Source organism: Clostridium sp. JS66 (assembly GCF_033561535.1).
Taxonomy (GTDB): domain Bacteria; phylum Bacillota; class Clostridia; order Clostridiales; family Clostridiaceae; genus Clostridium_AM; species Clostridium_AM carboxidivorans.
In genome coordinates this window covers 5,594,138-5,651,808 of the sequence record NZ_CP131467.1, presented here as the reverse complement: position 1 = coordinate 5,651,808, position 57,671 = coordinate 5,594,138, and the positions used below count along the sequence as shown (strand labels likewise).

The 57,671-nt window shown below is 29.9% G+C and carries 47 protein-coding genes and 2 other annotated features (2 of these 49 running past the window's edge); of the genes, 44 read left to right on the top strand and 3 right to left on the bottom strand.

What is annotated here, in order from left to right:
- From thrS to Q6H37_RS26170, 11 genes are all read left to right on the top strand, one after another.
- Positions 1 to 1,500 carry the 3' portion of a threonine--tRNA ligase gene (gene thrS, locus Q6H37_RS26220; RefSeq protein ID WP_318737850.1) on the top strand. 417 nt of this gene lie to the left of the window's left edge, so only the last 1,500 of its 1,917 coding nucleotides appear in the window; its start codon lies beyond the left edge, outside the window; its stop codon occupies positions 1,498 to 1,500.
- A gap of 43 nt (positions 1,501 to 1,543) precedes the next feature.
- Positions 1,544 to 1,655: a sequence feature (ribosomal protein L20 leader region), on the top strand.
- 31 nt (positions 1,656 to 1,686) lie between these two features.
- Positions 1,687 to 2,208: a translation initiation factor IF-3 gene (gene infC, locus Q6H37_RS26215; protein ID WP_034826338.1), complete on the top strand. Its 522-nt coding sequence runs from the start codon at positions 1,687 to 1,689 to the stop codon at positions 2,206 to 2,208.
- 19 nt (positions 2,209 to 2,227) lie between these two features.
- The gene (gene rpmI / locus Q6H37_RS26210; RefSeq protein WP_007061857.1) at positions 2,228 to 2,425 is read left to right on the top strand and encodes a 50S ribosomal protein L35; all 198 of its coding nucleotides are present in this window, start codon (positions 2,228 to 2,230) and stop codon (positions 2,423 to 2,425) included.
- A 27-nt stretch (positions 2,426 to 2,452) separates the two neighbouring features.
- A complete protein-coding gene (rplT, locus tag Q6H37_RS26205; protein WP_007061858.1) occupies positions 2,453 to 2,812 on the top strand; it encodes a 50S ribosomal protein L20 in 360 nt (119 codons plus the stop codon).
- A 131-nt stretch (positions 2,813 to 2,943) separates the two neighbouring features.
- Entirely contained in the window at positions 2,944 to 3,726 is a 783-nt protein-coding gene (locus Q6H37_RS26200; RefSeq protein WP_318737849.1) for an RNA methyltransferase, read from the top strand.
- 68 nt (positions 3,727 to 3,794) lie between these two features.
- Positions 3,795 to 4,024: a binding site (T-box leader), on the top strand.
- Between the two features lie 121 nt (positions 4,025 to 4,145).
- A complete protein-coding gene (gene pheS, locus Q6H37_RS26195) occupies positions 4,146 to 5,165 on the top strand; it encodes a phenylalanine--tRNA ligase subunit alpha (RefSeq protein ID WP_318737848.1) in 1,020 nt (339 codons plus the stop codon).
- Positions 5,166 to 5,215: 50 nt separating this feature from the next.
- Positions 5,216 to 7,597 carry a phenylalanine--tRNA ligase subunit beta gene (gene pheT / locus Q6H37_RS26190; protein ID WP_318737847.1) on the top strand — a complete coding sequence of 794 codons (2,382 nt, stop codon included), beginning with the start codon at positions 5,216 to 5,218 and terminating at the stop codon, positions 7,595 to 7,597.
- 196 nt (positions 7,598 to 7,793) lie between these two features.
- Positions 7,794 to 8,399, top strand: coding sequence for a cell division protein ZapA (gene zapA / locus Q6H37_RS26185; protein ID WP_318737846.1), 606 nt, complete (start codon positions 7,794 to 7,796; stop codon positions 8,397 to 8,399).
- A gap of 214 nt (positions 8,400 to 8,613) precedes the next feature.
- Positions 8,614 to 8,889: a hypothetical protein gene (locus Q6H37_RS26180; RefSeq protein WP_318737845.1), complete on the top strand. Its 276-nt coding sequence runs from the start codon at positions 8,614 to 8,616 to the stop codon at positions 8,887 to 8,889.
- A 118-nt stretch (positions 8,890 to 9,007) separates the two neighbouring features.
- On the top strand, positions 9,008 to 10,093 hold the full coding sequence (locus tag Q6H37_RS26175) for a clostripain-related cysteine peptidase (protein ID WP_318737843.1): 1,086 nt from the start codon (positions 9,008 to 9,010) through the stop codon (positions 10,091 to 10,093).
- A gap of 226 nt (positions 10,094 to 10,319) precedes the next feature.
- Positions 10,320 to 11,837, top strand: a complete 1,518-nt coding sequence (locus Q6H37_RS26170; RefSeq protein ID WP_318737841.1) for a hypothetical protein — start codon at positions 10,320 to 10,322, stop codon at positions 11,835 to 11,837.
- A gap of 108 nt (positions 11,838 to 11,945) precedes the next feature.
- Here Q6H37_RS26170 and Q6H37_RS26165 read toward each other — a convergent pair whose 3' ends face one another.
- The gene (locus Q6H37_RS26165) at positions 11,946 to 12,416 is read right to left on the bottom strand and encodes a hypothetical protein (RefSeq protein ID WP_318737839.1); all 471 of its coding nucleotides are present in this window, start codon (positions 12,414 to 12,416) and stop codon (positions 11,946 to 11,948) included.
- A gap of 212 nt (positions 12,417 to 12,628) precedes the next feature.
- Entirely contained in the window at positions 12,629 to 12,991 is a 363-nt protein-coding gene (locus Q6H37_RS26160; RefSeq protein ID WP_318737837.1) for a hypothetical protein, read from the bottom strand.
- Positions 12,992 to 13,259: 268 nt separating this feature from the next.
- Between Q6H37_RS26160 and Q6H37_RS26155 the strand changes: the two genes are divergently transcribed.
- From Q6H37_RS26155 to Q6H37_RS26085, 15 genes are all read left to right on the top strand, one after another.
- Positions 13,260 to 13,532, top strand: a complete 273-nt coding sequence (locus Q6H37_RS26155; protein WP_318737835.1) for a DUF3343 domain-containing protein — start codon at positions 13,260 to 13,262, stop codon at positions 13,530 to 13,532.
- A gap of 35 nt (positions 13,533 to 13,567) precedes the next feature.
- A complete protein-coding gene (locus Q6H37_RS26150; protein WP_318737833.1) occupies positions 13,568 to 14,704 on the top strand; it encodes an aminotransferase class V-fold PLP-dependent enzyme in 1,137 nt (378 codons plus the stop codon).
- A gap of 201 nt (positions 14,705 to 14,905) precedes the next feature.
- The gene (locus Q6H37_RS26145; protein WP_318737831.1) at positions 14,906 to 15,478 is read left to right on the top strand and encodes a glycerol-3-phosphate responsive antiterminator; all 573 of its coding nucleotides are present in this window, start codon (positions 14,906 to 14,908) and stop codon (positions 15,476 to 15,478) included.
- Positions 15,479 to 15,678: 200 nt separating this feature from the next.
- The gene (locus Q6H37_RS26140; RefSeq protein WP_318737829.1) at positions 15,679 to 16,941 is read left to right on the top strand and encodes a PTS galactitol transporter subunit IIC; all 1,263 of its coding nucleotides are present in this window, start codon (positions 15,679 to 15,681) and stop codon (positions 16,939 to 16,941) included.
- 18 nt (positions 16,942 to 16,959) lie between these two features.
- Complete coding sequence (locus tag Q6H37_RS26135; RefSeq protein ID WP_318737827.1) at positions 16,960 to 18,471, top strand: FGGY-family carbohydrate kinase; 1,512 nt, start codon at positions 16,960 to 16,962, stop codon at positions 18,469 to 18,471.
- Positions 18,472 to 18,492: 21 nt separating this feature from the next.
- Complete coding sequence (locus Q6H37_RS26130) at positions 18,493 to 19,251, top strand: 3-oxoacyl-ACP reductase family protein (protein ID WP_318737825.1); 759 nt, start codon at positions 18,493 to 18,495, stop codon at positions 19,249 to 19,251.
- A gap of 18 nt (positions 19,252 to 19,269) precedes the next feature.
- Positions 19,270 to 20,121 (top strand): class II fructose-bisphosphate aldolase, encoded by an 852-nt coding sequence (locus Q6H37_RS26125; RefSeq protein ID WP_318737823.1) that lies wholly within the window; start codon positions 19,270 to 19,272, stop codon positions 20,119 to 20,121.
- A gap of 12 nt (positions 20,122 to 20,133) precedes the next feature.
- Positions 20,134 to 21,174 (top strand): 2-hydroxyacid dehydrogenase, encoded by a 1,041-nt coding sequence (locus Q6H37_RS26120; RefSeq protein ID WP_318737822.1) that lies wholly within the window; start codon positions 20,134 to 20,136, stop codon positions 21,172 to 21,174.
- Positions 21,175 to 21,561: 387 nt separating this feature from the next.
- On the top strand, positions 21,562 to 23,895 hold the full coding sequence (locus Q6H37_RS26115) for a U32 family peptidase (RefSeq protein WP_318737820.1): 2,334 nt from the start codon (positions 21,562 to 21,564) through the stop codon (positions 23,893 to 23,895).
- Between the two features lie 44 nt (positions 23,896 to 23,939).
- Positions 23,940 to 26,303 carry an endonuclease MutS2 gene (locus tag Q6H37_RS26110; RefSeq protein ID WP_318737818.1) on the top strand — a complete coding sequence of 788 codons (2,364 nt, stop codon included), beginning with the start codon at positions 23,940 to 23,942 and terminating at the stop codon, positions 26,301 to 26,303.
- 154 nt (positions 26,304 to 26,457) lie between these two features.
- The gene (locus Q6H37_RS26105; protein WP_318737817.1) at positions 26,458 to 26,931 is read left to right on the top strand and encodes a DUF523 domain-containing protein; all 474 of its coding nucleotides are present in this window, start codon (positions 26,458 to 26,460) and stop codon (positions 26,929 to 26,931) included.
- 84 nt (positions 26,932 to 27,015) lie between these two features.
- On the top strand, positions 27,016 to 28,029 hold the full coding sequence (locus Q6H37_RS26100) for an alpha-hydroxy-acid oxidizing protein (RefSeq protein WP_318737814.1): 1,014 nt from the start codon (positions 27,016 to 27,018) through the stop codon (positions 28,027 to 28,029).
- Between the two features lie 372 nt (positions 28,030 to 28,401).
- On the top strand, positions 28,402 to 29,298 hold the full coding sequence (locus tag Q6H37_RS26095; protein ID WP_318737812.1) for a phosphate butyryltransferase: 897 nt from the start codon (positions 28,402 to 28,404) through the stop codon (positions 29,296 to 29,298).
- A 104-nt stretch (positions 29,299 to 29,402) separates the two neighbouring features.
- Positions 29,403 to 31,166 carry an indolepyruvate ferredoxin oxidoreductase subunit alpha gene (gene iorA, locus Q6H37_RS26090; RefSeq protein ID WP_318737810.1) on the top strand — a complete coding sequence of 588 codons (1,764 nt, stop codon included), beginning with the start codon at positions 29,403 to 29,405 and terminating at the stop codon, positions 31,164 to 31,166.
- A gap of 1 nt (position 31,167) precedes the next feature.
- Positions 31,168 to 31,743, top strand: a complete 576-nt coding sequence (locus tag Q6H37_RS26085; RefSeq protein WP_318737808.1) for an indolepyruvate oxidoreductase subunit beta — start codon at positions 31,168 to 31,170, stop codon at positions 31,741 to 31,743.
- 79 nt (positions 31,744 to 31,822) lie between these two features.
- Here the strand turns inward: Q6H37_RS26085 and Q6H37_RS26080 are convergent, their stop codons facing one another.
- Positions 31,823 to 33,283 carry an aminotransferase class I/II-fold pyridoxal phosphate-dependent enzyme gene (locus Q6H37_RS26080; protein ID WP_318737807.1) on the bottom strand — a complete coding sequence of 487 codons (1,461 nt, stop codon included), beginning with the start codon at positions 33,281 to 33,283 and terminating at the stop codon, positions 31,823 to 31,825.
- A 256-nt stretch (positions 33,284 to 33,539) separates the two neighbouring features.
- Here Q6H37_RS26080 and Q6H37_RS26075 point away from each other — a divergent pair, with 256 nt between their 5' ends.
- The 18 genes from Q6H37_RS26075 to Q6H37_RS25990 form a co-directional block, all read left to right on the top strand.
- Positions 33,540 to 34,148, top strand: a complete 609-nt coding sequence (locus tag Q6H37_RS26075) for a 50S ribosomal protein L25 (RefSeq protein ID WP_318737805.1) — start codon at positions 33,540 to 33,542, stop codon at positions 34,146 to 34,148.
- A 122-nt stretch (positions 34,149 to 34,270) separates the two neighbouring features.
- Positions 34,271 to 36,004 carry a phospho-sugar mutase gene (locus Q6H37_RS26070; RefSeq protein WP_318737804.1) on the top strand — a complete coding sequence of 578 codons (1,734 nt, stop codon included), beginning with the start codon at positions 34,271 to 34,273 and terminating at the stop codon, positions 36,002 to 36,004.
- Between the two features lie 807 nt (positions 36,005 to 36,811).
- The gene (locus tag Q6H37_RS26065) at positions 36,812 to 37,879 is read left to right on the top strand and encodes a tetratricopeptide repeat protein (RefSeq protein ID WP_318737802.1); all 1,068 of its coding nucleotides are present in this window, start codon (positions 36,812 to 36,814) and stop codon (positions 37,877 to 37,879) included.
- A 99-nt stretch (positions 37,880 to 37,978) separates the two neighbouring features.
- Positions 37,979 to 38,905, top strand: coding sequence for a UTP--glucose-1-phosphate uridylyltransferase GalU (galU, locus tag Q6H37_RS26060; RefSeq protein WP_318737800.1), 927 nt, complete (start codon positions 37,979 to 37,981; stop codon positions 38,903 to 38,905).
- A 132-nt stretch (positions 38,906 to 39,037) separates the two neighbouring features.
- The gene (locus Q6H37_RS26055) at positions 39,038 to 40,879 is read left to right on the top strand and encodes a nucleoside-diphosphate sugar epimerase/dehydratase (RefSeq protein ID WP_318737798.1); all 1,842 of its coding nucleotides are present in this window, start codon (positions 39,038 to 39,040) and stop codon (positions 40,877 to 40,879) included.
- A gap of 176 nt (positions 40,880 to 41,055) precedes the next feature.
- Positions 41,056 to 42,372, top strand: coding sequence for a nucleotide sugar dehydrogenase (locus tag Q6H37_RS26050; RefSeq protein WP_318737797.1), 1,317 nt, complete (start codon positions 41,056 to 41,058; stop codon positions 42,370 to 42,372).
- Positions 42,373 to 42,461: 89 nt separating this feature from the next.
- On the top strand, positions 42,462 to 43,568 hold the full coding sequence (locus Q6H37_RS26045; RefSeq protein ID WP_318737795.1) for a Gfo/Idh/MocA family oxidoreductase: 1,107 nt from the start codon (positions 42,462 to 42,464) through the stop codon (positions 43,566 to 43,568).
- A 26-nt stretch (positions 43,569 to 43,594) separates the two neighbouring features.
- Complete coding sequence (locus Q6H37_RS26040; RefSeq protein WP_318737793.1) at positions 43,595 to 44,338, top strand: N-acetyltransferase; 744 nt, start codon at positions 43,595 to 43,597, stop codon at positions 44,336 to 44,338.
- Positions 44,339 to 44,410: 72 nt separating this feature from the next.
- Positions 44,411 to 45,511 carry a glycosyltransferase gene (locus Q6H37_RS26035; RefSeq protein ID WP_318737791.1) on the top strand — a complete coding sequence of 367 codons (1,101 nt, stop codon included), beginning with the start codon at positions 44,411 to 44,413 and terminating at the stop codon, positions 45,509 to 45,511.
- The gene (locus tag Q6H37_RS26030) at positions 45,495 to 46,931 is read left to right on the top strand and encodes an O-antigen ligase family protein (protein WP_318737789.1); all 1,437 of its coding nucleotides are present in this window, start codon (positions 45,495 to 45,497) and stop codon (positions 46,929 to 46,931) included. The genes Q6H37_RS26035 and Q6H37_RS26030 overlap by 17 nt, the downstream gene beginning before the upstream one ends.
- A gap of 12 nt (positions 46,932 to 46,943) precedes the next feature.
- The gene (gene murJ, locus Q6H37_RS26025; RefSeq protein WP_318737788.1) at positions 46,944 to 48,485 is read left to right on the top strand and encodes a murein biosynthesis integral membrane protein MurJ; all 1,542 of its coding nucleotides are present in this window, start codon (positions 46,944 to 46,946) and stop codon (positions 48,483 to 48,485) included.
- Between the two features lie 42 nt (positions 48,486 to 48,527).
- Positions 48,528 to 49,580, top strand: a complete 1,053-nt coding sequence (wecB, locus tag Q6H37_RS26020) for a non-hydrolyzing UDP-N-acetylglucosamine 2-epimerase (protein WP_318737787.1) — start codon at positions 48,528 to 48,530, stop codon at positions 49,578 to 49,580.
- 11 nt (positions 49,581 to 49,591) lie between these two features.
- Positions 49,592 to 50,812, top strand: coding sequence for a glycosyltransferase family 4 protein (locus Q6H37_RS26015; RefSeq protein WP_318737784.1), 1,221 nt, complete (start codon positions 49,592 to 49,594; stop codon positions 50,810 to 50,812).
- 112 nt (positions 50,813 to 50,924) lie between these two features.
- Complete coding sequence (locus Q6H37_RS26010; RefSeq protein ID WP_318743166.1) at positions 50,925 to 52,058, top strand: glycosyltransferase family 4 protein; 1,134 nt, start codon at positions 50,925 to 50,927, stop codon at positions 52,056 to 52,058.
- Positions 52,051 to 53,601, top strand: coding sequence for a murein biosynthesis integral membrane protein MurJ (gene murJ / locus Q6H37_RS26005; protein ID WP_318737782.1), 1,551 nt, complete (start codon positions 52,051 to 52,053; stop codon positions 53,599 to 53,601). The genes Q6H37_RS26010 and murJ (Q6H37_RS26005) overlap by 8 nt, the downstream gene beginning before the upstream one ends.
- A gap of 110 nt (positions 53,602 to 53,711) precedes the next feature.
- Positions 53,712 to 54,947 (top strand): O-antigen ligase, encoded by a 1,236-nt coding sequence (locus tag Q6H37_RS26000; protein ID WP_318737781.1) that lies wholly within the window; start codon positions 53,712 to 53,714, stop codon positions 54,945 to 54,947.
- A 56-nt stretch (positions 54,948 to 55,003) separates the two neighbouring features.
- The gene (locus Q6H37_RS25995) at positions 55,004 to 55,978 is read left to right on the top strand and encodes an acyltransferase (protein WP_318737779.1); all 975 of its coding nucleotides are present in this window, start codon (positions 55,004 to 55,006) and stop codon (positions 55,976 to 55,978) included.
- 72 nt (positions 55,979 to 56,050) lie between these two features.
- Positions 56,051 to 57,671 carry the 5' portion of a cell wall-binding repeat-containing protein gene (locus Q6H37_RS25990; protein ID WP_318737777.1) on the top strand. 467 nt of this gene lie beyond the right edge of the window, so 1,621 of the gene's 2,088 nt are visible here — the first part of the coding sequence; its start codon is at positions 56,051 to 56,053; its stop codon lies off the right edge, out of view.

The following is a 57,671-nucleotide window of genomic DNA, read 5'->3' as shown; positions in this document are numbered from 1 at the left end:
CCAAGAGAAGAAGCTATAAAACTTATGCAAGAAAAGAAAGAATGTTACAAAGTTGAATTAATAAAAGACTTACCAGAAGATGCAGTAATATCTTTCTACAAACAAGGAGATTTCGTAGACTTATGCGCAGGTCCTCACGTACCATCAACAGGAAAGGTTAAAGCTGTAAAATTACTTTCCATCGCAGGTGCTTATTGGAAAGGCGACGAGAAGAACAAAATGCTTCAGAGAATTTACGGAACTGCTTTTGAGAAAAAAGCTGATCTTGATGCATATTTAAATATGTTAGAAGAAGCAAAGAAAAGAGATCACAGAAAATTAGGTAAAGAATTAGACTTATTCAGTATGCATGAGGAAGGACCAGGATTCCCATTCTTCCACCCTAAGGGAATGATAATAAGAAACACTCTTCAAAACTTCTGGAGAGAGATGCATTCAGCAGCTGATTATGATGAAATAATGACTCCTGTAATTTTAAATGAAAAATTATGGAGACAATCAGGACACTGGGATCATTATAAAGAAAATATGTACTTTACTAAAATAGATAATGAAGATTATGCTATAAAACCAATGAACTGTCCAGGATCAATACTTGTTTACAAAAATACAATACACTCATACAGAGAATTACCTTTAAGATATGCTGAAATGGGTCTAGCACATAGACACGAAAAGTCTGGTTCATTACATGGTCTTATGAGAGTTAGATGTTTTACACAAGATGATGCTCATCTGTTCTTAGCAAAGGATAATATTACAGATGAAATCGTAAATGTTATAAAATTAATAGATGACTTCTATAAAGTATTTGGATTTGAATATTTTGTAGAACTTTCAACAAGACCAGAAGATTCTATGGGAAGTGATGAAGATTGGGAAGCTGCTACTAATGGTTTGAGAAAAGCGTTAGATACTATAGGTCTTAAATATAAAGTTAATGAAGGAGACGGAGCATTCTATGGTCCTAAGATAGACTTCCACTTAAGAGATTGCATAGGAAGAACTTGGCAGTGTGGAACTGTACAGCTTGACTTCCAGATGCCAGAAAGATTTGACTTAACTTATATAGGTGCTGACGGAGAAAAACACAGACCAGTTATGGTTCACAGAGTTGTATTTGGTTCTATAGAAAGATTTATAGGAATATTAATAGAGCACTATGCAGGAGCATTCCCAGCTTGGCTTGCACCAGTACAAGTTAAAATAATGAATATTACAGATGATCAAATTGATTATGTAAATAAAGTTGCTCAAGAATTAAAGAAGAATAAATTAAGAGTAGAAGTAGATTTAAGAAATGAAAAAATTGGATACAAGATAAGAGAAGCTCAACTTCAAAAAGTTCCTTACATGCTTGTATTAGGTGATAAAGAGATGAAAGAAAATACAGTAGCTGTAAGAAGCAGAAAGCTTGGAGATTTAGGAGCTATGGCTTTAGATCAATTTGTAGAAAAGATCAAAGGTGAAATTGACAGAAAAGAAAGTTCAGTAGATTAATATAAAAATGTTGACAAACTAAAAATAGTATAGTAAAATACTCTTTGTTAAGAAGAAACAGCCGTTTCTCACCTTACAGCAAAGCTAGTGAGGTTACTACAGTTTTTGTTAGAATTGTATTTTCAGGACGGCTTAAGCCGTCCTTTTTTATATGTTATAAAACATAAGCATAAAACCACCTGGGAGGTGAAAATTATTAATAAAGATTTTCTTATGAATGAGGAAATAAAAAACAAAGAATTAAGGGTTATTGGAGATGATGGTTCTCAGCTTGGAGTTATATCATCAAGAGATGCACTTAAAATGGCTGAAGAAAAAGAACTAGATTTAGTTATGATATCTCCAAATGCTAATCCACCAGTTTGCAAAATAATGGATTTTGGAAAGTTTGTTTATGAGCAAGCTAAAAAAGATAAAGATGCTAAGAAAAAGCAAAAAGTTGTAACTCTTAAAGAAGTTAGACTTAGTCCTACTATAGAAGAACATGATGTTTCTATCAAAGCAAATAATGGACGAAAGTTCTTAGTTGCAGGTGATAAAGTAAAAGTCACTGTTAGATTTAGAGGTAGAGAAGCAGATTATTCTTTTACAGGTAGAAAAATATTAGATGCTTTTTATTCTAGGCTTGAAGATGTTTGTATAATAGAAAAACATGCTAAGCAAGAAGGAAGAAACATGATAATGATTTTAGCACCTAAGAAAGCATAATTGAGAGGAGGAATTTATTATGCCAAAAATGAAAACTAAAAGAAGTGCAGCAAAGAGATTTAAAGTTACAGGAACAGGTAAGCTTAAAAGAGCTAAAGCTTTCAAGAGCCATATATTAACAAAGAAAAGTACAAAAACTAAGAGAAATCTTAGAAAAGCAGGATATGTTTCAGTAACTCAAGAAAAAACAATGAAACAATTAATGCCTTATGTATAATAGATGGTTCGAAGGAGGGTTTTTTAAATGGCAAGAGTAAAAAGAGCGGTAAATGCTCGTAAATATCATAAAAAAATATTAAAGCTTGCAAAAGGCTACTATGGTGGTAAAAGCAAGTTATTTAAAACTGCTAATGAAACAGTTATAAGAGCATTAAGAAATGCTTATGTAGGAAGAAAGTTAAAGAAAAGAGATTTCAGAAAGCTTTGGATAGCTAGAATAAATGCTGCTACAAGAATAAGTGGACTTTCATATTCAAGATTTATGAATGGAATGAAGCTTGCAGGCATCAACATCAATAGAAAGATGCTTTCAGAAATAGCTATAAATGATCCAAAGTCATTTGCTGAATTAGTTGAGATAGCTAAGAAACAAATAAACGCTTAATTTAATATTTACATAAAAAATACAGCTAAATGCTGTATTTTTTTAAGTTACATAGAAAGTATATTGATATAAAAATTAATTAAGTGCAAATATACATGCTTGGATTTATAATTTTGTAAAGGTTGAGTGTTATGGAAGTAATTATAAGTAAAGATAATTCATTAATAAAGGAAATAAAAAAGCTGAAAGAAAAAAAGTATAGGACTAAGAATAATCAGTTCCTAATTGAAGGTTTTAGATTTGTTGAGGAAGCTTTAAAATCAGAATTTCAAGTGCCAATGATTTTTGTAAGTGAGAGTCATAAAAGTAGATTTCAAAGTTTTGATATCGAAAGTAAACTTCAAAAGAGTACTAAGATTTACTGGGTTTCAGAACAAGTATTAAAGCTTTTAAGTGATACAGAAACTCCACAAGGTATAACTGCAGTAGTGGATAATAAAGAATTAAATGTGGAAAACAAAGAAGGATTTTATGTACTTGTGGATAAAGTTCAGGATCCAGGGAATATGGGTACTATTATAAGAACCGCTCATGCATCTAAAGCTCTTGGAGTAATAATTACTAAAGGGACTGTAGATATATATAATGAAAAGACCTTAAGATCAACTATGGGATCCATATTTCATGTACCTGTAATACAGGATAATGATTTAAATAAAGTAAACTTTCTAAAAGAAAAGGGATTTAATTTAGTTGCTAGTTCACTTAATACAGATAAGAATTTTTATGATGTGGATTTAAAAGGGAAAAAAATAATAGCTGTTGGAAATGAAGGTAGTGGCATAAGTGATGAGATATATAGTATGGCTGATATAAAGGTGAGGATACCAATGCCAGGAGGAGCAGAGTCTCTCAATGTATCTGTAGCTGCTGGAGTTATGATGTTTGAAGTTATACGTCAGAGCTTTATATAGCAAAAAAATTAAACTTTGTATTGACAATATAAAGTTATATATGTAAAATAGTAAAATAAGTTAAGAAATATTAAACTATGATAAAGAGAGTAGATATATAATTTTTTTAGAGAGAGAAGGTCGGTGGCTGAAAGCCTTCTTAAAAAGTTTATATATTGAAGTTCACTTTAGAGTTCTAATTGTGAAATTTTAAGTAGCAGTTAGCGGTTAAAACCGATATATTTACAAAGAGGGTATTGTTTTTATAAATGTAATGATATCAATTTGGGTGGTAACGCGGATAAAATCCGTCCCTTTGTTAGGGACGGATTTTTTATATGTATGAAGTTAAACTATATGTGTTTGAAACTTAGTTTAATTTATATAGCAGCGTTTAGCTGGTATAAGAATGTATAACAAAATGTGAAAGGAGAAAAAACATGAAAGAAAAATTAGAACTTATAAAAAATAATGCTTTAGAAAAAATAAAAAATATTTCAAGCAGCTCTGAATTTGAAAATATAAGAGTAAAATACCTTGGAAAAAAGGGTGAATTAACGCAAATACTTAGAGGTATGGGAACTCTTTCAGCAGAAGAAAGGCCTGCAGTTGGAAAAATAGCAAATGAAGTAAGAGCAGTATTAGAAAATGCCATAGAAGAAGGAATCAATAACATTAAAAACAAAGAAAAGAAGGCAAGACTTCAAAATGAAGTAATAGATATTTCTATGCCAGGAATAAAGCAAAACTTAGGCAGAAGACATCCATTAGAACAAACTCTAAATGATATGAAAGATATATTCATAACTATGGGTTTCACTATAGAAGACGGTCCAGAGGTAGAATTAGATTATTATAACTTTGAAGCATTAAATATACCTAAGAATCATCCAGCAAGAGGTGAACAAGATACTTTCTATATAAATGACAACATAGTTTTGAGAACTCAAACGTCTCCAATACAAATTAGAACTATGGAAAAAGAAAAACCACCAATAAAAATGATATCTCCAGGAAAAGTATATCGTTCAGATGCTGTAGATGCTACTCATTCACCAATATTTTATCAAATGGAAGGTTTAGTAGTAGATAAAGGTATTACTTTTGCAGATTTAAAAGGTACTCTTGAACTATTTGCAAAAAAGATGTTTGGAGATAAAGTTAAAACTAAATTTAGACCACATCATTTCCCATTTACAGAACCTTCAGCAGAAATGGATGCTACTTGCTTTGTATGTGGTGGAGAAGGCTGTAGAGTATGTAAAGGAGAAGGGTGGATTGAACTTTTAGGTTGTGGAATGGTTCATCCAGATGTTCTAAGAAATTGTGGTATAGATCCAGAAGTGTACAGCGGATTTGCTTTTGGTTTTGGTGTAGATAGAATGGTTATGCTTAAATATGGACTTGATGATATAAGACAGTTATATGAAAGTGATATGAGATTCTTAAATCAATTTTAATAAAAACAATATATAGGTATAACAAAAACACTAAAAAGGAGAGAGTATAAATGAAAGTTCCAGTTAAATGGTTAAAAGATTATGTGGATATAGATATTTCAGCTAAAGAACTTGGGGATAGACTTACTTTAAGTGGTTCAAAGGTTGAAGGAATAGAAACTACAGGAGATGAAATTCAAAATGTAGTTACAGGAAAGATAGTAGAAATAGTTAAACATCCAGAAGCCGATAAATTGTCTATATGTCAGGTAGATATAAATAAAGAAGAATTATTACAAATTGTTACAGCAGCAACTAATATGAAAGAACAGGATGTAGTTCCAGTAGCACTTCATGGTTCTACACTACATGGTGGACTCAAAATAAAAAAAGGCAAACTTAGAGGAGAAGTTTCTAATGGTATGTTCTGTTCAGAAGAAGAGCTTGGAATAGCTGGAGATAAACCAGTTCATGGGCTTATGATACTTCCACAAGATACACCATTAGGCAAGGATATAAAAGAAGTTTTAGACATGACAAGTTCTGTAATAGATTTTGAAATAACTTCAAACAGACCTGATTGTTTAAGTGTTGTAGGAATTGCAAGAGAAACTGCTGCAACTTTAGGTGGCAGAAAATATAAAATGCCAGAACTAAAATTTGAAGCTGTATGCAAAGATAATATAAAGGATGAATTAAAAGTAGATATAAAAGATAAGCTTTGCAGAAGATACATGGCAAGAGGGGTTAAGAATATTAAAATTCAACCATCACCAGGTTGGATGCAGGATAGATTGTTAGAAGCTGGAGTAAGACCGATAAATAATATAGTAGATATCACAAATTTTGTTATGTTAGAGCTTGGTCAGCCTATGCATGCTTTTGATGCAAGACAGATAACATCTAAAAACATAGTAGTGGAAAGAGCGCTAAATGGAGAAAAGTTTACAACTTTAGATGATGAAGAAAGAATTTTAGATTCAAATGTACTTAATATAAAAGATGGAGATAGAACTATAGGACTTGCTGGAATAATGGGTGGATTAAATTCAGAAGTCCAAGATGATACTACTTCAATAATATTTGAAAGTGCAACTTTTGATGGAACAAATATAAGAATTTCAGCTAACAAATTAGCACTTAGAACAGAAGCATCTTTAAGATTTGAAAAGGACTTAGACCCAAACTTAGCAGAAATTGCTTTAGATAGAGCTTGTCATCTAGTGCAAGAGTTAGAAGCTGGGGAAGTTATGCAAGGTACTATAGACATTTACCCAGAAAAGTTAGAAAGACATACTTTAGAAGTTGATTCTAATTGGATAAATACATTTTTAGGTACAGATATATCAAAAGAATACATGAAAGAGTATTTAGATAGATTAGAACTAAACACAGAAGTTAAAGAAGATAACTTAGTTATAGATGTACCAACATTTAGATCAGATATAAATATAAGAGAAGATGTAGCAGAAGAAGTAGCAAGAATATATGGATATAGCAATGTCCCAACTACTATAATAAAAAGTGTGAATGCAAGAGGTGGAAAGAGCGTAAAACAAAAATTAGATGATAAGTTAGTAGAAACTTTAATGTGCAGCGGACTTAATCAATCTATAAGTTATTCTTTTGTAAGTCCTAAGGTTTTTGATAAAATTCTTTTACCTGAAGATAGTGATTTAAGAAAAGTTGTATCTGTAAGGAATCCACTAGGTGAAGATTACAGCATAATGAGAACAACAACTGTGCCGTCCATGATGGAAGCACTAGGAAGAAATTATTCAAGAAATAACTCATATGTAAGAATTTTTGAAATGGGTAAGGTATATATTCCAAATGAAGATGAAAACAAACTTCCAGAAGAGAGAAATATTCTTACTTTAGGATTATATGGTGATGCAGATTATTTCCATGTAAAAGGAGTAGTTGAAAATATACTTGAAAATTTAGGAATTGACAAGTTTTCATTTAAAAGGGAAAGTGAAAATCCTAGTTTCCATCCGGGAAAAACAGCAGCGCTTTATATAAAGAAGGATTTAGTAGGTATTTTAGGAGAAATTCATCCCGATGTAGCAGAAAACTATGGTGTTGATGAAAGATGCTATGTTGCTGAATTAAACATTGATATATTATACAAATATGCAAATATGGATAAGAAGTATAAGGCAATTCCTAAGTTCCCTGCAGTAACAAGAGATATGGCTATATTGATAGATGATAGTGTACTTGTACAGGATATTGAAGAAATAATGCATAAGCAGGGTGGACATTTATTAGAAAGTATAAAATTATTTGATGTATATAAGGGAGAGCAAATACCAGAAGGTAAGAAGAGTATAGCTTATTCACTTATATACAGAGAAGAAAATAAAACTTTAACAGATAATGAAGTAAATAAAGTTCATGATAAAATAGTTAGAACATTGGAAAATAGGCTTGGAGCACAACTTAGATAGTGTATAAGTAAACATAAAGCTTTGTGTAAATTTAATTTTATACAAAGCTTTATATATACATTGAAGTTTTATTTAAAATGCTGTAAAATTTAGGTAATAATGTTATTCAAATAATAGGTTTAATATATCTAAGTTTTATGATAGAATAATGTTATATAAAACTGTAATAAATAGAGTTATCTAAGAGGGTGTTTACATGAATGTTATAACCGTTAAGATAAATGGAATAGAATATAATTTAAAAGGCGATGAACAAGAAGAATATTTACATAAAGTTGCTGGCTATGTGGACAAGAAGGTTAAAAATATATTAGAAAATAATAGCAAATTAAGTACTTCATCAGCAGCAATTCTTTCAGCAATAAATATAGTAGATGATATGTTTAAAAAGCAAAGAGAGTATGAAAAGCTTTGTGGCGATTTTGAACAAATGGCTAAATTACAAAAAAGTTATGAAGAACAAATTCAATCTTTAAAAAAGCAACTAAAGCATATGGAAGAATATAATGCAGAACTTCAGCAAAAATTAAAAAATGATGTGAATGCCCAGTATTTGGAGCAGAAAGACCAGCATATAGAGAAGTTAATGAAGGAAATGGAAGTAATGCAGAATACAGCTCAAAAATATATGAAGGAAAATACGGAAATTAAATCCGAGAATAAAGAAATAAAATTTCAGTTGCAGTCTTCCAAATATAAAATTATAGATTTACAGCATAAATTATTGGAAAACCAAATAAGTTTAGCTCAAGAGAAAAAAAAAAATAATCCTTTATTGAATAGTGAGAAGAATGTTAAATAAAAATGAAAGATTTTTAATAGTGTAGGAATGTGAGAAAGCAAGATTTACTTTCTCACATTTATTTTTTGTTTAAATGATTAATATGGTACATAGTGAGAATGTATACAATTGTTTATATAAAAAATAGCAATAATAGTATTTCTACATATAATGATAATTGAGATAACATAGCATAGATGGATTAAATAAAAGCAATTTTAAAGGAGATTTTAATATGTCCCCAAAAACATGCTGTTCAGATACTTTAAGTAAGGATAATGAATGTATTATTCAATTTAAGCCATGTGAAATGATTAAAAATGTGAATATAAATGTTGAGTCTGAACCAGATGAATGCTGTTGTAATTTCCATGAGGAAGTAGATGATAGATTTATTATGGCATTAGTATGTACAATAATAAAACAGTTAGATTTTAGATGTAAAAAACATAGGCATAAGCACAAACATAAGCATAGACATAGTAATTGCAGCAGGCATCACCATTCTTAAGATCAAATATTTAAGTTGAAAAGTTTTGTATTTGACGAATTTTAAAATTAATATAATGAAGATTTTTGTAAAAATTTAAGTGAGATTTTATCTACATTATTAAGGATGTGTTTATAATATGCTCAATGAGAATATGCAAAAATGGACTATACTAATTTATGCAGATGGTAATAATGAAATGGAAAGCATAATGTATAAATCATTTTTAGCATGTGAAAAGATTGGATCCAATAGAGATGTAAATATAGTTGTTGAAATGGGAAAATTAGGAAAATATAAAACTTGTGATAAAGATAGTTGGCGTGGAGTAAGAAGATACTATGTTGAAAATGGACACTCTATTTTAATACAAGATTTAGGTCAAACAAATATGGCAGATCCTAATGTTTTGTACGATTTTATAAAGTGGGGATATGAAAATTACGAAGCTGAGCATTTTATGGTAGTGCTTTCTGATCATGGAGGAGATTTTATAGGCTGCTTTACTGATCTAAGTTTAAATGTGCCTTATATTATGGGAATACCAGAAATGATTGAAGCGATTAATGCATTAAGAAAAAATCTACATTATATAATAGATATTTTGGTACTAGATATGTGCTATATGAATTGTGTAGAAATTCTTTATGAATTAGGGCAAGAAGAAAATCCAGCAGTAAGAGCTGCAGTAACTTATGTAGATTATGCTGTCTATGAAGGGATAGATTATAATAAATTAGTTTTTATTACTGAAAAATACAGCAATATTGCTGATTCAAATTTGTTTATAAAACATTTAATAGAGGAGCAGGATTTTAATTTAGCAGCATTTGAAATAAATCATGAAAAACTAGAAAAAATAAAACTTTTATTTAGTAATGCAGCTAAAACAGTGAAAAAACCATTAGAGATGTTTGGTGATTCTAATGTAAATTTGAAAGAAGCGGATTTTTTTAAAAATATCAATGATAGCTTAAAATCAATAGTTATATATAGTAAAAAGACTTTTGCAGGTATAAATGTTTCTATTAATGTAACCTGTGAAGATGTAGGATATTTAATTGTTTTTTATAATAAATTAGCTTTTTCTAACAATAACGCTTGGACTGAACTTTTAAGTAAGGTTGACATAGAGAAGGTACCTGTTCAAAAAGATAAGGTTAATGTAGCTTTACCAGGTATTTCGGAAAGTAAAATTCATTATATATTGAAGTTAAAAAAGTAGTGAAAAAGTGTATTGTAAGAGGTAGAGTCTTGAAAAGAACTCTACTATTTTTAATATTTATAGGAAGGTATTAACAAAAATGTAACTATAGATTGATAATACAAGTACATATGTATAAAGGTAACAATTGTAATAAACTTGAATATTATATTATTGCAAACATGAATCAAATTTTGAAACTTTTTGAAATTTTAGCTAAATAAATGATTAGCAAAGGAGGATATATATGAAAATAGAAAGATATCCTGAAACAAAATGTGATCAATTTAGCATAGTAGACAACAGAGATCAATATTATAAAAATCTCATAAATGCAGAAATAGCAGCAGATCAGTCAATATTATTAGATGATGGGCAGTCTGGTACAACACTTGATGCAAGTGTAACGGCTAATGCAAGTTATACGAAAGAATTTACATGGAGTATAACCAAATCTGCCAATCCTACTCAGCTGAATTTATCTAATGGTGGCACAGGAATATCACAATATACTATTACTGTTACTAAAAGTCAAACAACTACTGATGAAGCAGTTATAAGTGGAGTTGTAACTGTAACAAACATGGGGTCTGCAGCAACTGAAAATTTAAAAATAATAGCAAAACTTACAAAGTCTCCAAGCATGACTGTTATAAATTCCGTTAATGTAGATGTTAGTAGCAATCCTGTACTTGATCCAGGTGAGACAGGTAACTATCCCTATAGTTTAACAATTCCAGCTGCTTTTATTGAAGTAGGTGCAACTTATAAAGTTACAGCTGATGTCACAATTACTAATCATTCAGGACATCTTGGAACTCCATTTGGCCCAAGTCCAAGTGCTACAGCAACTTTGCCAGAACCAACTTTAGTAAATGATAGTATTACTGTTAATGATACTAATCCAGGTAGTGGACCTTATACTTTTTCAGCTAGTGGAACAGAAATGTACTCCATAGACTATGAATGTCCTGATGACAATGGAACCCATATGAATACTGCAACAATTGAGCAAACGGGACAAGAAGCATCTGCTTCTGTTACAGTGAACTGTTCTGGAGATATATTAAAAGTATCAAAAGATGCTAAGACAACTTTAACTAGAACTTTTAATTGGAACATTACAAAATCAGCTGAACCAGATGATATAACTCTTAGTGTTGGTGGAACTGTTCCTGTTAATTATGCTGTGACAGTAGATGAAACGCCTGTAGATAGTAACTGGGCAGTGAATGGAACAATAACGATACAAAATGTATCAGGAAGTAGCGTTACTATAAATAAGATTACTGATATTATTTCACCTGATAATATACCTGCTAATGTAGTTTGTAACGTAACTTTTCCATTTACACTTGCAGCAGGAGCTATATTAACATGCAGCTATAGTGCTGATTTTCCTAATGGAAACACAAGGCTTAATGAAGCTACAGTAACTATTCAGGTTGGAGCTGCAACTATAGATATAAAAGCATCAGCTGTTATCGATTTTAGTAATGCAACTATTAATGTGGAACATGAATGCGTTAAAGTAGAAGATACTTTAGAAGGAGAATTATCACCAAAGCTTTGTGTAACAGATGAACTTCCAAAAACATTTAATTACACACGAACTATAGGACCTTTTGAAAGTTGTGGTGACTTTGAAGTTGGTAATACTGCTTCAGTTAGAGATTTTAACTCAAATGTTCTTTTAGCTCAAGCTAGCAACACAGTAAATGTTCATATTCCTTGTAGAGGATTAATTATTAAAGCGGTAATGTAAAATAAATAAGGGTTTCAGTGCATCAGCATTGAACCCTTTAAATTTATATAATACTTTTAAGTTTAATAAGTTGAACCTGAATGTATAAGTATAGAAAATGATCTTTTACTAAAATTCAGTATAATGATATATAACTTTTGCTTTAAATTTACGTTCATTACAAATACAGTTTTCTTGAATTACAAAACAGAATTTTCCAGCATCGAAATCTTTACATTTGCAACTATCAAGACGGCCAGTAAACATTTTTTTAACCTTATGTGCATATAGTTTGTTATTTTCATAAATTAATACGCTTACGACAATTGTTTTATTTGGACATATATCTTTTAAATTAACATGTAAAAATAATAATCTTCCTTGAAAACTTTTATGGAGGTTTATACATTTTTGGGGTTTATCATTACAGCAGTTATTTGAAGGTGGATCATCATTAGAACAGCATTGGGTGTTAAAAACAAAATTACCAAGGTTTCTGTGGCAGCTTTTATTAATATGTTTACTAGGCAAATTTTTACCATGCACGTGACTATGCATTTTTTTTATTGAATCATTTTTAGAAAAATTATCTGTATTCATTGTTTTTCACCTCCTTATTTTCGTACATAGATATTATTTTACATAGTATATTTTCAATTTTTAAGTACCTATTATTTATCTAACATATGAATTTATTTTATTTAGGTTAGGTATTTTACATGATCTTATATAACTAGCTTGTAGTTTTGTAAAAAAGGATATCTATCTAGATATCCTTTAAACCTAGTTTTAAGTTTTAAAAATTAAATCATTTATATAGTACAACATCCTAAAATATAATTACCGCATGCAATATCAACACTAAAAGTACATGCCACATCTGTGCAAGCTTCTACATCAACCATAACATTTTTGAAATGTCGTGTTACATTTACACATGCACATTTATCAGCATTAGGAACATCTACATCGAATATGTCACATACAGTTGCAACTATTCTGTTATCACATTTAACAACTGCAACTATACCATATCTGGTTTTATTGCAAAGTCCTGTTATGGTGACATCAAAATCTACTAAAGGGCAATTACAGATGTCAACGGTGCCTTCACCAGTAGGACATACAGCAGGATGGATAAAAGGGCCGAGAACGGCTTTGCATGATACGCTCATTATTTTTTCCTCCTAATGATTAATACATAGATTTTGGGAATCTATGTATTTTATGAGGGGTAAAATACATAGATTTTATAATAGTAATTTCTAATTGTCTTTGCAATATTATCATATTCACTAAGCTTTTACTTGTTACAAAAATTAGGTAATATACTATCTTTAGTATTTATGGTAGTGAAGAATATTGCATGATTTAACAAACTGATATTTAAATGCATATTATAAAATAAAAAATCATTTGTGGGATAAATAGGAGGTAAACATTATGAAAAAAGACAGTGGCGATTATTTAATGGTATTTTCTAGTTATAGTAAAGCATTATTGATATATAACAAACTTACAAAAAAGGGATGTAAAGTTAATTTTATTTCTACTCCTTGTGAAATTACTTTGGGATGTAGCTATTCTATTAGATTCAATGAGGAGAGTTTTGAAATTGTTAAAAGTGAATTAAAGAACAATAGTATTAAAGCTAAATCTGTATATAAAATAGTTTTGCAAGATAACAAGGAAGCTTATCAATTAATAAAAGGATAAGTTTAAAAATATTTGAAAGATTTAAGGAGGAGATTATGATTTATTTAGATAATGCTGCAACTACCTTTCCTAAGCCTAATGAAGTTTACAAAGAGGTTTTAAATTGTATGGAAAACTATGCAGCAAATCCTGGAAGAAGTTCGCATAAACTAGCAATAAAAGCACAATCTAAGATTATGGAAACTAGAGAAGTGATAAAAGAAATTTTTAATATTTCTGATCCTTTTCAAATAACTTTTACCAGTAATGCAACTGAGTCATTAAATATAGGAATCAAAGGGATTTTAAAGAGTGGTGATCATGTAATAAGTACAGTTATTGAGCATAATTCAGTACTAAGACCTTTAAACAGTTTGCAGAAAAAAGGAGTACAGGTTATACTGCTTGATGTGGATAAAAATGGTTATATAGATATAGAGAATTTAAAGCAACAAATAAAGGATAATACAAAATTAATAATTGTAAATCATGCTTCAAATGTTATAGGAACTGTACAACCTATATCAGCTATTGGAAAAATAGCAAAAGATGCAGGAATTTTATTTATGGTAGATGCATCACAAAGTGCAGGCACTATAAATATAGATGTGGAAGAAAGCAATATAGATGTATTAGCATTTCCTGGGCACAAAGGATTATTTGGTCCTCAAGGTACAGGAGGTTTGTTCATAAGGGACGGAACTCAAGTAGAGGCATTTAAAGAAGGTGGAACTGGAAGTAATTCAAATGACATGAAGCAACCTGATTTTATGCCGGATAAATTTGAAAGTGGAACATTAAATACACCAGGTATTGCAGGATTATGTGAAGGAATAAAATTCATTAAAAATGTTGGAATGAAAGAAATTTGTAAACATGAATTATTATTAACGGAGTATTTATTAATAGAATTAAAAAAACTTGATTATGTAACAATTTACGGACCAATGTGTTTAAAAGATAGGAGTGCAGTAGTTTCAATTAATATTGATGGAGTAGATAGTTCAATAGTGGGCTATAAACTTAATGAGAAGGGTATAGCAGTAAGAACAGGGTATCACTGTGCACCATTAATTCACAATGTTATAGGAACTAATAACAAAGGCACAGTAAGAATAAGCCCAGGCTATTTTAATACTTTTAAAGATATAGAGACTATAGTAAAGAGCATAATGGATATATACAAAAAATAAGTATAATTTAGTGTAAATAAACGATTTGTGAGATTCTCAAATCGTTTATTTATATATGTTAAAATTATATATGATAATGAGTTAAAAAGTATATCAAAATTTAAGAATAATGTTATTGACTTTTAAATACTAATTTACTATAATGAATGTATATTAAATATAACTTGCAGATGATGCAATTTAATGAGAAGGTTTTCAAATATGTTTAAACGGTTTACTATAATACCGTCTGTTCGTGATTTGAGAAATTTTGAAATTGCTTTAAAGTCTGTTTCAAATGTAATTTTTCTATCTGAAGTTCATTTAGGAAATCTTAAATCTTTAATTAAGAAGTGTCATGATAATAATAAAATAGCTTTAGTAAACATAGATTTAGTAGGTGGACTAGCTACTGATCAAATGGGAATAAAGTTGTTGAAAAATTTGTTTAAAGTTGATGGTATAATTTCATCTAATTCAACAAATGTAAATATGGCTAAAATGATAGGGTTATATGCTATTCAACGATTTTTTCTTATAGATTCTAGAGGGTTAGAGTCAGGACTAAAGGCATTAAAAAATAGTAAATGTGATGCAATTGAAGTTTTGCCTGGTCCGATATCTACAAATTTTAAAGATAAAATAGCTAAAGTTAGAAATGTACCTCTATTAGGAGGTGGATTTATAACTGAAAGGTCAAATGTTATAGAAGTTTACAAGGCTGGATTTGTAGGAGTTACTACAAGTGAAAAAAAGCTTTGGGATGATTATAGTTATTTAAAACAAAATAGGTAACAGGATGGTGATTTGAATCCTGTTTAAGAGTAGTCAAAATTTTGATTACTCTTAAACAGGATTTTATTTTTTTACTAATATTTTTATAAGGAGGTGAATTTATATTAAATAACAAGTTAGAAATCATTTAAGGAGGTGAATTCATTTAAATAAAAAATTAGACACTGATTAATTATAGATGAAAGTGGTGGTTATTTAATATGTCAATTATTAAAACATTAATTAATATGGGACCTTCGGTAATGATGCCAATTATATTTTTTATATTGGCTATAGTATTTGGAGTAAAAATAGGTAAGGCATTTAAAGCAGGAATGCTTGTAGGAATTGGATTTGTGGGTATTAATCTTGTAATTGGACTGCTTCTTGGGAGTTTAGGACCAGCAGCTCAGGCAATGGTTAAAAGATTTGGGTTAAGTCTTACAGTAGTGGATCCAGGATGGCCTGTTGGATCTACAATAGGCTGGGGATCGCCTATTGTGCCAATTGTTGTTTTTGGTGCACTTTTAATTAACTTAATATTGCTAATATTCAATCTAACAAAAACTGTTAATATAGATATATTCAATTATTGGCATTTTTTATTAACAGGTGGAGTAGTATATGCGGTTACAAATAATGTGGCTATTGCATCAGCAGGTGCTTTAATTCATTTCTTAGTTACACTTTTTATAGCGGATAAAACTGCACCTAGGATTCAAAAAAGTTTTAACCTAAAAGGAGTATCCTTTGCACATGCTACTTCAGCAATTTACGTACCTATTGGAATCGTTGTCAATTGGATAATTGAAAAAATACCAGGATTAAGAGATATTGATGCAAATCCAGATAAAATTACTAAAAAATTTGGTATTATGGGTGAGCCTCTTACACTTGGAACTATACTTGGAATTGTACTTGGAATATTAGCAGGTTGGAGCATAACAGATATATTGACTTTAGCAATTAAAGTTGCAGCAGTTATGGTATTACTTCCAGCAATGATAAATGTTCTTGTAGAAGGACTTATTACTGTAAGAGATGCTGCAGAAGTTTCACTTAAAAAGAAATTTCCTGACAGAGAATTTTATATTGGTCTTGATACAGCTTTATTAGTTGGAGATCCTGCAGTGCTTGCCAGTGGACTTTTGCTAATACCAGCATCACTTTTGTTAGCTATTATTTTACCAGGAAATAAGTTATTACCATTTGTGGATTTAGCATCACTTGTTTTTTTAGTACCTATGGTTGCTCCTTATTGCAAAAATAATGTAGTAAGAATATTTATTTCAGGACTTGTTATTATGACATTGATATTATATGCAGGGACAGATATATCACCTTATTATACTAAGGCAGCCAAGATTGCAAATGTAACACTTCCAAGTGGAGTGTCAAGTTCTACAGGTATGGCAGGTATAGTTGGAGGAGCTACAACACCATTAGGATGGTTGATTATAAAATTATCAATGTTATTTAGTTAAAATTAAGGAGGGTTTAAAATGCCAAAATATTTAATTGGTATAGATAATGGTGGAACAATGTCAAAAGCCGCACTCTATGATTTATCAGGAAAAGAAATAGCTGTATCAGCTTATAAAACAAAAATGATTATGTCTAAACCAGGATTTACTGAAAGGGATATGGACGAAATGTGGCAGGCAAATGCAGATGCTATTAGAGATGTAATAACTAAAGGAAAGATAAATCCCAAAGATATAGCAGGAATTTCTACGACAGGACATGGAAATGGTATGTATCTTATAAATGAAAATGGTAGACCAGCTTATAATGGAATAATATCTACTGATACAAGAGCAAAAGATTATGTTAGTAAATGGTATAGTAATGGAACTTTTGAAAAAGTTCTTCCGAAAACAATGAAGAGTATATGGGCAGGCCAGCCAATAGCACTTCTTGCATGGTTTAAGGATAACATGCCAGAAGTAATAAAAAATACAAAATGGATTTTAATGTGTAAAGACTATGTTAGATTTTGTTTAACAGGAAAAGCCTATGCTGAAATTACCGATATTTCAGGAACAAATTTGATGAATGTTCGAGATGTAAAGTATGATGAGAGTTTATTAGATGAATTTGGGCTTAAGGAAATAATAGAAAAACTTCCACCTATAAAGTATTCATCTGAGATATGTGGATATGTTACAAAAGAGGCAGCAAAAGCTACTGGACTTTTAGAAGGTACACCAGTTGCTGGAGGACTGTTTGATATAGATTCTTCAGCAATAGCCACAGGAGTTACAACAGAAGATAAACTTTGTATGATTGCAGGAACATGGAGTATAAATGAATATATAAGTAAGAAACCTATTGTATCAAAGGATTTATTTATGACATCGCTATATTGTATGGAGGGATATTGGCTTACAACAGAAGCAAGTCCAACATCTGCATCTAATTTAGAATGGTTTGTTACTGAATTTATGGGTGAAGAAAAAATTAAAGGTAAAGATATAAATAAATCAGTTTATGAATATGCCAATGAAATGGTTGAAAGTGTAAATGCAGAAGATACAAATATAATGTTTTTACCATTTTTATATGGTACAAATGTTGATGCTGATGCAAAGGCAAGTTTTGTTGGCTTGAGTGGATGGCATACAAAGGCACACCTATTAAGAGCAATTTATGAAGGTGTTGCATTTTGTCATAAAGCACATATTGATAAGTTACTTGCATTTAGAGACAAACCTAAAGCTATTAGAATAGCAGGTGGTGCTGCTAAATCTAAAGTATGGGTTCAAATATTTGCAGATGTTCTTCAGTTACCAATAGAAGTTACTACAAGTACAGAATTAGGAGCTCTAGGAGCTGCAATATGTGCTGGTATTGCTACAAACAATTTTAAATCATTTGATTCTGCTGCCGATTCAATGGTAAATGTAGCTTATACCTGTATGCCAAATCAAGCACTGAAAGATACTTATAATAAAAAGTATAATATTTATATTGAAACAATTCAAGTGTTGACTTCTGTATTTAAAAAATTATAACTAATGAAAGGTGGAAGAATTATGGATTTAAAACTAAAGAGTAAATGTGCCATTGTTACTGGAGCATCAAGAGGCGTAGGTAAAGGTATAGCACTAGCATTGGCAAAAGAAGGGGCGTATATTGTAATAAATTACAATAAAAGTGAAGGATCTTCTAAAGAGGTGGTGAATGAAATTGTAAAAAATGGAGGAAAAGCATTGGCAGTTAAAGCAGATCTTGCTAATCCACAAGATTGCATTAAATTGATAGATGAAGCTGAAAGAGAATTTGGATGTGTAGACATATTAATTAATAATGCTGGAATATGGCTGAAAAATTGGATTCAAGATATTACTTTAGATGAATGGAAAAAAACCATAGATGTAAATCTAACATCAGTTTTTTTAACAAGTCAAGCCTTTATAAAAAATAATATTTTGCAGAAAAGAAATGGAAAAATATTAAATATAACTTCTCAAGCAGCATTTCATGGAGCAACTACAGGACATGCTCATTATGCTGCAAGTAAAGCAGGTGTTGTAGCGCTTACAGTGTCTATGGCAAGGGAAATGGCTAAGTATGGTATAAATGTAAATGCAGTAGCTCTTGGTATGGTGAAAACCGATATGGTAAGCAAAGCGCTTGAGAATAATGAAGATTATTATATAAATAGAATACCTATTGGTAGAGTAGCGACTCCTGATGATATAGGTAAAATAGTAGCGTTTATGGTATCAGAAGCTGCAGATTATATTACAGGTGCAACTATAGATGCTACAGGCGGAATGTTAATGAGATAGGAAAGGAAGGATTATATTATGTTAGTAACATTAAATGAAATTTTGAAAAAAGCAAGAGAGGAACATTATGCTGTACCAGCTTTTGATTGTATGGAAGATGTACTTATAAGAACTATTCTTGATACTGCAGAAGAAAAAAAATCACCAGTTATTTTAATGGTATTAGAACATGATCTTGTTGGAAAAGGAATAAAGTATATTACATCTATGATAAAAGGAGTTGCGGGTGAATACAAAATTCCAATAGCTCTTCATCTTGATCATGCTACAAATTTTGAGATTATAGAAAAAGCAATAGAAAATGGTTTTACTTCAGTAATGTATGATGGATCAATGTTGTCATTTGATGAAAATGTAGCAAATACAAAAAAAGTTGTTGATATGGCTAAGAAAAAAGGAGTTTCTGTTGAAGCAGAACTTGGACATGTTGCAGGAAAGGAAATAGATGGAACTAGTGCAGGAGAAACTATGCTTACAGATGCTGATGAAGTTGTAAAATTTGTTAGTTTGACAGGAATAGATGCATTAGCTGTATCTATAGGAACTTCGCATGGAGTTTATGTTTCAACACCAGAATTAAAAATAGACAGGCTTATAGAAATAAATAAATTAAGTCCGGTACCTCTTGTACTTCATGGAGGATCAGGTACACCATTAGATCAGGTACAAAATGCTATTAAAAATGGTATAACAAAAGTTAATCTTTATGCCGATTTAAGAATTGCTTTAATGGAAGGAATGAAAAAGGCAGTAGAAGTCCAAAAAAGAATAGATCCTTTACCAGATGAATTATTTAAACCAGCAAAAGATATTTTGAAAAATAAAATACTAGAAAAAATAGAGATGGTTATGTCAGAAAATAGAGCTTAAGGAGGATGAAACATGAAATTATTAGCTATAGGAGATAAATTTATTCCTAAGGAGTCTATGAGTGAAGGATTAAAAGGATTGGAGAAATACGGAATAGATGTAACTGTCAGAGAGTGGGAACATGAAAATTTGGAAATGCTTCAAAGGGATAATCTTTTAGTAGAACAAAATGGGCCAGATGCGGTAGAGCTCCCACAAGAACTTATTGAAGACATTAGTGAATATGATATTTTAATAGTTCAATTTACACCTGTATCAAAAAAAATAATAGATAAGGCTAAAAAATTAAAAATTATAGGAGTGTTAAGAGGTGGGGTTGAAAATATAGCATATGAATATGCAGCAACAAAAGGAATAACTGTTATGAATACTCCAGGTCGTAATGCAAGGGCGGTTGCAGAATTTGCTATGGGTATGATATTATCAGAAGTTAGAAATATAGCTAGATCACATGCAGCTTTGAAAAAAGGTGAGTGGAGAAAAAAGTTTCCAAACAGTGGAGCTATTCCTGAATTGTGCAACAAAACTGTGGGTATAGTTGGATTTGGATCTATAGGACAGCTTGTAGCAGGATATTTAAAAGCATTTGGTTGTAATGTAATAGCATATGATCCATTTTTTAATGGAAATTTTGATGCAGTAAATATTGTTGAGTTACCTTATTTGCTGAAGAACTCAGATATAATAACTGTCCATGCAAGACTTACAGAAGATACCTATCATTTAATTGGAAGAAAAGAAATTAGTCTTATGAAAACTAATGCTGTATTAGTTAATACTGCACGTTCAGGATTAGTTGATGAAAAAGCTCTTAAAGAAGCTTTGGAAAAAGGAAAAATTGCAGGGGCAGCTTTAGATGTATTTGATGTGGAACCATTAGAAGAAGATGACATACTTATGAAACTTGACAATGTAACTATAACTCCTCATGCTGCTGGATCTACAAAAGATGCATTTACTAACAGTCCTAAATTAATGAGAGATATTTTAATAAGAACAATAAAGGGTGAAAAAAAGTTACCTATTATAAATGGAATAAAACCTGAAATATAAAATTTTATAACAAAAAATAATTTGATTTTAGACTGCTGACAAATATGTTTTGTCAGCAGTTTTTTATATAGAACATTTTAACTTTACGTTGAAATATATAATGGTATATATGCTTTAAAGGTGAAGAAGATAAAAATATTGCGACACAATATTTTTAGTTAATAATTAATAATGAAGAATTAATAGTTAATGTGAATTTTTTCCCGTTACACTACAAAAAATCATCCCTCACTATTAATTCTTAATTATTAACTAGTAAAGCTTTGCTCTGCATTATGCTTAAAGTGTGAAATACTCCATTTATGTGCCTAAAATAAGTTTTAAAAGATAATAATATACTGTATAATAAAAAACGTATGGTTAAGAAAATGGTAGGAGAGATGTAGGATGAACAAAATAGAACTGCTGGCGCCAGCAGGAAGTATGGATAGTCTTTATGCAGCAGTACAGTGTGGAGCAGATGCAGTGTATTTAGGAGGAAATAAGTTTTCGGCAAGAGCTTATGCTTCTAATTTTGATAATGAAAATATGAAAAAGGCAGTGGAATATTGTCATATATATGAAGTTAAAATATATGTAACTATAAATACATTAATGAAAGAAAAGGAATTAAAAGAAGCTTTAGAGTATGCTAAGTTTTTATACAGTATTGGTGTGGATGCACTAATTGTACAGGACACAGCATTAGTAATGTTGATAAAGGAAGCATTGCCAGATTTTGAACTTCATGCATCCACTCAAATGACAGTACATAATGGTGAGGGAGCTGCTCTTTTAAAAGACAAAGGATTTGAAAGAATTGTACTTTCAAGGGAACTGTCTTTAAATGAAATAAAACATATATCTAAAGATTTGAATATAGAAACAGAAATTTTTGTACATGGAGCATTATGTGTGTGTTATTCTGGTCAGTGTCTTATGAGCAGTTTGATTGGTGGAAGAAGCGGTAATAGGGGAAGATGTGCACAGCCTTGTAGATTACCATATACTATAGTTGATAGTATTAGTGGAAGAGAGAAAAAAGGATATTTGTTAAGTCCTAAAGATATATGTACTATAGAAAATATAAAGGATATAATTGAAAGTGGTACTACTTCCTTGAAGATAGAAGGAAGAATGAAAAGACCTGAGTATGTAGCTGCAGTAGTATCATCTTATAGAAAAGCTATAGATAGTATTCTAAATGGATGCAATGTGGATATTGAACATGAAAAGAAAAAGCTTTTACAGCTTTTTAATAGAGAAGGTTTTTCAAAGGCTTATTTGTTTGGAAATGTAGGTAAAGATATGATGGCTTATACTTTTCCTAAGAATACAGGAGTAATACTTGGGAAGGTCCAAAAGGATTTAAGTATTGCATTACAAGAGGATTTGAGTATTAAGGATGGTATAAGAAATGGAGAAAAAGGATTTACAGTTTCAAAAATAATACAAAATGGAAATGAAGTTTTTGAAGCAGCTAAAGGAAGTAAAGTAAAACTTAAACCAGTAGATTTTAAAAGTGGAGATATTCTTTATAAAACTTCAGATATAAAGCTACTTAGCTCTATGGAAAGTATTTATAAAAATCCTTTTGGAAAAAAAGTAGACTTGGATTTAAAAGTAAAATTTAAATTAAATGAGCCTATAAAGTTAAGTACTATTTACAAAGGAAAACAGTATTCTGTTGAGGGAGAGTTGGTTCAAAAAGCTTTAAACAAACCTTTAAATACAGATAAATTGAAAGAACATCTTAAAAAAAGTGGAAGTACTCCTTTTAGGGTTGCTAATATACAATTTGATGATTTTCAAGAAGGTTTTATGCCAGTATCATCTATAAATGAGAGCAGGAGAAAGCTAATAGAAGCTATAGAAAATGAGTTACTTAAAGTAAATAGAACTAAAGGTGTAGAAGCGTTAAAGAAAGAAAAAGCTTCCGCTAGGCCAATTCCTAAATATATGATTTGTGTCAATATGCTAGATCAAATGAAAGCTGCTTTTGAAAATGGACTTTCGGATGTGGCAGCAGATATATTTTATAAAAAAAGCGATATAAAAGATGAAATAATAAAAGAAAACAATGTTTGGCTTAAGGTTCCTAATATTATAAAAGAGGAATTTTCAGCTGTGTGTTCTAAAGTAGAAGAATTGCTCCCATATATAAAAGGCATAGTTACAGCAAATTTGGGTATAATACATAAATTTAAAGAAAAAACTACAATAATAGGAGACTATAAACTAAATATATTTAATCCTACTTCTACACAATTTTATAATGATTTATTGGATGGTATATGTTTAAGTGTAGAACTTAATAAAAGTGAAATGTTGAGTTTAGCTAAGAAGTCTAAGATGCCATGCCAGATAATGCTTTATGGAAAAGTAGAAAATATGGTTTCAGAGTACTGCGTAATAGGAAGTACTTTTGGAAACAAAGGTGTATCTCAAAATTGCAGCAGAGCATGTGAAAGAGGAACATTTCATTTAAAAGATAGAATGGGAGCATGCTTTACTGTTAATACAGATAAATATTGTAGATGTCACATTTATAATAGTGTTCCTACAAATTTAATAGACAATATAGATGAATTAGAAAAGGCAGAGATAAATAGTTACAGAATCGATTTTATAGATGAAACTTATAATGAAGTAAATAATGTGTTAAAATGTGTAAAACAGAAAGAATGGAATGGAGATTTTAGTAAGTTTACAAGAGGACACTATAAGAGAGGTGTAGAGTAATCTACATTAAATAATACAAGTTGGTAAAAAGGTGGTCGAACGAGTTGAATGAAAAAGCATTAAAGGTGCTAGAATTTTATAAGATAAAAGAACAGTTAAAGAATTATACAAGTACTGGTGCAGCTAAGGATTTAATAGAAGAATTAAAACCTTATGATAATATATATGAAGTTAGAGAGCATATTCAAGAAACAAAGGAGGCATTTAAACTTTTAGTGACAAAGGGAGCACCTCCTTTTGAAGGTGTTTATGATGTAAGAGAAGGCATAAGCAGAGCAGGAAAAGGCTCTACTTTAATGCCAGGACAGCTTTTGAAAATAGCAGCGATACTTAGAGCTGCTAGAAGATTTCAAGAGTATATAAGTCACAAAGAGGAAGAAGAAGGCTCTAGGGTTTTGGAAAATATATCTCAGGGTATTATTCCATTAAAGAACATAGAAGATCATATATTTATGTCCATAGAAGGTGAAGAACAAGTTTCCGATAGAGCAAGTACAGCCCTTTATAATATTAGAAAGGCTTTAAAGGATAAAAATTCTTCTGTAAGAGATAAAGTAAATTCTCTTATAAGAACTTATTCAGAATATCTCCAGGATAACTTATATACTATGAGAGGGGATAGATATGTTTTACCTGTAAAAGCTGAACATAAAGGAGCAGTTCCTGGACTTGTGCATGATCAAAGTTCCAGTGGAGCTACCTTATACATAGAACCCATGGGTTTAGTAAATTTAAACAATGAAATAAAAGAACTTATGTTAAAGGAAAAGGCAGAAGTAGATAGAATATTAGCTTACCTTTCAAATGAAATTTATGGAAGTATAATAGCAGTAAGAAATGATGCAGATATAATATGGGAACTAGACTTTATTTTTGCTAAGGCGAAATTTGCTAGTGAACTTAATTGTACAGCACCTAAGGTTAATGATGAAGGTATTATTGATATAGTACAAGGAAAACATCCCTTAATAGATAGAAAAGTAGTAGTACCTTTAGATGTGTATTTAGGTAAAGACTTTACATCATTAGTTATAACTGGTCCTAACACAGGTGGTAAGACAGTTACATTGAAAACAGTAGGATTACTACATATTATGGCTTTAAGTGGACTTATGATTCCAGCTAGAGAAAATTCTACTGTAAGCTTTTTTAAAGAAGTATTTGCAGATATTGGAGATGAGCAGAGTATAGAGCAAAGTTTATCAACCTTTTCATCTCACATGACTAATACTGTAAAGATAATTAATGAGGCAGATGATGAATCGTTAGTGCTCTTTGATGAATTAGGGGCAGGAACAGACCCAACGGAAGGAGCGGCATTAGCTGTATCTATTTTGGAAAATTTAAAAAGCAGAGGCTGCAGAATAGTTGCTACTACCCATTACAGTGAACTTAAGGTTTATGCTCTAAAAGTAGATGGAGTTGAAAATGCATCTGTAGAATTTGATGTGGAAACATTACGACCTACATATAGACTTTTAATTGGGGTACCTGGTAAGTCAAATGCTTTTGAAATATCTAGAAGGTTAGGACTCCCAGACTATGTAATTCATGATGCAAAAGAAAATATAAATAGTGAAACGCTTCAATTTGAAGATTTAATAGAAAATCTTCAAGAAAAAAGTGTAAAAGCTGAAGCCAATGCAAGAGAAGCAGAGATGTTAAAGCTAGAAGCTGCTAAAATTAAAGATAAATATGAAGAAAAAATGGGATCACTTCAAGATGCTAGAGAAAAAGCTGTAATAAATGCTCAAAGGGAAGCAAAGAGAATTATAAAGGAAGCTAAAGAAGAAGCAGATAATATTCTTAAGGAAATGAGAGAATTAGAGAAAGCTGGTTATGCTTCAGATGTAAGACACAAGCTTGAAGAAGAAAGAAGAAAACTATCACAAAAGCTTGATAAAATAGATGAAAAAGTTAATAAAGTAAAAAGAAATGATGGTGAGGAACTTAAAAATGTAAGAGAAGGGGAAGAAGTTTTTGTACCTTCTTTAAACCAAAAAGTAATAGTTATATCCAAACCTGATAATAAAGGAAATGTTCAAGTTCAAGCTGGAATTATGAAGATAGAAGTTAAACTAAAAGATTTAAGAGCAGTAACAGGTGCTGTAAATAAAGAAGAAAAGAAAAGAGTAAAGAGAGAAGCAAAGCTTAACTTAAAATCTGTAGCTTCATCTGTGGATTTAAGAGGAATGGATTCTTTAGAAGCAGTATATACTGCAGATAAATATTTGGATGAAGCATATTTAGCAGGACTAAAGGAAGTAACCTTAATTCATGGTAAAGGAACAGGTGTATTAAGAAATACTATAACAGATATGCTTAAGCATCATTCTCATGTGAAAAAATACAGACTAGGGGAATATGGTGAAGGTGGTACTGGAGTTACAGTGGCAGAACTTAAGTAGAAGAAGTACTATGCGGCATAAAGTACAGTGGAAGTTTGGATTTTGACTTTTACTCCGTGATATATGGTAAAATTCAAACTAGTAACTTTAGGTATACACATTTAATTATGTTGTTATAGATAATTTTAGTTTAATGAGATTGGAGGGAGAATTTATGATACTAGTTAGTGCTTGTTTATGCGGAACAAACTGTAAGTACAATGGTGGTAATAACTTAGATCCTAAGGTGTTGGAGTTATTGAAGCAAGGAAAAGCTATACCTGTATGCCCTGAACAATTAGGAGGGCAAAGTACACCAAGACCAGCACATGAAATAAACAATTCTAATGGAGCAGAAGTACTTGATGGAAAGGCTAGAATAATTGGACCAGATGGGGATGATGCTACAGCAGAATTTTTAAAAGGAGCTCATGAAACTCTTAAAATAGCAAAAGAATGTGGAGCAAGGGTTGCTATTTTAAAGGCTAGAAGTCCTTCTTGTGGTTATGGGAAAATTTATGATGGTACATTTACTGGAAATAAAATAGATGGAAATGGGGTTACTGCAGAGTTGTTAAGTAGAAATGGACTTACAATTTATACAGAAGAAGATGTTAAAAGTGGTGAATGTAAAGTTGACCTTGATTAACTTAAAATAAATGAACTATAATTAAAGTGTATGTTTAAATCAAAGTATTATATTCATAAAATAGTTTGAGTGGGGGTATAAAAAATGAATTACAAAGAAGTATTAAAAAACGCTCGTGAAAATTTAAATGGAAGTTGTAAAGTTTGCCCAGTTTGTAATGGTAAAGCTTGTTCTGGAGAAGTTCCAGGTATGGGTGGCAAGGGAACAGGAGAAGCTTTTTCAGTTAATGTTGAAGCATTAGATAGTTATAAACTCAATATGAGAGTTATACATGATGCTAAAGACCCAGATACAAGTACAGAATTATTTGGAAAGAAAATGGAAGTGCCAGTATTTGCAGCACCAGTATCAGGAACTACGTTAAATATGGGTGGTAAATTTACAGAAGAACAATACATATCATGGGTAATTGGAGGATGTCTTGATGCAGGTGTTTATCCTATGGTAGGAGATACAGCAGTAGACTCATTTCTTATAACCAACCTTCAGCAATTAAAGGAATTCAATGGGGAAGGAATTGCTATAATAAAACCTTGGGAAAATAGTAATGTTATAAGCAAAATAAAACTTTCAGAAGAAGCAGGTGCTTTTGCTGTGGGTATGGATATAGATGCAGCAGGACTTATAACTTTAGCACTTCATGGAAAGCCAGTTGGTCCTAAGACTGTAGAACAAATAAAGGAAATAGTAAAAAGTACAAAGCTTCCGTTTATATTAAAAGGAATAATGACTGTTGACGAAGCAAAACTTGCAGTAGAAGCAGGAGTAGATGCTATAGTTGTTTCAAATCATGGTGGAAGAGTACTTGATCAAACTCCAGGTGTAGCAGACGTACTTCCAGAAATTGCAGAGGCAGTAAAAGGTAAGGTTACAATACTTGCAGATGGTGGAGTTAGAAATGGAGTAGATGTTCTTAAAATGTTAGCTTTAGGAGCAGATGCAGTTCTTATAGGAAGACCATTTGTAACAGCTTCTTTTGGAGGAGAAAGAGAAGGAGTAAAACTTTATATAGATACAATAAAAAGTGAATTAAAATCAGCTATGGTTCTTACAGGATGCAAATCTATAAAAGATGTTACAGATAGAATTTTGTATTAATATATATTGAAAAATCCAGACTTATGTAAGTAAGTCTGGATTTTTTGTGTATACAAAACTTTAATTTAATATTATAAGTACATTGATTAGCATTTTTTTAAACTGCGAAAGTTGAATATATAATTAAAAGTATTAAAGGTATTATGTCTTTGTACCATTGGTACCATTAATGAAAATATTTAAAAGTAAAAATATTAAAAAAACTAGGAATAGAAGTTTTATAAGTTTGGCATAGTATTTGCTACCTATAATATAGTATTGTTTTAAATTTATTTTTGATATGTTTAAATTCTTTTAGTTTATGGAAAATAGTATTACCAATAATGGTGATATGATGTAGTAAATTAATTACAATAATGGAGGTATATATTTATGGTAAAAAAACTGGAACAATTGATAAGTTTAGCTAAAGAGAAAAGCAAAAAAACACTTTCAGTAGCAGTAGCTCAGGATAAAGAAGTTTTAACAGCTGTAACAGAAGCAGTTAAAACTGGAATAGTAGATGCTATTTTGGTAGGTGACGAAGACGCTATAAGAAGTATATCTAAAAAAGAAAATTTATGTATAGATGGTATTAAAATAGTAAACGAAAAGGATATAAAAAGAGCAGCAGCAAAAGCTGTAGAATTTGTATCTAATGGAGAAGCACAATTTATAATGAAGGGAATGCTTGGAACTGCAGATTTGTTAAGAGCTGTATTAAATAAAGAAGCAGGTCTTAGAGGTAAGGGATTACTTTCACATGTAATGATTTATCAAGTTCCTTCATATCACAAATTAATTTTTCTAACTGATGGAGGCATGGTTCCTTATCCAACTTTGGAGGACAAGATAGGGATAATAAATAATTGTGTAAAGGTTGCACACAAGTTAGAAATAGAAACACCTAAGATAGCACCTGTTTGTGCAGTAGAAGTAGTTAATCCTTCAATGCAAGCAACTATTGATGCGGCTTCATTAACTCAGATGAATAAAAGAGGACAAATAGAAGGATGTATTATTGATGGACCTTTGGCTTTTGATAATGCAATATCAAAGGAAGCAGCAGAACATAAAGGCATTGTAAGTGAAGTAGCAGGAGATACAGATGTGCTTTTAGTTCCTAATATAGAAGCTGGCAATTTTGTAGGAAAATCCATGACGTATTTTGGAAAAGCAGAAAATGCTGGAGTCATTATGGGTGCTAAGTGTCCTGTAGTTCTTGTTTCAAGGGCAGACAGTGCTAAATCAAAATTATATTCTATAGCATTAGGATCTATAGTGTCATAATTAAATAATTTTATTGGATTAAATAAAGCATAATTTAATTGAAATTTCAACAGTAATGTGAAATGTTAAGTTAATTAAGATAATTTAAAAATGGAGGTATATATATGAAAGTCATTATGTCAGGAAATGAAGCCATTGCAAGAGGTGCATATGAAGCAGGATGTAAAGTTGCTTCTGCTTATCCTGGAACACCTAGTACAGAAATACTTGAAAACTTTGCTACTTATGATGGAGTATATGCAGAATGGGCACCAAATGAAAAGGTTGGTTTGGAAGTAGCTTCAGGAGCAGCCATTGGAGGAGCTAGAAGTTTAACAACTATGAAACATGTAGGTTTAAATGTAGCTGCAGATCCACTATTTACTATGGCATATGAAGGTGTAAATGGAGGCCTAGTAGTAGTTACAGCTGATGACCCAGGAATGCACTCATCACAAAATGAACAAGATAACAGACTTTTTGCACCTCATGCAAAAATAGCTATGGTAGAACCATCAGATTCACAAGAATGTAAAGATTTCATGAAAGAAGCTTTTAATATAAGTGAACAATTTGATACAGTAGTACTTTATAGAAGTACTACAAGAGTTTCTCACTCCAAGAGTGTAGTAGAATTGGGAGAAAGAAAAGAATCAGAAGTAAAACCTTATGAAAAAGATATAACAAAATATATAATGATACCAGCACATTCTAAAAAGAAACATTATGAAGTAGAAGAAAGACTTAACAAATTAAGAGAATACTCTAATAATTGTAGTTTAAATAGAATGGAAATGGTAGATAGTAAAATAGGTATAATTACTAGTGGTATATCCTATCAGTATGTAAAGGAAGTTTTTGGGGACAAAGTTTCTGTATTAAAAATAGGAATGAGTTATCCACTTCCAGACAAAATGATGAAAGAATTTGCATCAAAAGTTGAAAAAATTTATGTTGTAGAAGAAAATGAACCTTATTTAGAAAATGCACTTAAGGTTTTAGGAATAAATTGTATAGGAAAAGAAGTTATTCCTATATGTGAAGAGTTAAATCCAGACATTATAAGAAAGGCTATATGTAATGAAAGCCATGAACAAAATTATACAGTAGATATAAAAGCTCCATCAAGACCTCCTGTACTTTGTCCAGGATGTCCACATAGAGGAATTTTTTATGCAGTTTCAAAATATAAGAACAATATAATATCTTCAGGAGATATAGGATGCTATACTTTAGGTATGGTAGCTCCTTTAAATGTAACTGATACTTGTGTTTGTATGGGAGCTTCAATTACAGCTGGACTTGGAATAGAAAAAGCAAATCAGTTAGCAAACAGGGATAAGAAAGTATTTGCATTTATAGGAGATTCAACATTCTTCCACTCTGGTATGACAGGACTTACAAATTCAATATACAATAATATACCTATAGTTACATGTATATTAGATAACAGAACTACAGGTATGACAGGTCATCAGGAAAACCCTGGAACTGGAAAGACATTACAAAACAGACCAGCTCCAATGATAGATATAGAAAAAGTTGTACTTGCATTAGGTATAAAAAAAGAAAACTTAAAGGTAGTAGATCCTTATAAACTAGAAGAAACTGAAGCGGCTGTAAAAGCAGCATATGAGAGCAGTGAGCCTTTTGTTATAATAACAAAACAGCCTTGTGCTTTAAAGAAGGATGTTATAAAGAGAAGAGCAAATATGAATTGTAATGTAGATTCAGATAAATGTAAGAAATGTAAAGCGTGCTTAAAAACAGGTTGCCCAGCACTTAAGTTTAAAGATAATGTAGTTAGCATAGATAAAAATATGTGTAATGGATGCGAATTATGCAAACAGGTTTGTAAATTTGATGCTATAGAAAAGGTTGGTGAATAATATGAGCAGTGTTAAAAGTATATTATTCGTAGGAGTAGGTGGACAAGGAACTATACTTGCTTCCAAGATTTTAACAGAAGGTTTATTAAAAAATGGATATGATGTAAAGATGTCTGAGGTTCATGGTATGGCACAAAGAGGTGGCAGCGTTACTACTCAAGTTAGATTTGGGGAAAAGGTTTATTCACCACTTATAGAAAAGGGAACAGCAGATGTTATAGTAGCTTTTGAAAAAAGTGAAGCAGCAAGATGGCTTCCTTACTTAAAAAAGGATGGCTACTTAGTTATAAATGATTATGAAATATATCCAGTTCCAGTCCTAATAGGTGAAGAAGAATATCCACAAAATGTTAATGAAACATTAAAGAAGGCAGTTAAAAATACAATAATAGTTAATGCTTCCAAAATCGCAGAAGAGCTTGGAAATATAAAAGCTCAAAATGTTGTTCTTTTAGGAGCATTACTTAAGGCGCTTAAATTAGAAAATATAAATTGGAATGAAGTTTTAGAAGTTACAGTTCCACCTAAAGCTGTTGAATTAAATAAAAAAGCTTTAGTGAAAGGCATAGAAGCTTAATTAGAAACAAAAAAATTCATAATGACAAAAAATTATACCCAGCATTTTTAAAATGCTGGGTATTTTAAATATTTTTTTACTATTTTACAACTTTGATGATTTCTACTTCAGGATCTTCAGTTCCCTGAACGTATAATCCAGTATTCTTAAGCATTTGAACATAGTCTATAATTTCTTTGGTTATTTCTTCACCAGGACACAATATAGGAATTCCTGGTGGATAAGCCATTAAGAATTCTCCACTTATCATACCAATACTTTCTTTCAAAGGAACTGGAGTTTTATTCCCGTTGAAAGCTTCTCTAGGAATTTTAATTTGTTTTGGTATAGAAGGAATATCTATAAAATCTGACTTTTTATTTCCTTTACCATAATATTGTTTACTTATTTCTTTTAAAGCATTTATAAGAGCATTTATGCTATATTCTGTATCACCAAATGACCCTACTGCAAGTACGTTATATAGATCGGAAAGTTCAAGCTGTATATGGTATTTGTTTGAAAGTATCATATCTAAATCATATCCAGTTATCCCTAAATCTCTACATGTTATTGTTATTTTAGTTGGATCAAGAGCAAAAACACCATCATTTCCTAAAATTTCATCTCCGAAACAATAAAAGCCTGGAATTTTGTTTATTTCTTGTCTAGCGTAGTTTGAAAGCTCAATAGTTTTATCTAAAAGTTCTTTACCGTTAAGAGCAATTTGTCTTCTTGCACAATCCAATGAAGCCATCAATATATATGAAGGTGATGTGGTTTGTAATAAAGATAAAATTTGTTGAACTCTATTTATATCTATACGATTAGAGCGAACCTGTAGTAAAGAACATTGAGTTAAGGCTCCAATTATTTTATGTGTGCTTTGAGCACAAATATCAGCTCCAGCTTCCATTGCAGAAGTTGGCAGCTTTTCATTAAAACCAAGGTGTGGACCATGTGCCTCATCTACTATTAAAGGAATGTCGTAACTATGAACTATATCTGCTATTTTTTTTATATCAGTAGCAACCCCATAATAAGTTGGATTTATAATTAAAACTGCTTTTGCATCAGGATTCTTTTTCAATGTTTCTTCAACTGTTCCTGGTGTAACTCCATGAGCTATACCAACTTTTTTATCCAACGCAGGCTGCATATAAACAGGTATTGCACCACTTAATATAATACCAGCAGTAATCGATTTGTGAACATTTCTTGGTATTATTATTTTGTCTCCAGCTTTAACTGCAGACATAACCATGGCTTGGATAGCACCTGATGTTCCATGTATTGAAAAAAAAGCAGCATCTGATCCATATGCATCAGCGGCTAATTGTTGTGCTTTTTTTATAGCACCAGTGGGATGATGGAGACTATCAACTGATTTAAAAACTGTAACATCTATTTTAAATGGGTTTTCTCCTATAAATTTTTTAAATTCTTCATCCATACCTACGCCTTTTTTGTGTCCAGGAACATGAAAAGGAATGGTTTCTTTATTTACATATTCCATTAATGCATCAAATAAGGGGGTTTGAGTTTGATCTAATTTATACACCTTGATAAAGCACCTTCTTTCATAAAAGTACGCCCTTTGAACTCTGATGATTCAAGGGTTGGCCTACATTTTCATTTAAACCAATATAATTATATGTTAAATGATTTGTAAATGCAACAATGTGAAGAAATTTTATAAATAAATATTTTTTGAAGTAAAAATTGTGAATAATATAAATAATTATGTAAATAATTATTTATATGATTAACAATGTTTTACATGATATTTTATAGGATATGTATGGGAGGAGTTTAAAATGGAACAATTAGAATTACATAAAAGAAATAAAAATACAATACATGAAGCTAGAAAGGAAAGGAAATCAGGCAAAATACCAGGTATTATTTATGGAAAGAATATAAACAATTTAATGTTTGAAATAGGAGAACTTGAATTAAATAAAAAAATTAGTTCTACAGGAGAACATGGTGTATTAGAGGTTGAACTTGGGCCAGAAAAACATAGTACATTAATAAGAGAAGTACAAAGAAATCCTGTAAATCATAAAATAATTCATATAGATTTAGAAGAAATCCCTAAAAATCAAGCTATTCAAACGGATGTCCCTATATTGTTTATGGGTGAAGATTTTGTATCAAGAAAAGGCGGTGTTGTTCAAAAAGAAAGAACAAATGTAAAGGTTCAGTGTAAGTATGAATATATACCTAAACATATTGATGTAGATGTTTCAAAACTAGAAATAGGTGATTCTTATAGAGTAGGTGATATAGAGCTTTCACAAGAGATAACCTTTATGGATGATTTAAATACTTTAATAGCGTTTGTAACTTGTAACAATAAGTTATCTGATAATCCAATAGATGCAATTACAGAACCCCAAAATACTGGTGATAATGGTGAATAACCATTATCACCAATATTTTTATAAAAAGTTTATAAAATTGTTTATCATTATACTCATTATTGTAATATAATTGTAGTATAATAATAAATGTTAAATATTACATATTAAAGGAGGGCTATAAAATGTCTTATAGAGAAAAATATGATTCTTGGTTGAGTTCGGAATTTTTAGATGAAAGTTCAAAATTGGAATTGAAAAATTTACAGGATGAAAAAGAGATAGAAGATAGATTTTATAAAGATTTAGAATTTGGAACAGGTGGCCTAAGAGGAATTATTGGTATGGGTACCAATAGAATGAATATACATACTGTTGGGAAAACTACTGAAGGGTTATCACAATACTTGTTAAATAAGTATGAAGGAGATATTTCTGTAAGTATAGCTTATGATTCAAGAATAATGTCTAAAGAGTTTGCAATGGCAGCAGCAGCAAATTTGTGTGCTAATGGTATAAAGGTTTATTTATTTGAATCATTAAGAGCAACACCTATATTATCTTATACGGTAAGACATTTTAAAAGTAAAGCAGGTATTGTAATAACTGCATCACATAATCCAAAAGAATATAATGGATATAAGGTTTATGGAGAAGATGGTGGACAGGTTACGGATAAATCTGCAAAGGAAATTTTCTCATTTATTGAGGAAGTAAATGATTTTAATAAAATAAAGACTATGAATATTGAAGATGCAAAGAAAAATGGACTTTTAAATATAATAGGAGAAGAAGTAGATAAAGAGTATATTAGTAGAGTAAAAAATCTAACTATAAGAAAAGAATTAGTAGGTAAGTTTGCAGATGAGTTAAAAATAATTTACACTCCAATACACGGAGCAGGTAATATACCAGTAAGAAGAGTTCTTAAGGAATTAGGATATAAAAATGTGACTGTAGTAAAAGAACAAGAACAGCCAGATGGATATTTCCCTACAGCAGCTTACCCTAATCCAGAAGATCCTAAGGTTTTTAATATAGCATTAGAAATGGCGAACAAAATCCAACCTGATATAATATTTGGAACAGATCCAGATTGTGATAGAATAGGTATAGTTATTAAAGATAATAATGGAGAATATAAAGTATTAACAGGTAATCAAACTGGAACATTATTAACTCATTATATATTATCATCTTTAAAAGAACTGAATAAGTTACCTGAAAATGGAACTATAATAAAAACAATAGTTACTACTGAAATGGCATCAGATATTGCAAAGGACTATGGAGCAAATCTTGTGGATGTATTGACTGGATTTAAATATATAGGTGAGAAGATAGGAGAATTTGAAAAAAAAGGAGATAAAAAATACCTATTTGGATTTGAAGAAAGCTATGGATATTTAGCAGGAGACTTTGTAAGGGATAAAGATGCAGTTATAGCTTCAATGCTTATATGTGAAATGACATTATATTACAAGAATAAAGGTATGAATTTATATGAAGCTTTAATGAATTTATATGAAAAGTACGGTTTCTACAAAGAAAAACTAGTATCGTTAGTACTTAAAGGAAAAGAAGGACAAGAAAAAATAGAAAAAGCTCTTCAATATTTAAGGCATTCTATGAGATACACTTTAGGCGAAGTTAAAATAGCAAAGAAAATGGACTATAAGATAAGTATAGAAAAGGATTTAATAAATATTAGTGAAAAAATAATAGAATTACCTAAATCAAATGTACTGAAATTTATAATGGAGGACAATTCCTGGTTCGTAGTAAGACCTTCAGGTACTGAGCCTAAAATGAAGATTTATTTATCAGTAACTGGTAACAGCATAGAAGATTCAGAAGAAAAAATGAAATTATTTGAAAATAATGTTATGAAAATTATAGACGAAGCATGTAATTGTTAAGTGATTTAATAAGCATAATGTGACATAAGTGAATGTAAACGAAGTAACTTTCAACTGTATTCCGGCTGATATATGCTGTGAAGGAAAACTCACTTCATTAAGAAGTTCTAATGCTTGAGATATTGAAAAATCCCTACCTCCTCAAATGCGACGTCCTGTCGCTTTCGGAGCTTTTGCCTTCCTGGCAAAAATTACGGTATTTTTCAATATCTCAAGCAAAGAACTTCTAAAATTCGTTCGAATCTTCCTTCACAACATATATCAGTCTACATACAGTTGAAAGTTACTTCTTAGTGCATTACATGTACATATAATACATTAATCATATGACTCTTAATAAAAAATGCAGCAATGCTTATTACAATTTAATTATATGTGTAAGCTTGAAGTCACTAGTTTGAATTTTAACTTTTATGTAGTGATATATGGTAAGTGTTTCATCACATTAGCTAAATTGTTTTAGTATTATTCTTAGCTCAAAATTTTTGAAAGTCTTAGAACTTTAGTCCTGTTTGAGGGAACCGAGTTTGACAAAGTTCTTAGGCTTTCAAAAATTTTGAGCTTTAGAATAATTAAAACATTTAGCCGTGATGAAACACTTACCATATATCACGCAGCAAAAGTTAAAATTTAAACTTCCACTGTATCCTTGTATCGCATAATTTTTAAACTGTGAGAAGCTAATACTGTTTTTACATGGATAACTGTGATATAATTATGAACTATTATAGTTTTTACTTTAAATTAACTAATATTTGTAGTAAAATTCAAAGTGTCAATATATTAGATTAAGTAGGTGTTATATTTATGAATACAAAATCTCGTTTTGCAGACAAATTATCTGAAGCTTTATTTTTAGAAATAAAAAAGGAAAATATAAAAAGTTTATTTCATATAGAAAGTGATGAGGACATATATATTCCGGTTAAAGCTTCTAGTATAGTAGGTAAAGTTAAAACAGAAAAAAATGTCGGTCAGCTTCCTGTAAGCTTTTTTATTGAGGGTATGTTTTATGTTATGGGAGCAGATGAAAAGTTTAAGTTTAATGATGTGTATACTAATATATTAATTAATTTAAAAGAGAGCGATAAGTTTATTAAAGGAAAAATTGCGGAAAATATAAAACATAAAAATTATGAGGATGCATATATACTTATTAAGGGATTATGCAAAATTGAAGATAGTGTTGAAATTTATGACAAGATTCTAATAATAGTAGATGAGCTAAGGAAATTAGATAAAAGCTACGAAGATGAAGAATTACAAATTATTGAAAAGTTAAAGAAATATGAAAATTATCCAATGCCATATTTTTATGAAGCACTTATAATGAAAGAGCGTGGAGATTTTGATAAAGCTCTTTTTTGCATAAATACTTATATTTCTAGTGGTGGAGAAGAATCTTTAGATATTACAGAATTTAAGGAATCACTAAAATTAATTATAAATTATGAAAAAGGTAAGGAAATATTGTACGATATGCCTAAAGAAGCTTTAAGCTTTCTGTTGCCTCTTCTTGATGAATTTGGGGACGATGCTACACTTTACTATTATATTGCTATAGCATATAGAATATTAGAAAATTACGAAAAAGCTATATATTATCTAAATGAATCAATTAGCATAGATAGTAGTATCGTTGAAGTTGTAAATGAACTTGGAATAAATTATGCTTCACTAGGTGATTATGAAACTGCTATAGGATATTTAAGAAAAGCTTTTGAAGCAACTAAATCTATAGAGATATGCACTAACCTTATCATGTGTTATTTAAATGATAAAGACATAAAAAATGCTAAACTTCACTTGGAAATTGCAAAAAAAATAAATCCTGAGGATGAGATTGTGGTTCAACTCTCTGAAATAATAAAGTGAAAATAATTTTTTACATAAGTATATAAAGAGAATAAACGTAAAAAATAAATAGGGTATGTATTTTGTAATATTTTGATTGAGAGTGAAAGGAGATTTTTTATGACTGTAAAAAAAGCTATAATACCTGCGGCGGGACTTGGAACAAGATTTTTGCCCGCCACTAAGGCGCAACCTAAAGAAATGCTTCCTATAGTTGATAAGCCTACAATACAGTATATTATAGAGGAAGCAGTAGCTTCTGGAATAGAAGAAATTCTTATAATAACAGGAAGAAACAAAAGAGCTATAGAGGATCATTTTGATAAATCAGTAGAATTAGAAAAAGATTTAGAAGATCATAAAAAAGAAGATTTATTATATTTAGTTAAGGAAATATCTAATATGGCAGATATATATTACATAAGACAGAAAGAGCCTAAAGGACTTGGACACGCTATAAGTTGTGCAAGAACCTTTGTTGGAGATGAGCCTTTTGCAGTAATGCTGGGCGATGATGTAGTAGATAGTAAGGTCCCTTGTTTAAAACAGCTTATAGATTGTTATGATGAATACAAAACATCTATTATAGGTGTACAGGAAGTCAATAAGGAAGATGTATATAAATATGGAATAGTAAAAGGAATGTATATTGAAGATAGAGTTTATAAAGTAAAAGATTTAGTTGAAAAGCCTAAGGTAGAAGAAGCACCTTCAAATATTGCAATATTAGGAAGGTATATAATAACTCCTGCTATATTTGATATATTAAGTAACACTACACCAGGTAAAGGAGACGAAATTCAACTAACAGATGCATTGAGAACTTTAATTAAATCTGAAGCAATGTATGCATATAATTTTGAAGGAAGAAGATACGATGTAGGCGATAAATTAGGATTCCTTAAGGCTACTGTAGAATTTGCACTGAGAAGAGATGAACTAAAAGAATCCTTTATGGAATACCTTTTAACACTAGGTGAAACAGATTTTTTCAAACAACTTAAAAATGAAATATCAGAAAAAAAAGATAAGAGTAAAGAGCTGTAAAATCTTACAACTCTTTTTTTAGCTGCAATGACTTATTAAAAAAATATATTGAATAATTTTTTCTATGATGTAAAATAGAAAAAGGGAGTTTTAATATAAAGCTTTTACAATAATGTTTGAGGATGTGTTAACATGGAGAGAGACAAGAAGCTTATAATATATGATATAGTTTTTCTTATAGCGTCTTTATATTTTTCTTTTCTTTTGAAATTTGATTTCAAAATACCAGCAGAATATATGATAATTATAAAGTTGTCAGTAATTCCAGTGGTTGTCATAACTTTAATATTTAACAAGTTTTTTAAATTATATAATAGTATATGGAAATATGCTTCTATTGAAGAATTAATGTCTATTATATATTCAATATCTATATCAAATATTATATTTGTAATATATAGTTATGTTATAAATTATAAATTCTTAGAAAAGACACCTTATTACAGATTTCCATTTTCAGTACATATAATATTTTGGATTCTATCTGTAATTGCATTAGGTGGAATAAGATTTAATTACAGAGTTAAAGAAGAAAGTAAAGAAGAAAAGACTGGAAAAAAACATGATAAGAAATTACTTATAATCGGAGCAGGTGATGCTTCAGCAATGCTTATAAAAGAGATAAAAAGGCATAAAGACTTAACTTATGATATAGTTGGACTTATAGATGATGATGAGTCTAAAAAGGGAAAGCTGATTAATGGAATAAAAGTCATAGGTGGAAGAGAACATATAAATAGAGTATGCAATCAAAAAGGAGTAGAGGAAATTATACTGGCTATGCCATCAGCAGACCTTAGAATAAAAAGGGAAATAATAAATATATGTAAAAATACTAAGTGTAAGTTAAAAACTCTACCAGGAATATATCAAATAATAGATGGAAAAATTAATATAAGTAAGTTAAGAGATGTTAATATAGAGGACTTACTAGGAAGAGATGAAGTCAAGCTTAATAATGAAAATATCAATAAATATATAAAAGATAAAACTATTCTTGTTACAGGGGGAGGTGGCTCAATAGGGTCAGAACTTTGTAGACAAATAGCCAGATTTAATCCTAAAAAATTATTGATATTGGATATTTATGAAAACAATGTATATGATGTGCAAATGGAATTAAACTATAATCACCCTGAGCTTAACAAAGAAGTTATTATAGCTTCTATAAGGGATAAAAAAAGAATGAATAAAATTTTTGATAAGTATAAGCCAGATGTAGTATTCCATGCAGCAGCACACAAACATGTACCATTAATGGAGGAAAATCCATCAGAAGCTATTAAAAATAATATTATAGGTACATACAACATACTTAAATGTTGTGATGAATTTAAAGTTAAGAAATTTGTACAAATAAGTACAGATAAAGCTGTAAATCCTACTAATATAATGGGAGCTACTAAAAGGTTCTGCGAAATTATGGTTCAAGCCTTTGATAAGGCTAGTGAAACAGAGTATGTAGCAGTTAGATTTGGTAATGTTTTAGGAAGCAATGGTTCAGTAATACCACTATTTAAAAAGCAAATAGCTCATGGAGGTCCAGTTACGGTGACTCACCCTGAAATAAATAGATTTTTTATGACCATTCCAGAAGCAGCACAGCTTGTAATTCAAGCAGGAGCTATAGCTAAAGGCGGAGAAATATTTGTACTAGATATGGGGCAGCCTGTAAAAATAGTAGACTTAGCTAGAGATTTGATAACTTTATCAGGTTATAAACCTGATGTAGATATCAAAATAGAGTATACAGGACTTAGACCTGGTGAAAAATTGTATGAAGAATTATTAATGAATGAGGTCGCTTTAACTTCTACAGAGCATGATAAAATATTTGTAGATAAACCTATGGGTGAAGATATGAAATTTATAGAAGAGTCAATAGAGCAATTTAGTAATGTTGCGTATATGGATAAAGAAAGCATAGTTAAGCTTGTTGAAGAAAAAGTGCCAACATATAAAAGAAAAAAGTAAAGTTAAATCACAAATGATAAATTTAAAGTGTCATTTGTTAAGTATATTTCAGATACGTAAAAAAATAATATCTGAAAATGATAAGTATGTTAATATATAAACATACAGAAAGTTAAGCTAATAAGCGTAACAGTAGATATAGTTACGAGATTATAGGAAATACGGGAGGAAGAAAGATGTCACAGTTAAGAGATGAATTAATATCAAAGTTAAAAAACAAAACAGCTAAACTTGGTGTTGTAGGATTAGGTTATGTAGGACTTCCACTTGCAGTTGAAAAGGCTAAAGCTGGATATAATGTTATTGGATTTGATGTTCAAGATAAAAAAGTAGAGATGGTCAATAAAGGTGAAAATTATATAGGCGATATATTAGATACAGATTTAGAAAAATTAGTAAAAGAAGGAAGGTTAAAAGCTACTACAGATTTTAGCTTTGTAAAAAATGTGGATGCTGTTTCAATAGCAGTACCAACACCATTGGATTTATACAAACAACCAGATTTATCTTATGTTGTAAATTCAGCTAAAAGTGTTGCAAAGTATTTACACAGAGGAATGCTTATAGTTCTTGAAAGTACAACATATCCAGGAACTACTGATGAAGTATTAAAACCAATTTTAGAAGAAAGTGGACTAAAGTGTGGAAAAGATTTCTTCTTAGCATTTTCACCAGAGAGAGTTGATCCAGGTAATAAACAGTATAAAACTAAGAATACTCCAAAGGTAGTTGGTGGTTGTACAGCAGAATGTACTGAAGTAGCTGCTACTCTTTATAGAAATGTTTTAGAAGGAGAAGTTTTCACAGTATCTTCACCAGCTGTAGCTGAGATGGAAAAAATACTTGAAAATACTTTTAGAAACATAAATATAGGTCTTGCAAATGAAATGGCTATATTATGTAATAGAATGAAAATAGATATATGGGAAGTAATAGAAGCTGCTAAAACTAAGCCATATGGATTTATGGCATTTTATCCAGGTCCAGGACTTGGTGGTCACTGTATACCATTAGACCCATTCTATTTGTCATGGAAAGCTAAAGAATTTGATTTCCATACTAAATTAATAGAAGCATCAGGAGATATAAATGATTCTATGCCAGCTTTTGTAGTAGATAATGCAATGAAGCTTTTAAATACTCAAAAGAAAGCAATGAATGGTGCTAATGTATTATTACTAGGTGTAGCATATAAAAATGATATTGATGATATGAGAGAATCACCAGCTCTTAAGGTTATAGAACATTTAGAGAAAAATGGTGCAAATATAATAATAAACGATCCTTATATTCCTAAATTTAAACACAATGGAAAAGAGTATTTTTCAGTAGATTGGAAAGAAACAATAGAAACTGCTGATATTGTAATTATAACTACAAATCACAGCTGTTATGATTATGAAACAATAGTTGAGAAAGCTAATTTGCTTTATGATACAAGAAATGCTACAAAAGATGTAAAGAATAACAGAGAAAAAATTCATAAACTATAGTAAAATTTTCGGAAGGCAGATCACCTTCCGAAAATATTATTAAACGATGGTTTAGATTAATGGAAATAAAAAATCAGGAGTGATAGAGTATGAAAACAATGAAGTTTGCAATTATAGGATGTGGAAGAATATCTTATAAGCATGTAGAAGCATTAATTGCTAATAAAGAAGAAGCTGTTTTAGTGGCTACTTGTGATGTTATAAAAGAAAAGGCAGAAGAAAAAAGACAAGAATATGTAACAAAGTTAGGAAAAGATGTTAAAGTATCTGTATATACAGATTATAAAGAAATGCTTGAAAAAGAGGAAATAGATGTAGTAACTGTAGCTACAGAAAGTGGTTATCATCCAGAAATAGTTATGTACTGCATGAATAAGAAGAAGCATGTTATAGTTGAAAAGCCAATGGCCTTATCCATAGAAGATGCTGATAAAATGATAAAGTGTGCAAAAGAAAACAATGTTAAGTTGTGTGTAAGTCATCAAAATAGATTTAATTTACCAATACAACAATTAAGAAAAGCTGTAGAAGAAAATAGATTTGGCAGACTTGTTAATGGAACTGCAAGAATACTTTGGAATAGAAATATGGGTTACTATACTCAAGCTCCATGGAGAGGTACATGGAAACTTGATGGTGGTACTTTGATGAATCAGTGCATACATAACATAGACCTATTACAGTGGATGATGGGTGGAGAAATTGATACTGTATATGCACAGTGTGATACATTTTTAAGAGATATAGAAGCAGAAGATTTTGGAGCAATAATTATAAGATTTAAAAATGGTGCTATAGGAATAGTAGAGGGAAGTGCTTGTGTATATCCAAAGAATCTAGAGGAAACTTTAAGTATATTTGGAGAAAAAGGAACTGTAGCTATAGGCGGTCTTGCAGTAAACAAAATAGAGACATGGAGATTTGAAGACAACAAAGACAATGAAGATGAAATATTAAAAGCTCAAGGTGCGGATCCAGATTCTGTTTACGGATTTGGTCATAATCCATTATTTAAAGATATGATAGATGCTATAAATAATGATAGAGCTCCGCTTGTAAGTGGTGAAGAAGGTAAAAAAGGTATGTCTATAATTCTTGCAGCATACAAATCCAGACTTACAGGAATGCCAGTTAAGTTCCCTATGGAAAGTTTTTCAACTATGGAAATGGTGAACGTGGAGAAAATACATAAATAATAGTATTTTAGAATGGAGAATTAAAAATGGAAAACTATATATCAGATAAAGCTAAAATAGGTTCTAATGTAAGCCTTGGTAAATTTGTAGTAATAGAAGATGATGTGGTTTTAGGTGATAACTGTATTTTAGGTCACAATGTAATAATACATAAAGGCAGCAAGGTAGGAGATAATGTTAGAATAGATGATAATACAGTAGTAGGAAAACAGCCTATGAGAGCTGTAAACAGTATATTTAAAGATGAAAAGGAGCTTCCACCGGCTATAGTAGGAGAAGGATGCTTAATAGGGGCAGGAGTTATAGTTTACTGTGGTTGTGAAATAGGAGAAAAAACTCTTATTGCAGATTTAGCTACTGTAAGAGAAAATGTAACTATAGGAAGTAAAACAATAATAGGAAGAGGAGTTGCTGTTGAGAACTTCTGTAAGGTTGGTTCAAATTGTAAATTGGAAACAAACGTTTATTTAACAGCATATTCTGAAGTTGAGGATAATGTATTTATAGCGCCTGGAGTAGTAACTTCAAATGATAATTTTGCAGCTCGCTCAAAAGAAAGGTACAATCATTTTAAAGGAGTTACTGTTAAAAAAGGTGGAAGAATTGGAGCTCAAGCTACAATATTACCTGGAAAAGTTATAAATGAAGATAGTTTTGTAGCTGCAGGAAGTGTAGTAACAAAAGATGTACAAAAGGAAATTATAGTGGCAGGAAATCCAGCTAAAGAATTGAGAAAAGTGCCAGAAGATCAACTACTTAAGAATCAATAACATAAAACATTATTCAGCAGATAGTTGGCAATGTCCATTGTCAACTCTTGCTGTTTTTAGGGAGTGTAATTAATGGCTAAAATATGTTTTTTAGCAGATGCAGAAAGCATCCATACAAGAAAATGGATAAATTATTTTTCGAATTTTGATAATGAAATATATTTAATATCTATGAGAGATACTAAATATAAGTACAGTAAAAATGTAAAGACTTTCGTTATAAAGCCACCTTTTCAAAGTAAGCTATCATACTTTTTTATTGTTAGTAAAATAAAAAAATTAATAAATGAAATAAAACCAGATATATTACATAGTCATTATGCTACAAGTTACGGACTTTTTGGAAAGCTCAGCGGATATCACCCTTTTATTGTATCTGTATGGGGAAGTGATGTATATGATTTCCCTAACTCTAATGCTTTTAATGCTAAGTTGTTAAGATACATACTTAATGGTGCAGATGCAGTATGTTCTACTAGTATGGATATGGCTAATGAAACTAGAAAATATTATAAAAACAAAAGGGATATAACAATAACTCCCTTTGGAGTGGACATAGATAAGTTCAAAGAAAGTACTCCAGTTTTGCAAAAAAACTATATAACTATAGGCGTAATGAAAAATTTAAATAAAGTATATGGAATAGATTATTTAATAAATGCTTTTAATGATTTATGTAGAGAAAGTGATAAAGATATAAGATTGATGATAGTTGGGGATGGAGAAGAAAGACAAAATTTAGAAGGTCTATGTACAAAATTAAATATAGAAAATAAAGTTACTTTTACAGGAAAGGTAGATAATGTAAAGGTACCTGAATACATAAATATGATGGATATAGTATGTATACCATCCTTAAGAGAAAGTTTTGGAGTAGCAGCAGTAGAAGCATGCGCATGCGGAAGACCGGTAGTGTCAACTAACGTTGGTGGATTAACAGAAATAGTTTTTAATGATTTAAATGGTTATACTGTAGAACCTAAAGACAGCAAACTACTAAAAGAAAAATTAAAAATTTTAATAGAAGATGAAGATAAAATAAGGAAATTTTCTGTTAATGCTAGAAAGTTAGTTGAAGATAAATATAATTGGATACATAATGCAGAAACTATGAAGAAATTATATGATAGTTTTCTGATTTCGGGAGGAAAAACAGATGAACAAACTAGATAAAAAGAGCTTAGGATTTTTATGTGTAGTATTTATTGCTGTACTTGCAAGATCATTTCTAATTCACAATTATGTAATTGGAATGCTATTTTTTGTATGCACAGCTTTAAGCTTAAGCTTAACTTATTCACCTGAATTATATGATAAATTGTATTGCACACTGTTAGTAGCTGCTGCATTTGAATACACAGCATATTTGCCAGGTCATGAACAAATTTATTTTTTTCATGTGATGTTGTTCCTGATGATTATTTTTACAGCGTTGCAGTGGATTAAAAATGGTGGAATAAATGTAAACATGGATAAAAAGATTTTAGGCTTTTTTATAATATGGTTTATATACATATGTGCAGGTTATTTTTGGTCAAAGAATAAATCTTTTAATATTAAATATATCGCAATTTATGCTATGATGTTTGCTTTTTTAGCAGTGATTATTGTATATAATAACACTAAAGAAAAATTTAAGAATACTATAAAAGTCATTGCACTAATAGCTTCAGTAATAGTTATCATAGGAATAATAGAAACTGCTACTGGTGTGGAATTGCCAGTAAAACATTATTATAGTTATACTGTTAATAAATTGTCTGAAGCGGAGATAAAACTTCTGCAAACAAGACCTATAGTATTTTCATATAATCCAAATAACTTGGCTACGCTTTTAAATTTATGTTTACCTATTCCTTTATTTCTTTTTACATTTTCAAGATATGGTAAACAAAAAATAGGTTATTTATTATGCAGCTTACTCATTTTTGCTGCAATAGTACTTACAACATCAAGAGCTAGCCTTTTGGCTGCAATATTAATTGTAGCAATCTTTACTTTAGCTATGTTAAAAGAATATAGATTAAAAGGATTAGTATATCCATTAATAATTGTCATAGGTTTTGGCGTTGTATACAAATTCAGTTATGTATTTGTGATGAGAAATAGTGCTATCTATCGTAATGAAATGAAACAAAAGATGAACAAAATTACTAATATAGAAAATGTTAAAGTTGGTGAAGAAGGTTCAGAGAGTGAAAGATTAACAGTTGTATATGATGTAATCGAAGGTGTATTTCATGATAAAAGGCTTTTAGGCTTTGGTGCAGGAAATACTACTCAGCAATTAATGGATAAAGGAAATACTCATGGAATATACAGTCCTCATGGGTTAATTATAGAGGTACTTGGTGACTTTGGAATTTTCTTCTTTATTCTATATGGAATTTACTATTTATATTTATTATATAGATTGCTTCTTATATCCAATATAAGGGATTATGGAGCTAAAATATCAGCCTATACATTAATGACGGTATTGTTTGGTTTTGCATTATCTAGTCTTGGACCAAGTTCTGTTACTTACTTCTTTCCATATTGGATAATGTATGGTGTTACAATATCATGTATCAATTTATATAGTAGGCAATAAAAAGGTGAAAAAATGAGCGATGGAAATAAATTAGTAAAAAGTGCTACTATAATAGTTGCATGTACTTTTATAAGCAAGATACTTGGACTATTAAGGGACAGTGTAACAGCTGCAAAATTTGGAACAATAGAGCTAGATGCTTTCAATGCAGCATTTAACCTTCCCAATGTATTATTTATAATGATAGGAGCAGCAATTACTACTACACTAATTCCGCTTTATAATGAAAAGAGGAAACAAGGTAAGAAAGAAGCATGTGAATTTGTAAGAAATGTTTTGAATTTCTTTATATTCATAACTGTAATTATATCTATAGTATGTGTAATTTTTATAAATCCTATAGTATCTCTTTTAAATCCAGGATTTGCAGGTGATAAGCTTCAATTTACAAAATTACTTACTATTATATTAATACCTACACTTATAGTTAATGCTGTATTGTACATATTTAATGCCATGCTGCAGTCTGAAAATAATTTTGCAGTACCTTCTTTAGTAGCGCTTCCATTTAATGTGCTTATAATTGGATATTTGTTTATCTTTGGTAAAAAGTATGGGGTAATGGGATTTACTATAATAACTCTTATTGCAACTGCAATTCAAATACTACCTCAAATACCATATGTAATAAAGATTGGATTAAAACATAGTTTTAAAATAAATTTCAGAGATCCTATGCTTAAAAGAATGTGTTTAATGCTTATTCCTGTTATTTTAGGAACAGGAGTTCAGCAAATTAATACATTTGTTGAGAGGGGAGTAGCTACAGGATATAGTGCGGGAAGTTTATCATCTCTAACTTATGCTTATAGAGTTTTTGCTTTATTTGTAGATATATTTGTAGTTGCCATATCCACAGTAATTTATCCCAAGATGGCAAGACAAACAGCTAATAATGAGATAAAGGAAATGAAATCTACTTTAAGTGAGTCCATATGTACATTAATAGTATTCATATTACCTATATCTTTAATTGTAATGATGCAAAGTAAACCTATTATTTACATACTATTTGAAAGAGGAGCATTTACTAGAAGTGCTACAGATATAACTTCAAGTGTACTATGTTTTTATTCTTTAGGACTTTTAGCTTTTGGGTTAAGAGACTTCGTATGTAAAGCATATTACACCTTGCAAGATACAAAGACTCCAATGATAAATAGTGCCATATCTCTTGGATTAAATGTAATATTGATATTTATATATAAATATTTCCTAGGACTTAAAGGATTAGCTTTAGCTAATGCTACATCTATGTATATAGCTTGTGCATTGCTTATTTTCAGTTTGAGAAGAAAAATAGGAAGCATGAATGGTAAGAAGATACTTATAACTGCAATAAAAACTATTATTGCTTCAGCTGTTATGCTAATAGTTATATATTATTTAAATATAGTATTGAATTTAAAATATGTATCAACAGTTTCAGTATTTATTAAAATTTTAATTTCTTCATTTGCTGGAGTTATTGTATTTATAATAACTGCATTTGTAATAAGAATGGAAGAAATTATTAAACTAAAGGAAATGATAATGTTTAGAAAAGCAGTATAAGTCAAAAATATTAGAAAGGCTTTTCAAATAGGAGGAAGAAGTATGAAGATATTAACAGTGGTTGGAGCAAGACCACAATTCATAAAGGCTGCAGCTGTATCTAATGTTATAAGAAAACAGCACAAGGAAATACTTATTCATACAGGTCAGCATTACGACGAAAATATGTCTAAAGTATTTTTTGATGAACTAAAAATACCTAAACCAGATTATAATCTAGAAGTTGGTTCAGGTAATCATGGACATCAAACAGGAACAATGCTTATTAAGTTGGAAGAAATCTATTTAAAGGAAAAACCAGATTTGGTTTTAGTATATGGAGATACTAATTCTACATTGGCAGGAGCGCTATGTGCTAGTAAGCTTTTAATTCCAGTAGCTCATGTAGAAGCTGGACTTAGAAGTTTTAATATGACTATGCCTGAAGAGCAAAATAGAATTTTGACAGATCACATTTCAAAGTTCTTATTTGTACCTACAACTTCAGCTATAGAAAATCTTAAAAATGAAGGCATAACCAAGGGCGTTCATAATGTTGGAGATGTAATGTTTGATGCTGTACTTCATTTTAAAGGGTTAGCTGAAGATAAATCTAACATAATTAATGAACTTAAAGTTAACAAGAATGAATATATCCTAACTACAATACATAGGGCAGAAAATACTAATGATATAAATAGATTGAAAAATATAATTGAAGCATTAAATGAAAGTGGTAAAACAGTAATATTGCCTATGCACCCAAGAACTAAAAAATATATTAGTGATTATGGACTAAAATTTAATGAAAATGTAAAAGTAATAGAACCTGTAGGATATCTTGAAATGATAAATTTAGAGATGAATTCACAAAAAATAGTAACAGATAGCGGCGGAGTTCAAAAGGAAGCTTTCTTCTTAAAGAAACCATGTGTAACCATGAGAGATGAAACTGAATGGGTTGAAACAGTTCAAAATGGATGGAATAAGGTTGTAGGAACAGATAAAAATAAAATACTTGATTCAATAGTTAATTTTGAGCCAAAAGAGCAGCAAAAGGACATATTTGGAGATGGAAAAGCTGGATACAAAATACTAGAGATAATAGGAAAATAAGGAGTGGAAAAATGAAAATCTTATTTTTAACTCAATATTGTCCTCCAGAAGTTGGAGCTCCTCAAAATAGAATTTTTGAGTTTGCTAAACAGTTAAAAAAGTTTAACCATGAAGTTACTATATTAACTGCTATGCCTAATTATCCTAAGGGGGAAATATTTGAAGGATACAGGGATAAAAAAGTTGTTCTTGAAGAAATAGATGGAATAAAAATAGTTCGTACAAGTATTTATGCAACAAAGGATAAAAGTTTTACAAAAAGACTTAGAAACTATTTATCATTTACATTTTCATCAGTGCTTACAGGATCAAAGTATATAGATAAGCAGGATGCAATAATAACAGAATCACCTCCACTATTTTTAGGATGGTCAGGTTATATTTTAGCTAAGAGAAAAAAAGCAAAGTTTATTTTTAATATATCTGATTTATGGCCTGAATCTGCTGTAAAGCTTGGAGTACTTCATAATAAATTATTGATTAGTTTATCCACATGGCTTGAAGAATTTTGCTATAAGAAAGCACATGCAGTTACAGGACAAACTAAGGGAATAGTAGATAATATAGTTAGCAGAGGATTCGATAAGAATAAAGTACACCTTATAACTAATGGTGTAGATACAGAATTCTTCAAAAGAGAAAATAGAGATGAAGAATTTAGAAAAGAACTAGGTGTTGATGGTAAATTTGCTATATGCTATGCTGGTATTCATGGTATAGCTCAAGGGCTAGAAGTAATTATAGAAGCAGCAGATATTTTGAAAGATTATAAAGATATACAATTTTTGTTTTTCGGTGATGGTCCTGAAAAACAGAAACTAATTGATATGGTAAAAGAAAAGGGACTTAATAATGTAACTTTTATGCCAGTACAATCAAAACCTAAAATGCCTAGAATAGTAGCATCTATGGATGCCACAATTATACCTTTGAAGAAGCTGGATTTATTCAAGGGGGCATTACCTTCCAAAATGTTTGAATCACTAGCTTCAGAATTACCTATAGTTTTAGCTGTAGAAGGTGAAGCTGAAAAACTTATAAATGATGCACAAGCTGGAATTACTGTTGAACCAGAAAATTCTAAAGAGATAGCAGAAGCTGTTTTAAAATTATACAAAGATCCAGACCTAAGAACTAAGCTTGGACAAAACGGAAGAAAATATGTAATGGAGCATTATGCAAGAGAAGCTATAGCTAGAAAACTTGAAAAAATATTATTAAATTTAAAATAGTAAGAAGGTTGGCATGCAAATACTGCATGCCAAAGCTATATTTATATATTTTATTTATATATTTTATGTATATAGTCAGTGCAGTGAATACTGTGGCATATATATTAGGCAGGTGATTTATATTAAAGTTCTACAGATTATATCAGGAAATGATAATGGTGGTGGTGGAAAACACGTATTAAATTTATGTGTTTATTCAAAGGGTAAGTTTGATACTGTCATTGGATGTATAGGAAAAGGTGAATTATATGATAATGCTAGGAATATGGGAATACAGGTAATATTAATTGAAAGCTTGAGAAATAATCAAATTTGTGATTATGTAAAAGAAAATAATGTGGATATTATAAATTTCCATGGAGCTAAGGCATTTTTTATGCACTATCTAATGAGGAAAAAGCTTAGTAAGCCTTGTGCTGCTACTGTTCATAGTGATTACAGATATGATTTCTTAAATAACAAGTTAAAGTATTTATTTTTCACACCATTAAGTAAATTAGGTTTAAAAAGTTTTCCTTATTATATATGTGTTTCAAAATATATAAAAAAGCTTTTGGAGCAAAGTAACTTTACTGGAAAAAAGACTGTTGTTAATAATGGAATTGATTTAGAAGAAATAAATATTTTAAATGACAGAGATAAAATAAGAAATAAATATGATATAAGTAAGGAAGATTTTGTATATGTAATGGTGGCAAGGATGCACCCCATAAAAAATCATTTGCTTTGTATAGAAGCTTTTAATAAATTAAATAATGAATATCCTAATACAAAACTTTTATTAATTGGAGATGGAGAGCTTAAAGCTGTTTTAGAAGAAAAATGCAATCAATTATCAATTAAAGATAAAGTTATTTTTGCTGGGTTCCAAAGCAATGTGGTAGATTTTATAAATGCATCGGATATAAGCATACTTACATCATTTAATGAAGGTGGGTCTCCTCCTATTGTCATATTAGAAAGTGGTGCAGCTAAAAGAGCGGCTATATGTTCAGATGTAGGTGACATAAATGAGTGTATAAATGATGAAACAGGATTTTTAATAGATCCAAAGTCAGTAGAAGATATATATTTAAAAATGAAGTCAGCATATGAAAATAAAGCTGCGTTAAAGAATAAGGGACAGAACTTATATGAACTTGTGAAAAAACAATATTCCATGAATACATTTTGTAATGGATATTATAATTTTTATAAACAAATACTGTCTCAGAGGGACACAGGTGGAGTGAAAATCAATGACTAAAAAAATGATAAAAAAATCTATATTAGTTATGGTGTTTATAATTTTAGGTAAGGTACTAGCGTTAGTGAGAGATTCATTAATTGCTGCAAAGTTTGGAGCAAATTATACCACAGATATATATAATTTTGCGTTAGGAATAGTTTATTTGCTTACCACTATAAGTTATGGACTAACTACAACTTTTATACCTGTACATACAGAGCATTTACAAAAAAGCGTTAAGAAAATAAGAGATAAGTTTGTAAATAATGTTATAAATGTATCATCAATAGTTACTATTATAGTTACTATTATATTGATTATTTTTACTAAAGACATAATTTATATATTTGGACATGGTTTCGTAAGTAATCCTAATGTATTTGAAATGTCTGTGGAAATGACAAGAATTATGTTGTTGTCTTTAATATTTGTAAGTCTTCAGAGTGTAGTGACAGGAGTACTCCAATGTCATAATGAGTTTTATGAACCAGCGGCTATGGCTTTTGTATCTAATGTAGTGTATATAATATATCTTGTATTTTTGACAGCTAGATATGGAATAAAAGGATTTGCAGTAGCTATAGTTATAGGATTTTTTGCGCAATTTATAATTAATGTACCTAAGTATAAAAAACTGGGATATAAGTATCAAGGATATATAAGCTTTAAAGATCGTGAAATGCTTAATATGTTTAAGCTTATGATACCTGTTATTGTAAGTACATCATTAATTCAGTTAAATGTATTTGTAAACAGATCCTTTGCTACAAATATATTTTTTGGAGCAGCAACTGTGTTAGATTGTGCTAATAAAATTAATACCCTGGCATATGAAGTTTTTGCCATAGGAATAGCAATGATAGTGTATCCAACTATGTCAGAATTAGCAGCAAGGGAGGATAAAACAGAATATAAAATTGCAGTAAAAAGAGCCATAAATATAATTGTGCTTATAATGGTACCGGCAGCAGTTGCTATAGCAGTATTAAGACAGCCTCTTATAAGTATTATATTTAAAAGAGGAGCTTTTACAAATAGTGCAGCACAGCTTACTTCAAGTGCATTGTTATTTTACTGCCCTGCCATGATTTTTTATGGAATAAGAGACATTTTAAATAAAGCATTTTATTCCATTAAGGATACAAAAACACCAATGATAAATAGCTTTGTAGGAATATTGATAAATGTAGTTATAAATATATTTATAGTAAAATATATGCAGGTATCTGGATTGACTTTGGCAACTACAATATCTTCGATTATTGTTACTATAGGAATGCTTATTAGCTTAAATAGAAAGATTGGGAATATTGATGTAAGAAAAATATTTAATGTATTAGCAAAAACTATTTTTGCTTCATTAGTTATGGGAATATTTATTTTTGGAGTAAATAAGATTTGCATGTTATTAATTGTATCAGAGCTAAAGGCTAGTATATTATCAATAATAATGTCATTTTTTATAGGAACTGTGGTTTATATGGTATGTATTCATTTGTTTAAAATAGAAGAATATATGTACATGATATCACTTGTAAAACAAAAAATAAGAAGAAGATAATGTTAATATAGATTTAATAATTTATATAAGCGTTGAAACTTAAGGAACTATTTGATATATTAGGTAATGAGGTTTGGTAACTATTATTTTGTGTGAAGAGAGTGTGTAAAATGAAGATTTTGGAAAATGTTTTGTATGCATTTATGTGCATTTATATAATCATACTTCCCTGGCAACAAGGAAAGACTACATATGGCGACGGAATATTAGCATTAATAATACTAATATATATATTAAAATTAATTTTATCCTCCAAAAGCAGACAAAAAATGTTTTCGGATATTAAAAGTTTTTTCCATGATTATTTAAGCATATCTATGAGTGTATTATTTTTAGTAATGATTATATCTACAAGTTATGCTTTTGACAAGAAAATAGCATTAAATGAGAGTGCTAGATTTTTATCATATTTGATTTTATTTTTTATAATTAAATATGAATGTAATTATAAAAGGTATATTAGAGGCATAATAAATTCATATGTATTTTCTGTTTTTTCTATCTGTGTTTTTGGAATATATCAGTATTTCACTGGATTTGGATTAAGTTCAGAATTTATGAATTATTCCTATACAAACAAGAAAATAACAGCAACATTAGATAATCCAAATAACTTAGGAGCATTTTTGGTATTAGCTTTGTTTCCAATAGTAATGCTTATAATACATGAAAAAAATAAAATTAAAAAATCTATTTACTTATTAGTATCAGTAATTGTAATAGTTAATATAGTACTAACAGATTCACGTAACGCGTTTATTGGAGTAGCAATAGGAGCGGTTATATTAGCTATAATATTTAGCTGGAAATTGATATTTATAATAGGTCCAGCAGCGGTTATTTCATTATTTATACCTAAAATCAGCCATAGAATTTTGGATATTGCTAATTCATCGCAAAATGAATCTAGAATTTACCTATGGAAAACAGCTTTAAAAATGATAAAAGAGCATCCGATATTAGGAGTAGGTAATGGTAATTATGTTAGTTTGTATGATACATATGTAAAGAAATATCCAGAATTAAAATATCCATGGTTTACTCATAGACCATCTCATAATTCATATTTGAAAGTTACTAGTGAATTAGGTATTTTGGGTATATTATCATTTGTTTGTATGTTGGTATTTTCTCTTTTAAGAGTAAAACAAGCAGCTTCAAGTGCTAAAGATAAATTATATAGATATTTTTGTACAGGAATTTTTGCTTCAATGGTAGGATTTTATTTTATGAATATATCTGACAATTTATTTTTTGTGCCTAAAACTACCGCTTATTTTTGGATACTTTTAGCTATTTCCCAAGCAATAGTAATAAGGGAAAGCAGCAGAGAAAGTATATTTTAGGTAATGTGTGTAGAAGGAGGTGACAGAAAATTAGCAGTAAAAGACGCATTTTGGAAATGGATGTTATAAGAACTTTAGCTACTATTAGTGTAATACTTATTCATGTTTCTGCAACAATTTTATATAGGACAAATGTAAATTCTAATACTTATAAAGGATTTTTAATTATTAATCAGCTTAGTAGATTTTCTGTGCCAGCCTTTATAATTTTATCTGGTATAGGGCTTATTAATACATATAAAAAAGATAAGGGATATTTCAAATTCCTTTCACATAGACTTTATAAAACTGTACCTAGATATTTAGTTTGGTGTGTTATATATATTGTATTTGTAACGAAGGCTTTTAATATATATAAATCAGGTAATGATATCATCTTTGGAAATGTATATTATCATCTTTACTTTGTACCTATAATTGTAGAATTCTATTTGTTTTTTCCTTTTATATATAAGTTTATAGGTTCTAAGTGGAGTTTACTTGTAACTTTTGTAATAACTACTGGTATTTTAGTAGCAACACACTATTTTACTTTGCCAGGTATATTGGTACGCTTTTTCGAGAGAAAAAATATGCTAAATTGGATTTTTTATTTTTCTCTTGGTGCTTTTATTGGAAAAAACATGGATTATATTAAGGAAAAAGCCGTTAAATATAGAATATTAGTGTTTATTACATTTATTGCAGTGACTTTTGGGTTAATTTATGAAGCACTAATAACTACTAAATTCGTTTCTGATATAGATTATGTTGCTACATTTTTAAGACCTAGTGTGTTAATATATAGCACAATTTTTACATTTTTTATATTCAGTATTAACTGGAAAGAAAATCTATTAATGAAATCAATACAGTATATTTCTAAAAGTTCTTATGGTGTGTATTTATCACATGCATTTATACTTTATTACTATATTCAGTATTGTACAAATAGATCAATACCTATAAATACATTGCAATTTGGAATTAAAGCTTTTTTTATAAGCTTTATTGGAGCAATATTAATAAATGAAAGTCGTAAATTACCTTAAAGTCAAAAAGGTAATAATGAACTTTTTAGATAAATAATTAAATTTATATTCATTTGGGGGGCGCTTTGTGGAATGCTAAATTCAAAATGTAAAGGTGCAGCTGTTTGTGAAAAAATAATAATATTATGTGTTGCTGTACTAAGTTTAATATTTGTTGCAGCAGGTAAGCATGAAGTAGTTTATGCAGCAGCATCGAATAATACTTACTATGTTTCAACAAGTGGTAGTGATATCAATGATGGAACAGAAAAAAATCCTTTTTATACTATTCAAAGAGGAATTAATGAAATGAAATCTGGAGATACACTTATAATAAGGGAAGGTGTATATCATGAAGCAGTTCAAGTTTATCAAAAAAAGGCTTCAAATGATTCATGGTGCACAATTAAAAATTATCCAGGAGAATCAGTCAGTGTGGTAGGAGATTATAAACTTAATATAAATGGTATGAATGCTCCAGATGCTTTTACTTTCAGGGAGAGTTCTTATTGGAAGATACAAGGTATAAAAATTAGTCAATTTACAGGAGCAGGTATTTATATAACAGACAAATCAAGTTATATAGATATGGAGGATTTAAACATAGGAAATATTGATTATCCAGTTTATAGACCTTATGGAACATCTGGTATAGATGGTCAGGATTCTAGTTATTGTACGGTTAAAAATTGCGAGATATATAATGTAGGATTAAAAGTAGATAAACCAAAAGATCATGGAATTTACATAGGTTATGGTTCAACTTATTGGACATTTGAAGGAAACAATATACATGATAATGCAGGTGCTGCTATACAAATGTATGGAGAACCTAATGGAGGAAGTAATTGTATAATTAATAATAATAAATTGTACAATAATCATGCATTTGGACTAGCAATAGGATCAAATGCTGTAAATAATACCATAAGCAATAATGTATTTTATGGGAATAAAGGCTGTGATGTATATCTATTAGAAAATTCTAATAAAAATTGGTTTAAAGAAAATTTATTTTTAACACCATATTGTAACTATAATATAGAATTAGCAGATGAAAAGTCATTTGACAACTCTTTTAATTATAATACTTATTATAAAGCAGATGGAAATGTAGTCAGCAAATATTATCAACTTAACCAGTATAATGAGGCTATAAGCTATAATCAGTGGAAAACTTATGGTCAAGAAGATTCAGGAAAGTTTATAAGTGAACCTGATGAGGCAAATGAGGCTATAAAAAATTGGCAGCCTATTACTGTTAAACAGTACACAAGTAAAAGAATAGGTGGAACAGATAGATTTGCTACAGCAGCTAGTATAGCTGAAGAATTTAATAATGGAAAATCAAATGATGTTGTTATAACTTCAGGAGATGATTTTACAAATGCTTTAAGTGGAAGTGTATTAGCTAAAAAATTAAATGCACCAATACTTTTATCTGGTAAAACTGATTTGGAAAATGATGCTGCAATTAAGTATATACAAAATCATTTAGATAAAAGTGGTAATGTGTATGTATTAGGCAATGAAATGGGTGCCAATGAAAGTATTATTATAAGCTTAAAAAGTTTAGGATATAATAATATAAAAATGCTAAATGATGGAGAAAAATTTGGAGCTACAAAAGCAATTAATGATGCTATAAATGCACCAGAAGGTACACCTATAATAATTACATCAGGAAATGAATTTGCAGATGGCTTAAGTGCAT

What these genes read in the sequence shown, in the direction of transcription:
- rpmI (WP_007061857.1), top strand. Translation starts at nt 2,228, where the DNA reads ATGCCAAAAATGAAAACTAAAAGAAGTGCAGCAAAGAGATTTAAAGTT.
- zapA (WP_318737846.1), top strand. Translation starts at nt 7,794, where the DNA reads ATGAATGTTATAACCGTTAAGATAAATGGAATAGAATATAATTTAAAA.
- Q6H37_RS26200 (WP_318737849.1), top strand. Translation starts at nt 2,944, where the DNA reads ATGGAAGTAATTATAAGTAAAGATAATTCATTAATAAAGGAAATAAAA.
- Q6H37_RS26165 (WP_318737839.1), bottom strand. Translation starts at nt 12,416, where the DNA reads ATGAATACAGATAATTTTTCTAAAAATGATTCAATAAAAAAAATGCAT.
- murJ (WP_318737782.1), top strand. Translation starts at nt 52,051, where the DNA reads ATGACTAAAAAAATGATAAAAAAATCTATATTAGTTATGGTGTTTATA.
- iorA (WP_318737810.1), top strand. Translation starts at nt 29,403, where the DNA reads ATGAAAGTCATTATGTCAGGAAATGAAGCCATTGCAAGAGGTGCATAT.
- galU (WP_318737800.1), top strand. Translation starts at nt 37,979, where the DNA reads ATGACTGTAAAAAAAGCTATAATACCTGCGGCGGGACTTGGAACAAGA.
- Q6H37_RS26175 (WP_318737843.1), top strand. Translation starts at nt 9,008, where the DNA reads ATGCTCAATGAGAATATGCAAAAATGGACTATACTAATTTATGCAGAT.
- Q6H37_RS26130 (WP_318737825.1), top strand. Translation starts at nt 18,493, where the DNA reads ATGGATTTAAAACTAAAGAGTAAATGTGCCATTGTTACTGGAGCATCA.
- Q6H37_RS26155 (WP_318737835.1), top strand. Translation starts at nt 13,260, where the DNA reads ATGAAAAAAGACAGTGGCGATTATTTAATGGTATTTTCTAGTTATAGT.
- Q6H37_RS26120 (WP_318737822.1), top strand. Translation starts at nt 20,134, where the DNA reads ATGAAATTATTAGCTATAGGAGATAAATTTATTCCTAAGGAGTCTATG.
- Q6H37_RS26075 (WP_318737805.1), top strand. Translation starts at nt 33,540, where the DNA reads ATGGAACAATTAGAATTACATAAAAGAAATAAAAATACAATACATGAA.
- Q6H37_RS26015 (WP_318737784.1), top strand. Translation starts at nt 49,592, where the DNA reads ATGAAAATCTTATTTTTAACTCAATATTGTCCTCCAGAAGTTGGAGCT.
- Q6H37_RS26035 (WP_318737791.1), top strand. Translation starts at nt 44,411, where the DNA reads ATGGCTAAAATATGTTTTTTAGCAGATGCAGAAAGCATCCATACAAGA.
- Q6H37_RS26065 (WP_318737802.1), top strand. Translation starts at nt 36,812, where the DNA reads ATGAATACAAAATCTCGTTTTGCAGACAAATTATCTGAAGCTTTATTT.
- Q6H37_RS26095 (WP_318737812.1), top strand. Translation starts at nt 28,402, where the DNA reads ATGGTAAAAAAACTGGAACAATTGATAAGTTTAGCTAAAGAGAAAAGC.
- pheT (WP_318737847.1), top strand. Translation starts at nt 5,216, where the DNA reads ATGAAAGTTCCAGTTAAATGGTTAAAAGATTATGTGGATATAGATATT.
- Q6H37_RS26140 (WP_318737829.1), top strand. Translation starts at nt 15,679, where the DNA reads ATGTCAATTATTAAAACATTAATTAATATGGGACCTTCGGTAATGATG.
- murJ (WP_318737788.1), top strand. Translation starts at nt 46,944, where the DNA reads ATGAGCGATGGAAATAAATTAGTAAAAAGTGCTACTATAATAGTTGCA.
- wecB (WP_318737787.1), top strand. Translation starts at nt 48,528, where the DNA reads ATGAAGATATTAACAGTGGTTGGAGCAAGACCACAATTCATAAAGGCT.
- Q6H37_RS26100 (WP_318737814.1), top strand. Translation starts at nt 27,016, where the DNA reads ATGAATTACAAAGAAGTATTAAAAAACGCTCGTGAAAATTTAAATGGA.
- Q6H37_RS26135 (WP_318737827.1), top strand. Translation starts at nt 16,960, where the DNA reads ATGCCAAAATATTTAATTGGTATAGATAATGGTGGAACAATGTCAAAA.
- Q6H37_RS26055 (WP_318737798.1), top strand. Translation starts at nt 39,038, where the DNA reads ATGGAGAGAGACAAGAAGCTTATAATATATGATATAGTTTTTCTTATA.
- Q6H37_RS25995 (WP_318737779.1), top strand. Translation starts at nt 55,004, where the DNA reads ATGGATGTTATAAGAACTTTAGCTACTATTAGTGTAATACTTATTCAT.
- Q6H37_RS26160 (WP_318737837.1), bottom strand. Translation starts at nt 12,991, where the DNA reads ATGAGCGTATCATGCAAAGCCGTTCTCGGCCCTTTTATCCATCCTGCT.
- Q6H37_RS26115 (WP_318737820.1), top strand. Translation starts at nt 21,562, where the DNA reads ATGAACAAAATAGAACTGCTGGCGCCAGCAGGAAGTATGGATAGTCTT.
- rplT (WP_007061858.1), top strand. Translation starts at nt 2,453, where the DNA reads ATGGCAAGAGTAAAAAGAGCGGTAAATGCTCGTAAATATCATAAAAAA.
- Q6H37_RS26050 (WP_318737797.1), top strand. Translation starts at nt 41,056, where the DNA reads ATGTCACAGTTAAGAGATGAATTAATATCAAAGTTAAAAAACAAAACA.
- Q6H37_RS26000 (WP_318737781.1), top strand. Translation starts at nt 53,712, where the DNA reads ATGAAGATTTTGGAAAATGTTTTGTATGCATTTATGTGCATTTATATA.
- Q6H37_RS26045 (WP_318737795.1), top strand. Translation starts at nt 42,462, where the DNA reads ATGAAAACAATGAAGTTTGCAATTATAGGATGTGGAAGAATATCTTAT.
- Q6H37_RS26125 (WP_318737823.1), top strand. Translation starts at nt 19,270, where the DNA reads ATGTTAGTAACATTAAATGAAATTTTGAAAAAAGCAAGAGAGGAACAT.
- Q6H37_RS26030 (WP_318737789.1), top strand. Translation starts at nt 45,495, where the DNA reads ATGAACAAACTAGATAAAAAGAGCTTAGGATTTTTATGTGTAGTATTT.
- Q6H37_RS26040 (WP_318737793.1), top strand. Translation starts at nt 43,595, where the DNA reads ATGGAAAACTATATATCAGATAAAGCTAAAATAGGTTCTAATGTAAGC.
- pheS (WP_318737848.1), top strand. Translation starts at nt 4,146, where the DNA reads ATGAAAGAAAAATTAGAACTTATAAAAAATAATGCTTTAGAAAAAATA.
- Q6H37_RS26085 (WP_318737808.1), top strand. Translation starts at nt 31,168, where the DNA reads ATGAGCAGTGTTAAAAGTATATTATTCGTAGGAGTAGGTGGACAAGGA.
- Q6H37_RS26145 (WP_318737831.1), top strand. Translation starts at nt 14,906, where the DNA reads ATGTTTAAACGGTTTACTATAATACCGTCTGTTCGTGATTTGAGAAAT.
- Q6H37_RS26070 (WP_318737804.1), top strand. Translation starts at nt 34,271, where the DNA reads ATGTCTTATAGAGAAAAATATGATTCTTGGTTGAGTTCGGAATTTTTA.
- Q6H37_RS26180 (WP_318737845.1), top strand. Translation starts at nt 8,614, where the DNA reads ATGTCCCCAAAAACATGCTGTTCAGATACTTTAAGTAAGGATAATGAA.
- Q6H37_RS26150 (WP_318737833.1), top strand. Translation starts at nt 13,568, where the DNA reads ATGATTTATTTAGATAATGCTGCAACTACCTTTCCTAAGCCTAATGAA.
- Q6H37_RS26105 (WP_318737817.1), top strand. Translation starts at nt 26,458, where the DNA reads ATGATACTAGTTAGTGCTTGTTTATGCGGAACAAACTGTAAGTACAAT.
- Q6H37_RS26170 (WP_318737841.1), top strand. Translation starts at nt 10,320, where the DNA reads ATGAAAATAGAAAGATATCCTGAAACAAAATGTGATCAATTTAGCATA.